The organism is Oscillatoria sp. FACHB-1406 (genome assembly GCF_014698145.1).
In the GTDB taxonomy this organism is placed as follows: Bacteria; Cyanobacteriota; Cyanobacteriia; order Cyanobacteriales; family Spirulinaceae; genus FACHB-1406.
In genome coordinates, this window is record NZ_JACJSM010000020.1 from 1 (window position 1) to 57,671 (window position 57,671).

Here is a 57,671-nt window from a genome sequence, read left to right on the forward strand (position 1 = left end):
GAAGCACTAGCTCAAGCTTATGCTCAAGTGACTGAGCAGGATTTTCGTAACTGGTTTACACATTGCTGTTACTGTACCTCACTCACGTGAAAAACGCTATATCTCTGTGCCGCTTCGTGGGGTGCGCTTTTCGTTCCTGCTAACAATCCAACGTTTGGGCGAGTTCCCAAGGGGAAATATGGGAGCAGTATTCCTGCCAGCATTGATGCTGAATTTTGAGATAGGCGCTCTTAAACGATGTACCTAGCATTTCAGTAAGAATGGTATCGCCTTCAAACGCCCGTAAAGCGTCGAGCAAATTCCCCGGCAAACGACGGACTTTTTCCGGCGGCAGGGGGTCGGTATAGTTGTTATTATCGCAACGGCTGCCCGGTTCGCGTTGCTGGGCGATGCCATCGAGTCCCGCTGCAATCAGGGCGGCGGGGAGGAGGTAAGGGTTCGCTGCGCCGTCGGCGAGGCGAAATTCAAAGCGTCCCGAGTCGGGGATGCGGATGGTATGGGTGCGATTGTTCCCTGCGTAGCTGATACTGTTGGGCGACCACGTAGCCCCGGAAAGGGTAACAGCGGCGTTAATGCGCTTGTAAGAATTCACCGTCGGGTTAGTCAGCGCGCACATTGCCTCGGCGGAATGCAGTACGCCTGCGATGAATTGATAAGCGAGAGTGGATAGTCCTAATTCGCCTTCGGAGTCGTAAAAAAGGTTAACTTTACCTTCTTTATCCCAGACTGAGAGGTGAGTATGGCAGCCGTTACCCGTGAGGTGGGCGAAGGGTTTGGGCATGAAGGTGGCGCGCAACCCGTGCTTTTCGGCGATGGTTTTCACCATATATTTAAAGAAGGCGTGGCGGTCGGCGGTGACTAAGATATCGTCGTATATCCAGTTCATCTCGAACTGTCCGTTCGCGTCTTCGTGGTCGTTTTGGTAGGCTCCCCAACCGAGCGCGAGCATCCCATCGCAGATTTCCCGAATCACTTCGTAACGTCGCATCAGGGATTGTTGGTCGTAGCAGGGTTTGGGGGAGGAGTCACGCGGGTCAGAAATGTCGTTTCCCGCCGCATCGAGCAAGAAATATTCGCACTCTACGCCGGTTTTAATCCGATATCCTAACGCTTCGGCACGCGCGATCGCGCGCTTCAGTACCACGCGCGGTGCTTGTTCGAGGGGCCGTCCTTCAATCGTCTGCAAGTCGGCGGGAAGCCAAGCAACTTCGGGCTGCCAGGGGAGTTGAAATAAGCTGTTTGCGTCGGGTATGGCTAGTATATCGGGATAGGCTGGCGTTAAGTCCAACCAAGCCGCAAATCCGGCGAATCCCGCACCGTTAGCCGCCATAGTATCGATACTCGCTGCTGGGACGAGCTTGGCGCGCTGCACGCCTAATAAGTCGGTAAAAGAAATGAGAAAGTAACGAATTTGGCGATCGCGGGCAATTTCAGAAAGAGATTGAGTCATTTTATAATGAATAATGAATAGGGAATAATGCTGGCGATTTAAATTTCCGATCGCTCGCTATTGACAGATAACAACTCCCGCACTGCATCGCGAATAAACCGCTCGTCTTCCAGGTTTTGATACGGATTGCCCGCTCGATGCCCCCAAATCGATTCAATGGGGCGATAAATAGCATCGGGAATTGAAGCGGCTTCGGCTTGGCAATCTTCGGGGGTAAAATACAGGTCGGTGCGAGAGGGCATCACTAAGGTTTTGGCTCGAATCGAAGCTAATGCTTTCTGGAAATCGCCTCGATAGAGGGGATTATCGCTGATATCGCAGCGCAACCAAGTATCGAGCATGGCAATGAGGTTGTGGGGATCTCGTTTTCGATAGTTGGCTTCCCACGCTTGCGATAGATATTCGTCGAGGGTACGCTCGCCTTGTTGGTGGAGGTTGTGACGGTAGAAGGCTTGGGAAGCCGCCCAACTCGCATAAATGAGGGCAAAGGTGTGAAAACCGCGCTCTGGCGTGGCGGTGAAACGCTCGCCATTCCAGGCGGGGTCTGCGGTTAGTGCCGCTCGCAGGCTTTTCAGGAAAATTTGGTTGTGGACGGTGACGCGCGCCGTGCCGCAAATGGCTGCAATGCGATCGACGCGATCGCGATACAATGCCCCCCAATGATAAGCTTGTTGTGCGCCCATCGACCAGCCATAGACTAAAGCGAGGCGTTCGATACCGAAGCTTTCCCGAAGCAGTTTTTCCTGAGCGCGGACATTATCGAGGTGGGTGAAATAAAAGCCTTGCTGGGCTAAACCGCAGCCCTTACAGTTGCTCGGCGAACTCGATAGACCGTTGCCGAACAGATTGGGGATAATAATAAACCAACGGCTGGGGTCGAGGATGCGTTCTTTCCCGATAAGCCATTGCGTCTCGAAGTGTTGCGCGCCGTAGGAAGTGGGATAAAGGATGACGTTGCTGCGGTTGCGGTTTAATTCGCCGTAGGTTTGATAAACCAGTTTCGCTTCCTGTAGAACTACCCCGCATTGCAATTCAAAGTCTTTCCACACAAAGCATTTTGGCGTTTCGCTCATGCGGTTTCGCGCCCCAACTGCGTGACGATTTCGCCATTCGCTCGCAGATACCCTTTAGCTAGGTGAACCCAACGGTCTTTTAAACGTTCGTGGGCGGTGGGTAAAGCGTGGAAGGGAATTGAGGGATAAAGGTGATGCTCGGCGTGGAAGGGCATATTCCACATCAGAAAACGGAGGGGAAACGCGGTTAAAGTGGTGCGGGTATTGGTGAAAGGATTGTTGTCGGTAGAGCAGTTCGCGTGTTCGGCGAGCAAAATCGCGCGTAAAATCGGCTGTCCGACGGCGAGGGGCAGTAACCAGTAGAGGACAAAGGCCCAAGGATGACCTAATAGTAGCGAGAACGCGATCGCAGTTCCATAGACCAATAACTGAATCCGCGTCGAACGAATCGTCTCCCCTCGAGCGGAATCCGGAATGAAAGAGAATTCTTCCATCTGTCCGGTGGCGACGCGCCAATGTCCGCGAATTTTACCCAACCACCAAGGAATGCCGCTGATTTGCCAGATATATTCTCCTAGATTGGTCGGTTTGGGGTCGCTCAATTCCGGATCTTTCCCCGCAATTTGGGTGTAGCGATGATGCCACTTATGATAGCGGCGGAAGAAGGTACTGTTATAAAACGAGAGCAAGCCAGCCAACCAAGCGACAGCATCGTTGAGGCGGGGATTGGCAAAAGCAGTCCGGTGACAATTTTCATGCAGCGGGGCGAACATTGCAGCGAAACTGAAGCCATAGACAACAAGGGCGGGCAACGCCAACCCAAGATTTGTCTGTCGAAAAATCGACCACAGTAAACCGCTTGTCAACATGACCCCTAAGTGACCGCTGAGGTGCAAGAAGCCACGTAAATTCGACTTTAGGTTTAAACTTGCTAAATCCCCAACGCTCAGGCTTTCGCGCGGCTTTTCTGCTACTCGTTCCAACTGCTCCTCCATCTTCAAACTTGTTGCAATGAGTCGTACCAATTTTTCTAGTCTCAATGCACTTAATCTTAGCGATTGCGGGCAATACCCGCCCTACCGTCAGTCAGAAATAGAGTAGAAACTCAATGGAAATTGGTATTATATCGATTGTATTCAGTTGGCTCGGAGCCTATTGTAGCTAGCGTTACCGAACTCTGTAAGCTCCTTGAAGTTTTCAATCGAGCGATGAGATCGACTGTCGAGGACGAATTGACAATTATTCCACAGATGGAGCAGGATTAAATTTTAAAGGAATTTCAATTCTAAACTCCGTTCCGACTCCAGGAGTCGAAATACAGTGTAATTTTCCTTTATGTTTTTCGACAACAATTTGATGGCTGATTGCCAACCCTAAACCCGTTCCTTTGCCGATAGGTTTAGTCGTGAAAAAGGGATCGAAAATTCTCGCCGCCACCTCTTCAGGCATTCCTAAAGCATTATCGATAATTGAGATAATCACCTCACTCTCTCCAATACTTTCCGTGCGAATGGTAATCGTGCTGGGATTGGCAGCAACTTCTTCCATCGGCAGGGCGAGATCTCGCTCTTCAAGGGCATCAACGCCATTCGCAATCAAATTCATAAACACTTGATTTAACTGACTGGCATGACATTCCACTAAAGGCAAATTTCCATACTCTTTAACAATTTGAATGTTGGGGCGATCGGGCTTTGCCTTAAATCGATTATTTAAAATGACCAAAGTATTGTCGATGCCCTCGTGAATGTCCACGGGCTTCATATCCGACTCGTCAAGCCGCGAGAAATTGCGAAGCGAAGAAACTAACTTACTAATGCGTTCTGCTCCCAATTTCATGGAAGACATTAACTTGGGGAAGTCCTCGCGCAAAAAATCGAACTCAACTGCCTCTATTTTAGATTCTATCTCTATCGGAGGTGAGGGATAATATTGACTGTATAACTCAACTAAAGAAAGCAAATTGTTCGCATACTCCTGTGCGTACCGGAGATTTCCCCCAATAAAATTAATCGGATTATTGAGTTCGTGGGCGACTCCGGCTACGAGTTGTCCCAAACTTGACATTTTTTCGTTGTGAATCAGTTGAGTTTGAGTTTGTTTGAGTTCGCACAACGTTGATTTTAGCTCTTTCGCTTTTTCGCGTTGTCTGGCTTCCGATTGTCGAAGCGCCATATTTAATTCAGCAAGTTCGTCAGCTTGACGCAAAACAACGTTAATAATTGCTTTGCGCAACTCTAGGGCAGCATCAATTTCATACTGCTGCCAAGAGAGAGAAGTCAAGCGCACCGTTTCTTTCCACATTTCAAAAGATTTGCGCGGGCAAAGTCCCACTATTCCATCCGAGCCAACTTGAGTTTGAGGAGATGGATCTCCCGCCCAGCGAACGGTTTGAACGATCTCTGGGCGAAACCAAAGGAGATATTTTTTGGGCTGGGGCGAGATTGCAACGGCTAACATTCCGCTGGCTACATCTTTATAGGCTGCGATTGCGGGTTCCCAACGAGCCAGACAATCGGTGTAGAAAATATTTTGCTGAAATGATTTATCGCCTAAACGTTTGAGTAATTTCTGAACGATTTCTCGGGGAGGTGTTTGTCCGAGGAGGACAATTTCTCTACCCGAGTAAATAGCGGCTCCTCCTGCTGAGACGAGCTTGAGAAAGTCTTGCTTGTGTTCGATAAGAGCATCTTGAAATTTTTCCGCGTTCGACATGGCTTCCAGCAAGTTGGATTGAATGGAAGAAATTTCGAGGCGGTATTGATAGTCGCGATTTTCTTCTTTTGTTAAAAGTTCGCTAGAGACAATTTGACAGAGCAGTTCGCAAGCGGCTCGCACTTGGTAAGAAATATATTTAGAGGATATATAATGGCAAACTACTAATCCCCACAACTTCTTGTTTTTAAGAATTGAAATGCCGATGGAAGCGCGGACTCCCATGTTGCGGAGGTATTCGATATGGCAGGGGGAAACCCCTCTTAAGACGGAAAGACTGAGATCGAGAGGTTGATTGTGAGGAATAATATAAGCCGGTGAAGCTTCGATATCGCAGATGGAACGGAACAGGTTTTTTAACAATAGATTTCTCGAGGCTTCGGGAATATCTAAGGCGGGGTAGTTCAGTCCGAGAAATGGCTCTAAATCTTCTCTTTTATCTTCAGCAATGACTCGACCGTTACCGTCGGGGTCAAATTGATAAACCATTGCGCGATCGCACTCTGTAATCTGCCTTAATTCTTGCGCGGTAAAATCGCAAAGCTCCTGCACGCTTTCTGCTTTCCTGAATTTCGCCAGCGAACCGCGAACTAGGGGGTAAAAATCTAAATCTTTCGCTGTCTTGAAGTTTTGTTTGGGTTCGAGTTCTAAGATAATACAATCTTCCTGACACTGAACGAGTCCGTCAAACTCCAGTTTTTGCGTCTGATTCTGAATGCAGATCGGGACGTGATTTGCACCTCGAGCGATTCGTTCTGTATCCGTACAAGCTTCTAGAGCTTCGATGTCATTTGCTTCGAGTAATACCCTCAAGTTCTTCCCTAACAAAAAATAAGGATCGATGCCTAATAATTTCAAGGTATTGTCGCTAACCCGACAAATATTAAGGCTATCTTTTTCTAAAACGAATAGAATTCCGTGCGACTGAATATAATCGCGAATACAAGAAGAATCCTCATTTTCGCCAATCATTATTTTTGGAAAGGAGCGCTGTAGGGGCAGGGTAAAGCGAGGTTCTCGGAGCGGCGGGGTATTCATAGCAGAGATGACATTTTGCAGATTTTTTATCGGGAAAAATTGAGGACGGACGAGACGTTTTTTCCCTTGACCAAAGGGAGTCACTTTAGCGCTTACGAGCGTCATATGTTCGTACAGTTACTAATAAACGTTCGCGTTTCCCCTCTGAAGGAAGACCCACACACCAAATCGCAAAATCTACAATTGTCAGATTGAGAATCCGGTCTTGGTGCTGAAACAGCAGACCGAGCATTTAGAAACTGAGAATCTAGAAACTGGGTTAGTCTGCTGAGTACACCCATTACTTCTAATATACTGAGTCGGAGCGCATATCGCCATCACTACCTCTAATATTCGTAATATTTTTTTAATATTGTGGAGGCAGTAGCTCCGCGCCTCGGTTGCTTGCCTAAGAATTATTTCTGCGGATAAGGCTCGATCGCGTATCGAGGATGAAGCTAGAATTTCCCCGTCAAGGTACGATAAAGTTCTCTGGTAGCATTTAATTATCCAAGGTGCTTATCCAGCCTGGAGTGAGGAGAAGACTATGAGCTATAGAATGGATCGTCGCGCTTATACGGAGACTTTTGGTCCAACGGTTGGCGATCGCGTCCGCTTAGCCGATACTGAATTAATTATCGAAGTCGAGCGAGATTTCACCACTTACGGCGATGAAGTGAAATTTGGCGGCGGTAAAACGATTCGCGATGGGATGGGACAATCCCCCATTACCCGCGCCGATGGTGCTGTCGATCTCGTCATCACCAATGCTTTAATCCTCGACTGGTGGGGCATCGTCAAAGCCGATATCGGCATTAAAGACGGCAAGATTCAAAAAATCGGTAAAGCGGGCAATCCCTACATCCAAGATAACGTCGATATTATTATCGGCCCTGCTACCGAAGCGATCGCAGGGGAAGGTAAAATCCTGACAGCGGGCGGTATCGATTCTCACATCCACTTCATCTGCCCGCAACAAATCGAAGTTGCGATCGCATCCGGTATAACCACGATGATAGGCGGCGGCACGGGCCCCGCTACGGGAACCAACGCCACAACCTGCACGCCGGGAGCTTGGAATCTGTATCGAATGCTACAATCTGCGGATGCTTTTCCGATGAATCTCGGCTTTCTCGGTAAAGGCAACAGCAGCAAACCGGAAGGATTGCGCGAACAGGTCGAAGCCGGAGCGATGGGGCTAAAATTACATGAAGATTGGGGAACGACACCCGCCGCGATCGATACCTGCCTCAGCGTAGCCGACGAGTACGACGTGCAAGTCGCTATCCACACCGACACCCTCAACGAAGCCGGATTTGTCGAAGCAACGATCGCAGCCTTTAAAAATCGTACCATCCACACCTACCATACCGAAGGCGCAGGCGGCGGTCATGCCCCCGATATTATCAAAGTCTGCGGTCAAGCCAACGTTTTACCCTCCTCCACTAATCCCACTCGCCCTTACACCGCCAACACTCTCGAAGAACACCTCGATATGTTGATGGTGTGCCATCACCTCGATCGCGGCATTCCCGAAGACGTAGCCTTTGCCGAATCCCGCATTCGTCGCGAAACCATCGCCGCCGAAGATATTTTGCACGATTTAGGGGCATTTAGCATGATTTCTTCCGACTCCCAAGCAATGGGACGAGTCGGAGAAGTGGTGATTCGCACCTGGCAAACCGCCCATAAAATGAAAGTGCAATTCGGCCCTTTAGAAGGGGATAGCAGCCGCAACGACAACGCCCGCGCCAAACGCTACGTCGCCAAGTATACGATTAATCCCGCGATCGCCCACGGCATTGCCGATGTCGTCGGTTCCGTCGAAGAAGGCAAGCTTGCCGATTTATGCCTGTGGGAACCTGCTTTTTTCGGCGTGAAACCCGAGATTATCCTCAAAGGCGGTTTAATTGCTTGGGCGCAAATGGGCGATGCTAATGCAAGTATCCCAACCCCGCAACCCGTCCATATGCGCCCCATGTTCGGCAGTTTTGGCGGTGCGATGTCCGCAACTTCCCTCACCTTTATCTCCCAAGCTGCGTTAGATGCAGGGATTCCCGAACAACTTCACCTGCAAAAAACAGCCGTCGCCGTTAAAGGAACGCGCAACCTCACCAAACAAGATTTAAAACTAAATGATGCCCTACCGGAAATCGAAGTCGATCCCGAAACTTACGAAGTGCGCGCCGACGGGAAATTATTAACCTGCGAACCCGCTACGGTGTTGCCAATGGCGCAGCGTTACTTCTTATTTTGAGTAGGTTTACGAAAATTACTTTAACTTGAAGAGGGCGGGTTTTGACGGCTGAATTTCCCTCATAACAAGGGTTTTAGCTAAACCCGCCCCTACAAATCCGATCGCACTTTTGTCCATTATCAATTAATAAAATTTCCGTTATCCATTATCAATTATCAATTATCAATTATCAATTATTCAACATCCCGTTATCCATTGTCCATTGTCCATTATCAATTATTCAACGTACCTCGTCTGACTTGTTCTTTTTCTATTGCTTCAAACAAGGCGCGAAAATTGCCTTCGCCGAAGCCTCGGGCGCGATCGCGGCGTTCGATAAACTCAAAGAAAAATGTCGGTTCTGGGAAAATCGGTTGGGTAAAAATTTGCAGCAATAAGGGGGCTTTCTCGCGCTCGGCAACTTGAGGATCGATGAGAATTTGCGATCGCGCTAATGCCTCCCATTCCCGAACCGATAAATTTAGTTGCGGATGCTGTTGTTGCACGCGATCGTAATAACTCGGCGGCACTTCTAAAAACGATAAACCCGCCCTTTTCAGTTGACAAATTGATTCAATTATGCTTTTGGTTCGCAAAGCAATATGCTGCACCCCCGCACCGCCATTAAAATCGAGAAACTCCTGAATTTGAGAGCTTGCCGAAGTCGGTTCGTTGGCTGGAATTTGCACGCCGCTGGTTGGATGGACGAGAACTTGCGAAAGCAGCCCGGACTTCTGGGTTTGAATGGCAAACGTTTGCTGGCGCTCGAATCCTAAAGCACGTTCGTACCAACGCGCCGTCCGCTCTAATTCCCCAACCGCGACATTCAAGACGAGATGATCGATGCGATCGATCGCGGGGATGCGATCGCAGCAAGGACTCAACGCGATCGCCCAATCCTCCGGCAAAATTGGCGTAATTCCCCGCCGTTCCACCAATGTATGCCTTAGCGGAACCCGCCCGACAATCGTACTCCAGCGCATCGTCCCAGCCGTGAATTGCCGCGCTTGAATTGGCTCGAGGGTTCTCGTTTCCGGTACTGCAACAGCCCGCTCGAGCGCCGCATCCAAATCGGGAACGAGAAACGCCACCTCAGCCACTCCCGGCGGGTGCGATCGCAAATACGCCGCCACCGGACTCTCATCGCGCAGAGGAGAACAAAGTACAAACACAATCTCGCCACTCATCACGATTTCCGCGCGCGTCTGCCCGTCGCTGCCACCCCCCACTGCCTGAAACTGCATCGCCCGCGCGAACCAGTCGCGCCATTTTTCGGCATCATCCACATAAAAGCAAACGCGATCGATTTTCATACTTTACTAATTTCGACTGCTTCACACATCTTTACACGCCCTTGCAAAGTCGTGCTTGCCTCTTCCGACCGATCCTGCTTAGACTAATAAAGCTCCGTCCCAGTCGTTGCGAGCGACCAAACGCCGCAAAATCCCGACCCAAATCCCGGAAATTCGTGCAATTGACTCAATTATGGCGCAAGATATTCACCCACAAACCGCTTGGTCGAACTTATTGCAACAACTCCTCGATAGACAATCTCTCACGCAAGAACAAGCATCGCAACTGATGCAAGGATGGCTCGACGAACAAATTGCCCCCGTCCTTTCGGGTGCGATTCTCGCGGCACTCCAAGCCAAAGGCGTATCGGCAGAAGAACTGGCGGGGATGGCAAGCACCTTACAGGCGCAATCGCTCCAACAACTTCCCCTTCAACGCGATAAACCCGTTATCGATACCTGCGGCACGGGCGGCGATGGAGCTTCCACCTTTAACATTTCCACCGCCGTTGCCTTCGTCTGCGCGGCCGCAGGCGTTGCCGTCGCCAAACACGGCAACCGTTCCGCCTCCAGCAAAGTCGGTTCTGCCGATGTCTTAGAAGCCCTCGGCGTTCGTTTACAAGCCCACCCCGACAAAGTTCGCGCCGCCCTCGAGGAAGTCGGCATTACCTTTTTATTCGCTCCCGGCTGGCATCCTGCCTTAAAAGCTGTTGCCGAGCTTCGTAAAACCCTGAAAGTCCGTACTGTCTTCAATTTAATCGGCCCTTTAGTCAATCCTTTACGTCCCACCGGCCAAGTGATTGGCACTTTTGATAGCAAACTCGTCCCGATTCTCGCCGAAGCGCTAGAACTGCTGGGCATTCAAAAAGCAATTGTCCTGCACGGACGAGAAAAACTGGACGAAGCGGGGTTGGCTGACTTAACGGATATGGCGATCGTTTCCGACGGGAAAATGCGCTTAACCGTACTAAATCCTACTTCGCTCGGTTTGTCCTATGCCCCGACTAGCGCCTTAAAGGGCGGCGATGTAGAAGAAAATGCCGCAATTTTACGCAACGTACTGCAAGGAAAAGGGACGCAGCCGCAAGAAGATGCAGTGGTGTTGAATGCAGCTTTAGCACTGCAAGTTGGCGAAGTCGTACCTTTTGAAGATCGCGATCGGGGAATTGAGTTGGCGCGAGCGGTTATCAAGAGCGGTGCTGCTTGGTTGAAGTTGGAGGCGTTAATTAAGTTTTTGGAGAGTTAAGTAGGATGAGGTAAAAAAAGTGCGATCGGATTCATCGGGGCGGGTTTAGCTAAAACTCTTGCTATGAGCTACATTCAGCAGTCAAAACCCGCCCTCTTCAAGTTAAGGTTATTTCGTCAACCTACTTAGAGCAAACCGTAAATAAATAGATTAAAGAGTCTCTAGAGCCTAGGCACACAAATAAGCAGGTAAGGGTTCAAAAGCTTGACGCGCTTCTAGTTCGTTAAGAATGGTATGAGCGGTTTCTTTGCCGATGAGAGAACGCAACAGATTTAAGCGCGTGCCGGTGTGAATTTCAGTTTGGAGTTCTTCGATCAGTTGAATTTTTTGGCAGCGAGACAGCGGTCCTAAAACGCGGTTCACGGCAGCAACAACGCTCTGCGGTTCGGTTTGTACTCGGCGCAAGAAGTAAACGAGGGCTTCGACAATGACTTGTCGCGTTTCGGGAGTGAGAGGGTTTTGTTTGAAAAGGGTAATGCCGGTGGTGTGATGGCGCGATTCGTCTTGCAGGAAACCCGTCAAGATGTTGGCGAGTTCGGGATTTTGGCAATCGCTGGCAAGGGTGCGGTAGTGGCTGAGTACCCAGCCTTTGAGGACGACTTGGAGAATAAACAGGAGAACGGTTTTATCTTGATGCTCGATTAAGTCGGTTAGGAACCGCAGGAAGGGGTCATCGGTGACGGTAGTTTGATGAAGGGGTAAGAAGCGGAGGAGTTGGGTGAGGTGATAAGTTTCGTCAGCACTGAAGAGAGCGTAAAGCATTCGTTCGTCGGTGCTTTCGGAAAGTGCGACCATTTTTGCCATGTAGCTGATGCCTGCTTTTTCAATGAAGTAGGCTTCTTGGAGGAGGCTGAGGCTGGCGATTTGGAGGATGGCGTTTTGTTCTTGGGGAGTGGCTTGTTGGAAAAGTTGAGCGCGTTGGAGGTTAAAGTGTTTGGCGTTCCAATAGCAGGCGCTTTCTTCGGTGGGATGGGGGAGGGATAGGGGGCTGTGGGGATAGCGGGAGAGAGAAGCCGCAGCGATCGCACTATCTCGACTGCGGTTTTGAATAGTAGAGGATAGGACTCGTTGGAGTTTGTTGGATTCTGAGGCGTGGGGGATGTCAAAACTGGCCGTTTTATAAAGCTGACGCATGGATACTCCTCACAAACATTCTTTAACAAGGGAATTTAGGATCGAGGTGGCGATGTTCTAGGGATCTGCTTCGCGGCGCGTCGGGTAGAATGCGTTGAGACCCGTAATTTAAATTTGTGCATCTCGACCGCTGCGCGATCGCAACGGGAGCCTTACGATCCTCGCGAAATCGTCAACTCGACGGGCTAGCTCGGATTCTTTAGCTAGGAGCTAGATTTGAGTTTATGGTAGTTTTCTGTTACCCAACAATTAGTCGTCAGTGTGCCACTTCCGGAAGTCCACTACCCGCCCCGACATCGCACGCCATCCATCAAGCAAATAGGGCGGATTTGCGGTTCGCCCGCACGTAAAGAAAGGTTAAGTACGAGTTGCTTCTTCATTCAACTCTCGAAGCCGCTACTTAGATTTCTCGAACTTAATCTTGGGAACTATAAGAGCGCATTTCCAAGTCTGCGACTCCTACTGTGCGACGAAGAACTCAATATTCTTCAAGTCTTAAGGTGCTATAGATCCAGCAAGAGCTTTTTGAGAGTCTAGCTCGATATTTTTGAGGGTCAGTCCGCACGATCGCGGGGAACGCGAGCAAATTTTCCGGCTCGATTATTGGTTTTCCGGAGAAACGCCGTAAAATTGTAAGCAATAGTAACCGCTGGGCGATCGCTTTCACTTAACGATCTAGCTAGAACGATAGATTTTTGAGGTCTTGAAAACTATTATTCTTTAGAAAGACCGAAAGCTACGCTCCCCTCATATCGGACAAAAATGAACGCTAACTTATGCCAAAGGCGTTGCGTGCCAGGAAAAACTGTTTGTGCCGTAGCAATTTGACGGTCAAATTTTTGCTAGATCGCCAGAAAGATGATTGTCAGAGGGAATCAATGGTGGAGCTAACTAACCGGGACAGTATTTTAATTGTTGACGACAATCCCACAAACCGGAAAATTTTATTTAAGCTTTTAGATAAGTCTGACTTTCATATTGTCGAAGCTTGCGATGGCATGATGGCACTGGAGCTAGCCTTACAATATACGCCAGATATTATTTTGTTGGACGTAATGATGCCCGGTATGGATGGTTTTGAAACCTGCAACCGGCTCAAAGCTGCTAAAGCAACCCAAGATATTCCTATTATTTTCACAACTTCTCTATCCGATACCGATAGTAAAGTTAAAGGTTTGAGCTTGGGTGCGGTCGATTATATCACAAAACCTTTTCAAAAAGATGAGGTGATTAGCCGCATTCGCTTGCATTTAAAGTTGCGCTCTCTCAATAAAGATTTGCAGCAACAAAATGAATTATTGGTGCGAGAAATTACCGCACGTTTGGAAGCTGAATCGGAACTCCATCAACTCAATCAAGATCTCGAGGAACGAGTTAAACAACGCACGTTGGAACTGACGCGGGCGTTGCAAGAACTGCAAACGGCGCAGGAAGAGTTATTAACGCGCGAGCAGCAACTCGAGTACGATGCGCTGCACGATGCTCTAACCAACCTCCCAAACCGCACGGGGTTTATGAAGCACTTAGAACGAGCGATCGGGCTGTACGAGACGCAAGCCGCGCGGAATGGCTCGACTCCCTGCCTCAACGCTAGCAGGCTGGAATTGGCTGCTACCAACTCAACGCTGTTTGCATTGCTGTTCATCGATTTAGACCGCTTTAAAGTGGTCAATGATAGCCTGGGACATTTGGTGGGCGATGACTTACTCAAAGGAGTTGCAAGTCGCTTGCAAGCTTGTTTGCACGGAAACGGAACGATCGCGCGTTTCGGCGGCGATGAATTCATGATCTTGCTCGAAGACTTGCACTCGGAACGAGAAGCAATCGCGATGGCTCAACGCATCCAAGAGCAACTGCGACATCCCTTTATTGCCAACGGCTACGAACTCTTCACCGAAGCCAGCATTGGCATTACCTTAAGTACGATGGGATATCGCTCGGCGATTGACGCGCTGCGCGATGCTGACATGGCAATGTATCAGGCCAAACAGTCCGGGCGCGGCTGCTATCGTATCCTAACGCGGGATAGGAAAGAACAAGCGGTCGATCGGATGCACATTGAAAACGAGTTGCGATCGGCGTTGCAATTGCTCTACAACAACAAAATTGAAACGCGCCCACCTCATTCGGAGTTTTTCCTCGAATACCAGCCGATTATTTGCTTGCCGACCGGTCAACTCCGAGGCTTTGAAGCCTTAGTACGTTGGAATCATCCCAAACGCGGCCGCATCTCGCCAAGTCGATTTATACCCGTCGCCGAAGAAACCGGACTCATTAACCCGCTGGGATGGTGGCTGCTCGAGGAAGCCTGCCGTCAAATCGGAGTATGGCGACAGCAATTTCCCAAGCTTTCTCCCTTCGTCATGAATGTTAATGTCTCAGCGGTACAGCTAAAGCAAATCGATTTTATCGAGAAGGTGGATTCAATTCTCAAACATACTCATTGTCCGGGAACGTGGCTGAAATTAGAAATTACTGAAAGTTGTCTGCTGGAAACTTCCGATCGCGATGTCGAAATCCTCAAGCAGTTACAAAAAAAAGGGATTCGGCTGTGCATTGATGACTTTGGCACGGGGTATTCTTCCCTCAGCCGCCTGCACGAGTTTCCGATCGATACGCTCAAAATCGATCGCTCTTTTGTCAAACGTTTGGATCGCGAACGTTCGGAAGTCGTTTATACGATTATTAAGCTCGCCCACAGTTTGGGGATGGATGTCGTTGCTGAAGGTGTAGAAACCTTGGAACAATTAGAAAAGTTACGCTTATTTGGTTGCGAATTGGGGCAGGGCTTTTTGCTCTCAGAACCCTTAGTCGGTTCCGCCCTGATTCCTCTACTGGTTATCCAGGATGCCCGCTTTAAGGCTCGCTACCACAGCGAACCTTCGGGACAAAGCACTGGCTAAAGTTTTAGCGGCGATAAGCGCAGGCAAACCGCTCGATCCCGGCTAGGTCGGAGAAAATCTGCACGTTGTCATAGCTGCCGCGAGCTTCGAGCAGTGCGGTAACTTGTTGGGCTTGACCGGCCATCATTTCCACCAGCCACAGTCCGCCGGAACGCAGATAGTCGGGAGCCGCATCCACGAGAATTCGCAGGCAATCTAAGCCATCTGCGCCGCCATCCAGGGCGAGATGCGGTTCGTGGCGCGCGACTTCGGGTTGCAGGGAGGCGAGCGCCGTTGTAGGAATATAGGGGGGGTTGGAGACCATCCCACAAATTTGTCCTTTCAGGTGTTTGAGCGGCTCGAACCAGGCTCCCTGGTAAAATTTGATGTTTTTTTCAAAACCGCAATTTCGGGCATTCTCGCGAGCGATTTCAAGGGCTTGGGGACTGAGATCGACGGCGTGGATGGTGGCGGCAGGAAAACCCGAGGCTAAACCGATCGCGATCGCGCCGCTGCCCGTTCCCAAATCGACCCAATGTTGGGGCGGATCGAGACTGGTACTCCGAGAGGCGATCGCTAAATCGATCGCCAGTTCCGTTTCCGGACGCGGAATCAAAACATCAGGCGTAACCTTTAACTGTAAGTGTCTCCAAGTCGTCTTTCCGGCAAGATACTGCACCGGGACGCAATCTTGAAGGCGTTGTTGCCAGAGGCGAACGAGTTCGGGGAAGGGAATTTGTAGTTCGATGCGCGCTGCGGGACTAATCCCCAAGCGCAAGGCGAGGCGATCGAGAGTGCTAAAAGCGCCAATCAACCAATCGACTTCGTAGGGCGAAATTCCCGCCGCGATCGCTGCGACCTTTGCTTCTTCATACCACGCTCTCAGTTCCTCTCCCGATACTAGCAGCAAACTTGACACCCCATTAATTGAGACTTTCCTTCGAGTTTTCTCTCGCGCGAGCGATGGGCGCTGCATTACCTACTGTCCATCGCTCGCCCGGTAGTCTAACGTCGATTCTGGGGATTTTGTTGGTTCTGTTGATTTTGCTGTTGAGCTTGCTGTTGAATCGACCGAATAAACGCAATCGAATCCTGAGAAGGAACGAGAGTGATGCGACTGAGATTATTATCGTTACTCGTCTTCAGGGTTTCGATCAAGGCTTCTAACGCCACCACTTTAAACTGAATCTCAGAAGCGCGGTTAGGCTGTGCTTGTTTGAAGCGATCGACCATCTGTTGGAGTGCTTCCCGCTCGAAGAAAAAGGGAACAACAGTTTTACCGTTTTCTTCGAGCGTAATCGAGTCTTGACCTACGGTTGCATAAAATAACGGCACGCCAACAAACTCTTGCGTCATCGAGCGTGCATTTTGAAACTGCTGCTGGATGGGGACGTACTCGAATTGAATTTCGCGTTGGGAGCTAACGTCGCCATCGATATTATAAGCCTGCGCGAGCGGCAATACGGCAATTCTGGCACCGTTGGCAACTTGAGGATTGCTCTGTTGGAGCTTTTGCAAAAATTGTTGCGCGTCCTGCTGGCTGAGGAAGCGAGGCGCGATCTTTTGGTTTTGCTCCTTTTGATCGATAAAGAGAATCTTATTATCGTTGGAAACAATAAAGAAGACTGGGGTTGGGCCGAGGGCAGAACTCACCTGCTCGGCAGGAAGCGCTAAAACTGGGGCGATCGAACTGAAAACCGTTGCTAAAGCGATCCCTCCGATGGTGCCGATCGCGGCACTCCAAGACTTTAAGGCTTTAATCATTGCTTGTAAACTCAATAACAATACAAGAGGTTAAATCACTTTAACCTCCTAGGAAGCAAAACTAACGTCGCGGCGCATTTTGAGCGCCATTTTGAGCGCCATTTTGAGCGCCATTCTGAGGGCTATTTCCTCTCAGGCTTTCTAAAAATGCGGCTGATTCCCGCGAAGGGACGAGCAGAATATTTTTAAGGAATTCGTCATTGCCATTGTTCAGCGCTTGAATGATCCCTTCTAAAGGGACAACTTCAATTTTGACGTTCATATTTTGAACGCGCTCTTGCAGTTGCTCTTTATCAAAGAAGAAAGGAATCATCGGTTTGCCTTCAATCTCAACAGTGAGGAAGCCTTGTTGCTCGCCCGCTCCTCGCGCTACAAAGAGGGGAACGCCTCGAAATTCGCTGGCTTGGGGATTCTCCTGCTTGATAACTGCTAAAGCCTGGTCAACTTGTGCTTGGGCTGGCACGTAAGCGAAGCGAACATTATCATTCCCCGCTTGACCGGCTTTATGGTTGATTTGATAAATTTCGCCAAGAGAGACGGGGACAACTTGCACTTTGCTGCCAATTTCAGGGCTATCGCGTTTGAGTTCATCGATAAAAGCTAAAGCGTCTTTCTGGCTGATAAAAGCCCCTGCAAAAGAAGGCTTACCCGCTTCCGCTGCAACTAAAGGCGCGCCTTCGCTATCGGTGACGGTAAAGACGGGGATCGGCTGGAGTTGCGCGAAGACTTCCTGTTCGGTTAGCGCGAGCGCTGGGAGGCTGCCTCCGCAGAGACCACCGATTAAGGTACTACCGACTAGACCGAGCGTTGCGCTCCAACGTGCAATTGATTTTTTCATGCGTTGCTTACCTCGAACGAATTAGAAAGTAATCTTCCTGACAGATTAAGTTTTGTTAGGCTATCTTGCCAAAATCCTAACCGATGTTACTAGCTTTGGATAATTTTGTGTGACTGCGATCGCAGTGGCATAGTTCCACTCGTCGTTTAAGTTCTAATTTACGTTACTTCAGCCTTATTGTTCGCCGAGCCAGCGTTTTCTTTTAGCGTCTTACCTTAAAGGGCGCAGTTTCTGAGGTTAAGGATACCCAGCCAACCCCCAATACTTCTCCCCAAAATAGAAGTCCCCCTCGAGAAACTCGACGGGGTTTTGCAATCGTCCTGCGATATTTTTGTACTGACAAGCAGAGTCCAAAAGTTTAATATTTTTTCCTCAGACCTGCCTAAACTTTTCAGTAGTCCGGTTGTACACTTAGGGAATGAGTCACGCTTTGGTCGCAATGGGGGTTAAGGACAGCGTGAATCAAACAGTGGAAAACGGCTAAAAGCCTTGACCTGTGTCAATCGGAGCGGCGGGATTTGAACCCACGACCCCTACTACCCCAAAGTAGTGCGCTACCAAGCTGCGCTACGCCCCGACACGATTAACTAGAATAGCACGACTCCTCGAAATTTTTCAACCCTTTTAAAAAACAGTTAAGGTGCGGGCGGCTTCGAGTAAGGGCAAAATTGCGTGAGAATGCCAATTTCCTTCGCACTGACGGCTGCAACTGAGTAGCAAACGCACTTCATAAGCATGAGGATAGCCTTCGGCTTCTAACCAGAGCGAATTACTTTCTAATTGGCAAGCAATACGCTCCTCTTCCATGAGTTCGTTCGCTATCGAATCGATGGTTACTGCTAATCGTTCCAATAAGCGGCAAAAATCGCTCAGTTCGGCTTCGGTTAGCTCGAAAGCCCAGCCATCTCCTCCGACTAAGCCTTTATATACAGGAGCTTCTGGGTTCCATCCTAACCGCCACCCGGCTCCCTCTTTCATAACGCGCTGGTCAAGCATCAGCTGTTGAATCCGCGAGCGATATCCCAGGACACAATATTAACAGAAAAAAACATTTCTAGAACTCTCGGAGCGAGAGCCTAGAAATGTTTCTCACAGAATTCAAATGCAATTTTCAACTTTTAAATTTCAAATTGTGTGGGTGAGAACGGCTTAGCCTTGGTTAAAAGGTAATTGGGGTCTCGTGTTGGCGAACTAGCGAGTCTAATCATTGTCCCATTGCTCGGAGCCGATTAAGTCGCCGATGCGATCGCGCAATAAGAAATCGCACTGCTCGAGTTCGACTTCAACGCAAACCCACTCTCTAGCGGGAATATACTGACAAAGAACGTAGATGGGCTGCTGGCGATCGATGCTTCCGCGCTCGACCAAATGACGGGCTTCCTCGCGGATGAAATCGATCGTGTAGGATGCAGAAATGGTTGGTGATGCTGTGATAGAAGTCATAATGTTTCCCGTAAATCTAGAAATTTAGGCGTACACTACTGGTTAAGTTAAGCCATCGCTAGCTCGTTGCGTTCTCCCCTTCAGTATAAAGCGTTACAGATTTAACGGCTCGCTAAATAAGAATTATAAAAGTTTTAACTCCGAAAGACAATTCGTTCTGAGGTAATGAGGTGCGAGCGAGTCTATACTATCTTCCTTCACATTTTGGGTACAGAAGCGAGTACAGCGTCAGGAACTAGGTTAGACAAATGCGTCTCCAACGAACTTCTTAGCACGATCGCGCTCGCCCTCAAAAAGAATTTGACTGACGAGAGCTTGCGAATTCGGGGTTTGTCCGTAAGAGAAAATCCAAGGGAGATCGTGCGGAAGACAATTGCTAAACCACTCCCACACATAAGGACTACCGTATATCGCCAAGCCTCCAATTCTACCAGTTCTTAATAAATTTTTAAAGCAATCTCGGGCGTTCGGTAACAATCCAATGCTGCCGCGAAACGGATTTCCGCGACTAAACACTTGGATTATAGAACCGGAAGGCAATTCATTGAGGTTGAGCCATTGCTGCTCGATGAGTTGCAATTTGTAACCCAATCGGGTAGGAACGGCGATCGCGGCGGTATGGGAACCTAGAAAAGGGCAATTCAGGAGGTTATCGACGACGACGAGATTAACGGGAGTTTCGCCGCGAGCGAGCGGGGGGAGGGGAAAAACACCGCTGGATTTCAGGGATTCGCGCGCGATCGCCTCGGCAGTTTCCAACGCTTCGGGCGAACTCACTGCCACGGTTAATCCTTCCTCAGAGGGTGCGCTGCACGCCTTTTCCTTTGCTTTCCCAATGCGTTCTAGGGCGCTGTGAATTCGCTCGATTGGGATGCGCCCGCTTTCGACTGCCGCACAAACCGCTTCTACGGCTGCTTCTGGATCCTGCGGCATTAATAGTATATCTGCTCCTGCTTCTACTGCTAACACGCAAGTTTCTCGAAAGTCGGCAAAATTCGCTACACCGCCCATCACAAGCGCATCGGTGACGATTAACCCCTCAAAGCCCAACTCCTTGCGTAATTTTTCGGTTAAAATTGCGGGCGATAGTGTTGCTGGATACTTTTCATCCCAAGCCGATACGCGCAAATGAGCGCTCATGACGCTATCGACTCCGGCTGCGATCGCGGCTTGAAAGGGAGGAATTTCGACTTCTGCAAGGCGCTTGTTACCGTGGGCAATGGTGGGCAGTTCCAAGTGAGAATCGGTCGCCGTATCGCCGTGGCCGGGAAAATGCTTCGCTGTCGTTAAAACTGAGTACGGTTTTGCGCCTTCGATAAAAGCTGCTGCAAGGTGGCTAACAGCGATCGCCGTTTCCCCAAAAGCGCGGACGTTGATAACGGGATTGTCGGGATTATTATTAACATCGACGACGGGAGCAAGAACCCAATTCATTCCGATCGCTTGAGCTTCTTTTGCGGTAATTGCGCCCATCTTCCGCGCGAGTTCTAAGGCGCGATCGTGCGGTTGAATCGCGCTCAACGCCATCGGCGGCGGGAATTCTGTCGCTCCGGCAAAACGCTGTCCTACGCCTTCTTCAATATCGGCAGCAATCAGAAGTGGGATTTTTGCTAAAGATTGAAGTTGTTGAATGCGCAAGCTTAATTCCGCCGCACTGCCCCCTAATAGAATAACGCCGCCCACTTGCAATTCTGTTATCCAATTGTGCAATTTTTCATTGGGAGGTTCCCATTGCGGGTAGCGAATTTGCGAGTCGAACACCGTTCCGGATGCTCGCACCACAACCATTTGAGCGACTTGTTGTTTGAGGGAGAGAGTTTGAGCGTCAAGTTGTTTTAACATTTTTGGATGAATTATAAATTATGAATTATGAGTTATGAATTAAGAAAATAACCTTGTTGGGTTAAATGGTGCGTTACGCTTCGCTAACGCACCCTACTTCTACTTCTATGCAGCTTCACATCAATCTGGTATTAACTACCCACTCTTCACAGAAACGAAGAATCGGGCTGTGTCAGAAATTCGATTTCTTCTGGGGTACTTTCTCGCCCTAAAATTGAATTGCGGTGGGGAAAACGCCCGAAGCGATCGATAACGGCTTTGTGCCGATGAGCAAAGTCAATCGGGATTTTACTTTCGGGATCGCCTTCGAGTTGAGTAAAGAGTTGGATACAGCGTTCTTGGTCGGCTAAGTTTTCGCTATGCTCGAAGGGAAGGTAAATAAACCAGCGTTGGGCGGGGATTAAGTCGCGATCGAAACCGCGTTCTACGGCAGATTTAGCGACGGATAAAGCTTTAGCATCGGTAGCGAAAGCTTGGGGTTGGCTGCGAAATAAGTTGCGCGGGAATTGGTCGAGCAGGATAATAAGAGCTAAACAACTAAGGGGTTGGTTTTGCCAGTCGTCGAGTTCCCCGGCTGCGGCTTGTTGATAGGCGGGTGAAAGATGCTGTACTGCTGCGTCAAATTCATCGTTTTTTGAGAACCAAACTTGACGCATTTTTCCGTAGTCGCTGGCTTCGGGGCTACCGAACCAAAAGTCTAGAATTTCAGTTGGGTTAGATTTATTCACGTTTTTCAATCAATTTTGATTAGCGCTCTTTCGAGCAACAATTTTTACGGCTTATATTGATTTTTAAGCTGTAATAGAAAAAGAATAATTACAGTCCGAGAAGCTGAATTACCCCAAATCACGAATCACGAATTACGAATTACGAATTACGAATTACGAATTACAAACGCTGTCGCAAGATGAATTCCGCGATCGCGAGATCCACCGGCGTAGTGACTTTCAAATTTGTCTCCTCCCCTTCAACAATTTTCACCGGCAATTGGCACTTTTCAAATAAGGCTGCATCGTCAGTAACTTCCCATCCTAACTGCTTGCCCTTTTCGTGACAATCTTTGAGCAGAGGAACCTCGAATCCTTGGGGCGTTTGGGCTGCCCAGAGGTTGGCGCGATCGGGCGTATCTAAAATAAAGCCAGACTCATCGACGACTTTAATCGTATCTTTGACGGGGATGGCGGCAATTAAACCCTGACAGCTTAGCAAGGCTTCCGTGCAGCGATCGAATAAATCGGGGGTAGCCAAACAGCGCGCCCCATCGTGAATTAAAACGCGCTCTGCGCCCTCTGGAAGCCCCTGCAAGCCGTTGTAAACCGACTGTTGGCGCGTTTCGCCCCCCCGAATCAATTCCACCGGCTTCGTGAGGTTTAAATCGTTGAGGATAGCTTTAAAGTCGGGAAAATCTTCCGGTTGTCCCATAATACCAACCCAAGTCAAGCTTGTTGCTGCTTCTGCTGCTTGCAACGTCCAAGCTAAAAGCGGTTTGCCCAATAGGGTTAAGAGGAGTTTATTGCGATCGCTGCCCATGCGCCGCCCCATACCAGCAGCCGGAATTAATAAGTGCATTACAATCTCGAAGATGTTAACGAAAGATTCAGGTTAGTGCGGGAGAAGTTCCCCTACAATTGTAGGGGCAGTACGAGCCGAACCGGAGCGTATATCGGTTTTGTCAGTCCGAAGTCCGAGACAGGGCAGAGCGAAGAACGCCTGTCGTGTATGATGAGGGACGGATAAAATGACCCGATAAACCGGCCTTAACCGATTGAAATCCTATAAGTTGAGATGCGTATATTAGCTCTTGTTCCTGGTGGAATTGGCGATCAAATCCTGTTTTTCCCGACGCTGGAAACGCTGCAACAGAATTACCCAGACGCGACGATTGATGTTTTAGTCGAACCGCGATCGCGTTCTGCCTATCGGGTGTGTCCTACTGTTAGTGAGGTTCTGGTTTTTGATTATAAAGATCGTAATGGTTTAGCCGATTATCTCAATTTATTCGGAGTCTTGCGCGATCGCGAGTACGATTTAGCAGTAGCAGCGAGCGATCGCTGGACGATCGGTTCATTACTGTGGCTCAATGGCATCAGTACGCGCGTCGGCTACGGCGATGGCAATGCCAATACTTTCTTTACCCGTACCGTTCCCTGGAAAACCGAGCAGTACGTCGCGCAAATGTACCACGATTTAGCGGGCGGTTTGGGCATTAAAACGTCTTGTCCCCCGATTAAGATTGCGGTTCCCAAACCCGATATTGAATGGGCGGAAGCGACGCAACAGCGTTTGGGGTTAAAAGAGGGCGGTTATATTGTCCTGCACGATACCGACAATAAAAAGAGCGATCGCAACTACCCCGTTAAAAGTTGGCTGAAAATCGTTAAGGATATTCAAAACAAACAACCTAACGTCGCGATCGTTTTATTGCAAGATGTGGAAAATGCCGCGTTTGTCGCCGAAATGACGCACGCCAACCCCACTTTAAAAGTCGCTTCGCCTTCCGATGTCGGTAAAATGGCTGCGTTAATCGCCGGGGCAAACTTGTTGCTGTGTACCAGCGGCGGAACGTTGGATTTGGCCTTAGCGGTGGGAACTTATACGATTGCGCTTCTAAGTCCAGAGCAGGTGAAAAAACGCTTGCCCGCCGGTAACGATAATTGTATCGCCGTCCAAGCTCCCAGCGACGCGATCGCGGCTATTCCAGCCAATACTGTTCTCGAAAAGATTTGGCAGGGATAGATTTCGAGCGAATTTTCGCGCGCGATCGCTAATAATTTGATAAAAGGGATAAGGAAGTTCGTTAAAATGCTTCTTTATCCCTTTTATCATTAAAATAACTAAACATGGATATTCTCCAAATTCTTAAAGAAGACTATCAACGTTTTCCCTACGACCAAACTTACAGTCTCTATACTCCTGATGTGTACTTTAAAGACCCTCTCAATGAATTTAAAGGAGTCGAAAAATTCAAAAAAACCATCGGCTTTATGAGTACCTGGTTTAAAAATATTCAAATGGATTTACACGAAATCGAGCGCCAAGGAAATGTTATTTCTACTGAATGGACATTGCATTGGACAACCCCTTTACCCTGGCAACCTCGCATTGCAATTCCCGGACGTAGCGAACTGACTCTCAACGAAAACGAACAAATCATTTCTCATATTGACTATTGGCACTGTTCTCGTCTTGATGTCCTCAAACAGCATTTTTTCAAGACAGCAAAAAAGTAGGGTGAGTTAGTGAAACGTAACGCACCACGATCTTGACTGAATTAAATCGAAAGTCGCATACAAAGCGCGTAGCTTAATGTCCTAAAGCGGTGCGTTACGGCACAGCACAAAATTGGTTGATTTTTGTTGAAGTCTAGCTTGTGCCTAACGCACCCTACTCAATGCCTGAAACGATTCTCGTCTTGATGTCTTCAAACAGCATTGTTTTGAGAGTGCAAAAAAGTAGGGTGAGTTAGTGAAACGTAACGCACCACGATCTTGACTGAATTAAATCGAAAGTCGCGTACAAAGCGCGTAGCTTAATGTCCTAAAGCGGTGCGTTACGGCACGCCAAAAAATTGGTTGATTTTTGTTGAAATCTAGCTCGTGTCTAACGCACCCTACCCAGTATCTTAGTATTAAGTTCAGATTTACGCCTAATGTGCATTAGAAGCCGAAAATCCCATTTTACTGTTCTTTCTCCCCTCTCCCAGGGTTGGGAGCTACTGTGTACACACAAGTAGAAAATTGAGACCCCCAATCTGTATAAGCCTTGCTAGGCAAGGCTTTCACAATTCAGATTTGATTCTTAACAACTCAAGCTTATTGAGAAAGAGAAACGAGCCATCGGCTCTTGAGACATCGGAATGTTCCGAAACGGTTCCGCGATCGAGATGTGTGTACACAGTAGGGGTTGGGAGAGGGGCCGGGGGTGAGGGCAGTTAATGCTTTTGGATAATTCACATCAGACGTGATTTTTTTAATTCGAGGGCGGAGTTCCATCGCCGACGGGAAACCTTACCCGAACGCTTTGCGAGGCATCTGTATCGGCTGTTTGGCGAAATTGATTGACATATTCCGGTTGTTGAATCGGACTGTTGAAAATAATCTCGTAGCGCTCGTCAATACGGAACAAACTAGGGGGTGCGCTATTCTGTTGGAGATTATTTTCATCGGCTGAAACGGGTGCAGTACCGTTGAAAAAAGAAGTAGAATCGTCTTCTGCCGTGCGGTTTTCGATATTAACGAGCGATTCCCCGGAAAGGGTAACGCCATTACTCCGAGACGAGTTCGGATAGGTTGGGTAATATTGGGCAAGAACGGGTGAAGTCAGTCCAGCGACTAGACTGCTGAAGGCGAGGGCTAGAGGGATGCGACGTTGGATTAACATAGGTCTTAATGTTGCGGTGGTAACGCGAACGAGCATCTTTTGTTAATAAAATTGTGCCACGAGATATTGATGCGATCGCTCTATCCCCCGAGAAGTTTAACAAACTGTTATCGCTCGGCGGCTCTTTATTTAGATAGAGAGGAAAAATCCTGGGGCAAATCTTCTCAAACGATCGCTCGCCGTTAAACGATCCTTACTAGAATGACACTGACTTAAGACTGGTGGGCGCTGCCCACCCTACGAAATATCAATAACGACGTTGTATACAACGTCTCTACGGCGATTTTTCAACTCTTATTTCAGTGGCATTCATCCTTACTGTCCTAACATCTGCAAGCGGTACAATCCGGCATACAATCCCCCTTGGTCTAACAATTGTTCGTGGGTTCCGGATTCGACGAGTTCGCCGCGCTTGAGAACGAGGATGCGATCGACATTGCGAATGGTTGAGAGGCGATGGGCGATAATAATCGCGGTGCGGTTTTCAAGCAAGCGGTCTAAGGCATCTTGGACTAATGCTTCGGTGGCGACATCCAAACTGGCGGTGGCTTCGTCGAGGACGAGGATGTGCGGGTCGCGGATGGCAACGCGGGCGAAGGCGAGTAACTGTCGCTGACCGCCGGAAAGGTTGGTTCCGCGTTCGCGCAGTTCGGTATTGTACCCGTCGGGGAGACTGTCGATAAAGGCGACGGTATTGGTTCCTTTTGCCGCGCGTTCGACTTCCTCAAAGTCGTAGTTTTCGCCGAGGGTAATGTTGCGTTTGACATCGCCGACGAAGAGAAAGTTTTCTTGTAAAATTACGCCGATGTAGCGCCGCAGGTCGGCTTGGGGGATGTGGCGAATATCGACCCCATCGACGAGAATTCGACCTTGGGTGGGGTCGTAGAGGCGACAGAGAAGGCGGATAATCGAGCTTTTGCCCGCGCCGGTGGGCCCGACGAGGGCGACTTTTTCGCCGGGACGGAGGGTAAAGTTAAGGTCTTTGATAACGTATTCGTCATTTTTGTAGGCGAACCAAACGTTTTCAAAGCGAATTTCGCCGAGGGGAGATTGGGAGGTGGGGCGATTTTGGCGTTCGGGGTCGCGAATTTCGATGGGTTCGCGCATGAGTTCGTTGATGCGTTCGATCGCGGTAAATCCGGACTGAAGCATGGTAAACTTTTCAGCAAATTGGCGCAGGGGGTCGAAGAGACGTTGCGCGAAGAGGACAAAGGTGGAGAGTTCCCCCAAGGTGAGGGTATTCCCGAGAACGAATTGACCTCCCAGCCAGAGTACGCCCGCGATCGCAACTAAGGCAATCCATTCTAAAGTAGCGGAGACTGCCGAATCGTGGAAAATCGTTTTATCGACTTCTTGAATGTAGCGTTGATTGACCGCCCGAAACATTTCGGCGTTAAAACGTTCGCGCCGAAAGAGTTGCACGATGTTGATTCCGGCGACGTTTTCGGCTAGCTGCGAGTTGAGTTTGGAGAGTTCTTCGCGGGATTTATAGTTGGCTTTGCGATATTCGTGTTGGAAGTAAATAATCAGTCCCGTCACGGGAATGAGCATTAAAAGCAGCATCAACGCCAACTTCCATTGCAGCATGAAAATGGTGACGAGGATGACGAGGATGTAAACAATATCGCTGACAATGCCAATCGCGCCGGTGGAAAAGACATCGCCGAGGGCTTCAACATCGCTGGTAAGGCGCGTTACTAAGCGTCCGACGGGGGTGCGATCGAAAAATCGCACGGCGAGGGAGGTAACATGGGTGAAGAGATCTTGGCGCAAACCGGCGGTGATTTCTTGCCCGACTTGTTGGACGAGATAGCCTTGGACGGCGGTGCAAATTAGCCGCACGATGATAGTCGCAAGCAGAATCCCGATCAGAATGTTAACGCTTTCTGTCGTAGCGCGACCTTGTAAAAATTCCCAGGTGGGTTCTTGCCGAAATACGGAGATTGCCTGTCCGATAATAACAGGTTGGATGGCTCCGGAGAAGGCAAGAGGAAAGAGTAACGCGATCGACCAAAAGAGAATCGTACTATTGCGACGAGCGTAAGGCAGTAAGGAGAGAAAAAGTCGCCAGTCGCTTTCGGAAGATTGAGGAGTTTGAGGAGAAGCAGTCACTTTGTTAATTGATAATGGATAATTGACAATGGATAATGGCTGGAAGATGAGTCGTAAATTTCCTATTTTTAGAGGGAAACTCTTTGTTAATTGATAATGGCTTGAAGATGGGCGATCGATCTCCTTTCAAGTTCGTATATACTATCCAGATTGATTCATCCATTTTAAAACTGCTATAAGTAGGAGGAGGCAACAAAAGTGCGATCGGATTCGTAGAGGCGGGTTTAGCTAAAACTCTTGCTATGAGGTAAATTCAGCAGTCAAAACCCGCCCTCTTCAAGTTAAGGTTATTTTCATCAACCTACTTAGCATTTTTCGTTGTCGTGAGGTATACCGTGCGGGCGAATGCCATTCGCCCCTACCCATCTAATTGCGATTTTTGTACCCGATCCATTTGAACAACGCTATATCTAATTCATTATCAATTATCCATTATCAATTGCTTTTCTATCCACTGAATCACTTGCTTGCCCAAGCGGGTATCGTCGAGACGATCGATTTCTCGAATTCCGGTGGGACTGGTGACGTTAACTTCGGTTAAGTAACCGCCGATAACGTCTAATCCGACAAAATATAAACCGTCTTCTTTTAATTTTGGTGCAACGGCAGCGCAAATTTCTCGTTCGCGATCGCTAATTTCTGTCTTCGCAACCCGTCCGCCAACGGCCATATTACCTCTAAATTCTTTCCCGGTGGGAATGCGATTGACCGCGCCGATGGGTTCTCCCTCCACAACAATAATTCGTTTGTCGCCATCGGCAGCGGCGGGTAAATATTGCTGCACCATCACGGGTTCTCTGCCCCATTTGGTGCTAATTTCAATCAAGGAATTAAAGTTGCGATCGCCCTCTTGCAAAAACAAAATGCCTTCCCCCGCTTTGCCGCCCAAAGGCTTGAGAACGGCTGCCCCTTTCTCTTCAAGAAATTGTTGAATAATTACTTTCTCCGAACTGACAATCGTTTCGGGAATGACAGTGGGAAAATTGAGGGCGTAGAGCTTTTCGTTTGCTGCTTGTAATCCGCGCGGCGAATTCAAGACTAACGTTTTCTTGGGGTCAATTAAATCGAGGGTTTGCGTGATATACAGGTAGGGAATAGTAACGGGCGGATCGAGACGCATCAAGATTGCATCCATTGCTTCTAAGGACTGCCAATTTCCCGGCGATACCCGATACCAAGGATCTGCCGCAATCCAACGTCCCTCAACTAATTCAACGGGCGTGAGTTGCACGGGTTGCAAAAATGCCTGCGCTTTCCCCTTGACAATACTCAACTGATGTGCGTATACCGCATAAATTTCATGCCCCAGAATTTGGGCAGCTTCCATCATAGCAACGGTACTATCGTGACCGGGATCGAGTTTATCGATGGGGTCAATAATAAATGCAATTTTCACGCGACTCTCTGAAATTAACCTCAAATTGGATTGTAACGCGCGCCGAGCGATCGCGTCGAGTTGGAGTGGGACGAAATATTAGAAAAACTTTCAGCAAGCCCTATTTATAACATCTTCATAATTTCAACTTCCACGATCGGGTTCCTCGCTTAGCTTATCAATATAAGTGATTACAGCTTTGGCCATTAAACTTTTTTCAAAGGCAGCTTTAGCAACTTCAACAACAGTCGCTTTTGTGGCTTGAAAATGACGTTCTTTATTCAAAAGTTGACGTTTAATAATGCTCATCTGTTCGCGAAGAATTTCCCATCTAGTTTGATCGCTATCTCTTACGGCTACAACTTCAGCATTAAAAATTTCCTCTGCTTCAACTTCATTTTGTACATTAGGATATTTAGCTTCTACTTCAGCAACGAACTTATTAAGCTCTTCTATTTCATCTTTACCTAAATAATTGTTGATAGTTCCAATATTATCACCATGATGAGGAGCAAAATAGGTGCTTCCATTAAAATTTCCACCAGAAATATTGATATCGGGTATTTGTTCTGACATAAATGTTACCTTTGGGGTGTGTATATGTACGGGAACTCGGGCTGGTAATGCAAAAGAACCAAAGTTTTCCGTTTCTAAATCGGATGTTTTCTCTTCTAAGGAACCAAAATCATTTCTAAGATAAAAAGATAAGTCATTTTCGTCTTCTGTCTTAATTATATCTTCATAAAACTTTTTTACATTATTTGGATATAAAGCTACACATTCCTGGTTTCTTACTAAGTAACAAGCCAAAAAGTATTCTTGAAATATCTTGAAAGTGAAAGTTATTTTTTGTTTGGTCGCTCGATATTTATCTCTTGTCAACGTAACATTGGAAGTTAGGGCAGAATTGAGAAGTAAGTCAATCGCCTTTACTTGACCAGTACCGAACGTTTTTGCCACAGCCTCTTGTATTTCTCGATAGTCAGTAAAGTCATTGATTTTGAAAGTTCCGTTTTCACAAGCCATAGTCATACTTTTTGACACAAGCTCCATTAGATAAAGTAGCTTGTCGACTAGGATAAGAATTTCATTGTTAGGAACTTTCTTGTTAACAGGAAATGACCTATTTTCTTTTTTGATATCCCTAAATATCTTTCGTCGAATCCATTGATATATTAAAATTGGTCTATTAACTTTATGGATGTCTCGTTCCACCACGTCCGACAGTATAAACTGTAGAAAAAGTGGATTTAGAGGCAAATCCCCATAGAATTCTTTATATGAATTGTCTAAGAAAAGATTTCTGAACTTATGCAGTCGTTTAAGACCTTGCTTGCTTAACAAACATTTATTTCCAGAATCTACAAAAATTTTGTCAAGTAGTTGTAAAATATGAGTTTCTGACCAGACTGGCAATTTTATGGCTCTTGCCTTTCTCCTCACTTTACTCCCCCCTCTGCTATTATTGACTTCTACTAATGAGCCTAATTCACTATACAAACTCTCTTCAAAGTGTGCTGTTCTTGTAACTAAGATAATGGGGCAGTGAATATCAACAAGTGTTTCACTTAAACGCTTTAATCCTTCGCTACTTGGATCCGAATAAAATCTATTTTCATCTAACCCATCGAATATAAGAATGTGTTCATTTGAATGCTCAAATGTTTTAGCCAAGGTTGCTCCCGATAGCGAATAAAGTAATTCTCGATCTTTTTCATCCTCAAACAATTCTAAAAGATTTAATGCTCTCATAATATGTTCTAAGAAAAGATTTGTTCCCTTTCGACGCAGTGAGTAAAAATCTAGAATATCGCAATTAACAAAAAATACAACCTTGTTTTTCTCAATTGAAGTATGTAAAGACGTAGTTGTTTTTCCTGCACCAGCTTCACCATGTATCAAAGTCCATCTAATGTCTTTTCGTTCGGAGACGATTAGTTCTGCGATATTATCTTTTAGACTAGATGTTAATAGACTAATGTTTGGCAGCGGTTCATACTCCTTAAAAGATATCTCGAATTCTTCAACAGGTACATTGGGTACATAGTATTTACCAAATTCAAGCTTTTCTTCAATATCTACTCTGTATCGCTCAGAATAATCTTTAAGTAGTTTTTTTAATATCCTCCTAAACTCTCCTTCTGCTTTTTGAAGTAATTATTGACGCTGAATCAAATGAAATTCTATTGTATCATGCTCAGTTTTTAAACACTCTTTGTAGTTCTCTATCTCTTTTAAAAATTGTAAAAACTTTCCATATCCCTTTTTGCCATGTTGATGATTGTGAATCACCCAATATTTGTTACATTTAATTCCTTGGCTAAGAAATGCTTGTGTAGAACTAATAATTTCCGAGGCGTGATTTCGCTCCAAGATAACACTGACATCAAAAACGTGGCACTGCACAGCCCAGTCAATGCTAGATTTATCAGACCACACGACGAAATCAATGCCTGAAATGTCCAGACATTCTTGAAACGAGCGATCGAGTATTCGTAACAGTGAGAGCGCTTTTTCTTTGAAATTGCTTTCACCTCCGTTCGACATTTCATCTGAGAGCTTGTCCCATGCGGTTGTACCTGCCATAAAGTCTGAGTCGCTTTGTATAGCGCTACACAAATTTGAGTGACAGCACTGAAATGTCTGTCCTCGCGAGTTATGAGTGCGAAAAATATTCTAATGTCAAGAGATAGTCCTGTAATCCTTTCCTATCACTTTCCAATATTCTAACGGAATTCCTTCATCACAGCCAAAAGTCTCTAACGATATAATCAGGGTTCTATGTCTATTTTTCGCAGTCTGAGGAAAGACAAGTATAGTAAATGCGTTAGCTTAAATTGCGATCGTCAATTAAAATTCCCAATTCATCCTTACTATATTTCCTGATACAGAGGAAGCGCGATCGCGAATTCCGTTCCTTGTCCCAATTGCGAGGTACAATCTAACGTTCCCCCGTGTTTTTCTACAACAATTTGACGAGAAATCGATAACCCCAATCCCGTTCCCTTACCGACCGGTTTAGTCGTAAATAAATGATCGAAAATGCGCTTTTGAACGTCTGCTGGCATTCCGCCGCCGTTATCGCGGATGGAAACCCGGACTTGCTCGGTATCGGTTAAAAAAGTGGTTCGCAGCGAGATTGAAGGAACCCAAGCGGGTAGGGTTTCGCCCTCGATCGCATGATGCTTGCAAGCTTCTTCCAGTGCGTCGATCGCGTTCGCTAAAATATTCATAAACACCTGATTGAGTTGCCCCGGATACCCTTCAACTTCCGGCAAATCTCCATATTGTTTGACGACTTCGATCGCGGGACGCGCGCCATTCGCCTTAAGCCGATGCTTGAGAATCAATAAGGTACTATCAATCCCGGCGTGTAAATCGAAGCAAACGGGCTTATCGGTATCCGCTCGCGAAAAAATTCGCAAACTTTCGCTGATATTGCGAATTCGTTCGGTTCCATCCCGCATCGATCCCAATAATTTGGGGAAATCTTCTTGCAAGTAATCTAACTCGATCGCCTCAATTTCTTCGGCAATTTCTTCAACCGGTTCGGGGTAATGTTCCTGATATAAATTCAGCAGCCCCGATAGGTCGTTCACATAATCGAGGGCAAGATGGAGATTGCCTTCAATAAACCCCAGCGGATTGTTAATTTCGTGAGCGACCCCCGATACCAAATTCCCCAGCGCTGACATTTTTTCGCCCTGCACGAGTTGCAATTGCGCCGTTTGTAATTCTTCGAGAGAAGATTGCAAATTCTGGTAAAGGCGGGCATTTTCTAGGGAAATTGCGGCTTGAGCGCACAGCAGGTTCAAAACTTCAACGCGATCGCTCGTAAACGCCCCTGCCATCACTTTATTTTCTAAATACAGCAGCCCTAATAGTTTGCCGCGATCGAGCAGTGGCGCGCAAAGCAAGCTTTTCGGCTGTTGCTCGTTAATGTAAGGATCCCCTGCCCAAGTCGGATCCGCGCTCGCATCATCAATGGCGAGAGTCTTTAAGGTGCGCTTAACGTAGCGGACTAAAGAAACGGGCAGTTCTGTCGCGGTTTCCAAAGGAATCGAGGCGCGGACGGTTTCCGTTTCTCGCACTGAGGCGATCGCGGCGATCGACCATAACCCCCCTTCGGGTAAAATCAAGGCGGCGCGCTCGGCTCCGGCACTTTCCAGAACGACGCGCATAAGGGTTGAAAGCAAGCGATCGAGTTGAATTTCGCTCGAGAGGGCTTGATAAACTTTGGTAATTGCCCCCAAATCGAGGGCTTGGGAGATATTCGCCCCCGTTCCCGCTTGCAAGGTACTGTGAATGGAAACGGCGAGATTTAACCCTTCTAAAGGGACGTTGCGGGAATCGTTGAATTCAGAGGCAATCAGGTTGGGATAGCGCGCTACGAGGTCGTCAACTTTGGCTTTTGCTCCCCAGCGCGCGTAACTGTAGTAAGCTTCGAGCAGGTAGGGATGGGCGAAGTGGGGTTTGCCCCACTCGAGGTAGAATTGGGCGGCGAGTTCGTTGGCGATCGCGCTTTCTTGGGGATAGTCGTATTCTTTAGCAGCTTTGATGGCGCGATCGTAGGCTTCTAGGGCGGCTAAACGATCGCCCAGGACGCGATCGCGCTCGGCGCAAAGGAGATAAAATTTGGTGGCAAAGTTGGCGGGTGCGTGCTGCATCCAGCGCTCCATTTTTGCGATCGCCTCTGCAACTTCTGCCATTGTCTCTTCCTGCACGCCGCCCGCTCGCATTTGCGCTAACCCGATTAAGCCTTGGTAGAACAAAAAGATCGGATAGGAAATCGAAGAAGTCACGCCAGCAATATAAGCCTCTGCTGCTTTGGCTTCCTCAGCGGCGCGATCGCAATCCCCAAACAAATACTCGAGAATTGCTCGATTCAAGTAGCAATAAAACAGTCCCGTCAAGTCGTTTTCGCGCCGGAACGCTGCTAGCAAAGCTTCCTCGTCGCTCGTTGGGAACGTTTCGCCCGTTAGCCGCGCCACTGCCGAGCGGAAGGGCGCAATATGAGTCAATGCTGTCGCTAGATGCAGGTGTTCTAATGCTTCGCACAACAAGGTCAAATCCCGCGCCAGTTCGTCCAGGCTCTTACCGGCGTAATAAGAATGGTAGCAGTAGCTTGCGGCGCAATAGCCCGCCGTTTCTGTGTTGCCGGTTTCCAGTGCGTCGGCGTAAGCAGCGCGCAAGGAAGGCAGCGTCGATCGCAGCGCCTCTTTCCACGGCAGAATATAAACATTCACAACTAACAGCGTCCGTGCTTGAAATTCGTGCAGGCTGTACTTTTCGAGCAGATTGAGGGCAAGTTTGCCGAAGCCGTACCCCGTCTCGAAGTCGCCGCACTGCCCGCACAGGCTAAGCCCGTAGGAACTGTAGGCATAGGCGGAGGTGGGCGTATTGCCGTACTCTAGGGACAGGGCAATCTGCTGGCTGACAATCAGCGGGTAGAGTTGGGGCGCGGCCATGTAAGCGGCGGGAGTAATCCGCGAGAGAATTTTCATAGCAGCGCGGGCGGTTGCATCTTGCATGGGCGGCAATTCCAGCAAGGTTTCGATGGAGCGTCCGGAGAGTCGCGCCGCGATCGCTTCGAGTTCTTTGCGAACGCGGGTGGGGGTGGGATTGTGGGGGAGCGGAAATCCTAGCAGTTCGAGGGCTTTAAGTCCGGTTTCGAGGGCTTCGAGGAGTTGATTTTGGGCGGCGTAGGCTTGAATTTTAATGTCGTAAATTCTGACTGTATCGTTGCGATCTTTGGCGCGTTGGAGCGCAATTCGAGAGAGGGCTTCCATTCCTTCAAAATCGCCGCTGGAATAGGCAGCTTCTGCGGCTTCTTTGTGGAGGGCAAAGGCAAGATCGTACTGGTTATCCCAGCAGTCGGGTTCGAGCAATTCTAGCCCGATTTGGAGGTATTCGGCAGCGGCGGCGTAAGCGGTGGCATTCTTGGCTTTGCGTCCGGCGATGAGGTTGAGTTGGGCGAGTTGTTCGCGTTCGGCGCGCTCGCGCAGGGAACGCTTGCTGCGGGAACCGATCGCGGCGCGTCCGAGGTTGAGGGGTTTGACGATCGCGAAAATTTTCTCTTCGCGCTGACTTTCGGGAATGGCGTGCAGCAGCCTTTGTCCGATTTGGCGGTGGGTTGCGGCTTTGGAGGCTTCGGGGATGAGGCGGTAGGCGGCTTGTTGGACGCGATCGTGTAGGAAGCGGTAGGCGACTGAGGGCAGGGCGTTTGTTTCTGAGGGCAGGTCTTGAAAGAAGGTGTAACAGGAGCGAGCGGGGACGATGGGGCCTTGGCGAATGGCGATTTCTAGCTGTGAAGCGGTGGTGGCGAGAGATTGTTCGCTAAACAGGGCGAGATCGGCTAGCTCGAAGCGGTTGCCGGAGCAGGCGGCGAGTTTGAGGAGTTCTTGGGTTTCTGTGGGGAATTTTCGCAGTTCCTGCGTCATGAATTCGACGATATCGTCGGTGACGGCGAGGGAGCGCAAGGCGGCGATATCGCACTGCCAGCCGCCGCGATCGCGCTCGAAGCTGATAATGCCTTCGTCGTGGAGGGTTTTGAGGAACTGACGCGCGAAAAAGGGGTTGCCCTGGGTTTTGTTGAGGACGGCATCGGCTACGGGAGCGGCGCGATCTAAACTGCAACTGAGGGTATCGGCAACGAGGTTTTCTAGGGAGGCGCGTTCGAGGGGAGCGAGTTCGATGCGGCGGATGTTGGCGCGGGTGCGACCGATTTCATCGAGCGTGAGCATGAGGGGATGGGCGGCGCTGACTTCGTTATTGCGGTACGCGCCAATCAGGAGGAGATGGCGATCGCTGCTTTCCTCCATTAGCAGTTGAATGAGTTTTAAGGAGCCAGTATCGGCCCATTGCAAGTCGTCTAGGAAGAGGACGAGGGGATGTTCGATGCGGGCAAATACGCCGATGAATTTTTCAAAAAGCAGGTTGAAACGGGCTTTGGCAGCGGCGGGCGAGAGTTCGGCAATGGAGGGCTGCATCCCGATCGTGCGTTCGAGTTCGGGGATGACTTCCACGAGCGCTTGTGCGTCCCGTCCGAGGGCGTTTAAGAGTTCTGTTTTCCAGCGTTGCAGGCGCTCGCTGCTTTCGCCGAGGAGTTGTTCGAGCAAGTCGCGAAAGGCTTGCACGAAGGCACTGAACGGGATGTTGCGGCTGAGGGGATCGAATTTTCCTTTGATGAAGTAGCCTTGTTGCCGCGCGATCGGTTTGCGGACTTCTTCGATCGCGGCGGTTTTGCCAATCCCAGAAGCGCCCGTGACTAAGAGCAGTTCGCTTTGAGTTTGGGGGGGTTGCGAGCGCGTCTCTAGGCGGCTTTCCAACGGCAAAGCAAAGCGATGGGACGTATCGGCGCGATCGCGGACTGGTTCGAGCGCGAGGGACTTGACAGAAATTGAGTTTTGTGCATTAAGCCTTAATTCGCCAAAATTGCTGCCGAGAAGGGTTTGTTGGGCAGGCATCAAGTTGAAGCCTTTGCTATGGGTGGGGGGCGCGTAGAGCAAGTCGAACTCGCCGTTCAGGTGCGGCAGGACGGCGCTGAAATCTGGTTCTACTGTCGTGCTGACTCCGGCGACGCGATCGAAAGCGCTCAGCAACTGAGAGAGTGCTAACTCGCGTCCGTAGAGTTTGTCCGGGATGAGGAAGCGATCGGAAATATCGTAGCGTCCTAACTCGAAGCGATCGATTTGCTCGGAACCTTCCCACTGTTCCCGGCACAGTTCTAAATCTCGCTGGAGTCCGAGGGCGCTTTGGTAGCGATCTTCAGCATTTTTTGCCATCAGTTTCATGGCAATATCGGACAGGGCGACGGGTATCCCCGCATCGAGGACGCAGGGGGCTACGGGTTGTTTGGCCATGTGAGCGTGTACCAATTCCATCGGCTCGGTACTCTCAAACGGTAGCGCGCCGACGAGCAGTTCGTAGCAGGTTACGCCAAAGGAGTAGAAATCCGTGCGGTAGTCGATTCCTCGATTCATTCGCCCCGTCTGTTCTGGGGATAGGTACGGGAGCGTTCCCTCCATGAGATTGGGCGTGAGGAGAACGGGTTGCTCTTTGGGCAGGATCGAAGCCAAGCTGAAATCGATCAGTTTAACCTTCAGGGTTGTTGGCTCGATGAGGATATTGGCGGGTTGAATATCTTTATGGACGATGTGGCTGCGGTGGATGGCTTCCAAAGCGCTCGTCATTTGCAGGACAATTTTGAAGAAGCGCTCTATGCGTTGTTGCGTCGAGTTTGAGGCGGCTTCATCGAGACTGGCAAGCCACTGTTTGAGGGAAATGCCGCCGCAGTCTTCCATGACCAAGGCATAACGGTTGCGGTAAGCTTCCAAGCCATAAATCTCGATGGTGTTGGGATGCTCGAGCTTGCGCGCGATCGCGTATTCGTTTTTGAACTGCGCCAATTGGTTGAAACTCGGATATTCGTCTCGCAGAATCTTAATCGCTACGGGAAGACGATCCGATTCTCGGTAGCCTCGATAAACGAGCGTTCTAGTTCCAGCGTAGATCTGTTCGGCGATGCAGTAGCCTGGAAGATTAATCATGGAAGCAGAGGGCAGATGCAGGGGCGTTATGTTTATATTTATACCGCTAAAATTACCGAAATGAATCGATTAAAATTCTGTTTTATGCTATGCGTTCGCCCCGAACTTCCTCAGACCAAAATTTTTAGGTCTTTCTACCTCCAGCGTACTTTCTTCCTTAGCGATCGCACCTCATCAATGAGGGGTTAGACCCCCCTGCATTCCTGCCTCGCCTACCGAAAAGTTGAACCGCGCGATCGCGACGTTAAATTAAGATGTTAAATGATTCGATAAACGACTGCACCATCGCTCGCTCGATTGTAGCCTCGGATTAAACTTTCGCGCTCTAAATCGTTCACCAGTTCCAGAACTTCTTTCGAGTCAAGTCCCGTTTCTAGCACGAGATCGGCAAGAGAAACATCTTCTTTTCCTTTCATGAATCTAAGAATTTCTACCTTTAAATTGCGCGAGTTCTGGTGAGAATTTGCCTCAGAGCCTCGCTTCTTAGCTTGGTGTACCGCGCGCGCATTCTCAACCGTGCTAGCGACGACATAGATTAAATATAAGCCACCCAGCGCATCATCTTCATCTTTTGAAGAAGACTTACCCGCATCCACAAGTCCGCACAAACCAAATATGATTGCCAAACCAATTAATAATGGTTTATATCTAGCGGTATAGAAATATCCAATCGGAGGAATCAAAAAGAAAGAAGTTAAAAAAGCGGTTAGCCAAGTTGACTTTTTTGCAAGCTCTCGATCGCGCTCTGCTAATTGAAGGTCATTCGTCATAATCCTTACGCTCGCTTCCGAAAACAATCGTTTGTTTTAGCTTAGCTCAAGCGCTCCGAGAGTGACAACGGTTAACTTTGATACTTTTAGCATTAGCTTCTAAAAAATGTGAAATTTCTGCAAGAATTTACGGAGGAGCGAGTAGCAATTATTTGGAACTTACGCATTCAACAGCGCGATCGCACAATCCGAAGAAACCTTGCCGTCCTTCGCACTCAAAAATCAAGCTAAAATCTTCTCCGTAATACCAATTCTCAGTTACGATGCACTAAATTTTTCGTCGTAGGGGCAGCCACATTGTTATGCCCTCTTCGGGAATTGTGCAAAATCAATGAGAATTGGTATAAGAGGATTTCAGTTTGCCCCAAAATAAAGCATCAACCGCTTCAGCTTATTCAAATAACTCGGTAAGCCAAAGCACCATCAGTAAAGCGATAATATTGACGGACTAAATTATCTCGCTTTAATTCATCGAGTATCCTTTGAATTTCTTGAACCTCAAGACCCGTTTCAATTACGAGATCGGAGAGTAAAACTCCTCTTTTGGACTTGATATATTTGAGCAACTCAACTTTTAAACTGGTACTCGGTTGTGAAAACTTGCTCTGCATCCGCTTAAAGTTTCTTTTTTTTGCCTTAGAAATAGCCCGCGTATTTTCAATTGCTGTAGCAATTAAATAATACTGAACGATATCTTTTAAACTTAAATCATTTACACTCAAAAAGATGACTGCGCAAGCAAGCATTAAATAGCTTAAGAGTAACGCTTTATACCGACCCGTGTAGATATAACCCATAAAGTTACCGCCAACCGTCAAAATACCGGCAATCCAAAGCGATTTTTGAGCCAGCTTGCGATCGCGCTCTGCTAACTTAATCTCTTTCATCTCCTGCGGATTAGAAACTACAGGAGGTGAAGAAGACGCTTTTACGGGTGGCGGTTGAGATTGCAAATGTAAAGTTTTCAGCGAACTCACTGAAGCATTCAAGGCAGAATTTTCGACTGAATTAATAGTCCCAACTTGCGCGAATGAAAGGCGATGGAGCGCCTCTAAAACTTCAGCCGCCGATTGATAGCGTTCGGCAGGACTCCAACGCAACATTTTATCAAAAATGTAAGCCAAATCGTCGCTAACCGAGCGGTTCTGTGCGGCTAATACTTGCTGCCACAACCACCGATTTTCCTTATTCAAAAAGATTTGATTTTCCTCACTTTCCCAAGGAAAACTCACGGTTAATAATCGCACGCAAGTTGCCCCCAAACTGTAAATATCGCTGGTTTGTTGATGTTGTCCGGTTGTATGTTCGGGGGACGCATAACCGGGACTATAAAAAGCGGTTCCTGCTAGCCCAAAACTGCTTTGTGCTTTTTCTTTCGCACCGCCAAAATCAATTAAAACAAATTGAGACAAGCCAGAAATATGTCTCCGACGCATAATATTTTCTGGCTTGATGTCTCGATGCAGAACGCGATAAGAATGGAGATATTCGAGTACGGGTAGCAAGCTTTCTAAGAGTTCTTTAACCTGTGCTTCACTAAACGAACCATTCTTTTGACACTCGATGAGTAAGTTGTCGCCGTCGATAAACTCTTGAACTAAATAAGGAGAACCATTAATCTCAAAATGTTCGTAAAAATGAGGAATTTGAGGATGGTTTAAACTCGCTAGCTGTTGGATTTCTCGTTTGAAACATTCGATCGCTTTTTTCAGCATTTCTTGACGGACTTGGGGCTGAAGCTGCGCGCATTGTTCGAGGGTTTCCGGGGCGATGAGCTTTTTGATAACGTAAAAACGCTTTTCAAATTCGAGATCTTGCGCTTTGTAGGTGCGCCCGAAGCCGCCTTGTCCTAAAATGTCGAGTACGCGGTAGCGATCGCGAAAAATATAAGGTTTTTGGAGTTCTGCACCGCAATTCTGACAAAAACGGGCGCGTGCGGAACTTTTTGGAGAAGGACAAGTGGGGTTAATGCAGTACATTGCAATTCGAGAAGGGAACAGCACCGGTCGATCGGATGATATTTTTTTAATTCAACATCCGAAAGCCAATTTCCCGAAAAACGCACCCACCCATAAATGGAGGGATGCGTTACGCTACGAAAACAAGTGGACTCTTTTTCCCAAAAAATCAAGCTTGTTCCCTACAGCATTTATTCGTTATCAATTATCAATTATCAATTATCCATTAACTACCGTTTTCGTTTCAAAAATTCGCGCGATCGCGTCTTCCACCACCTTATCGGGAGTCGAAGCGCCCGAAGTTACACCCACAACAATTTCTCCTTCCGGCAGCCAATTTTCTTTCACTTCTAAATCGCAACCCAACGGTTTATGTTCGACGCGGTTATTGGCAACATCAATACGCGCCGCACTATCAATATGATAAGAAGGAATATTGCGTTCGATCGCGATTTCTTGGAGATGCGTTGTATTCGATGAATTATAGCCACCAATCACCACCATCAGCGTCAAATCTTCATCCACAAGCTCGAACATCGCATCCTGCCGTTCTTGCGTTGCATCGCAGATCGTATTAAAACTCATAAAATGGTCGTTCAACGCAGCAGGGCCGTACTTTTGCATCATTGTCCGCTCGAACAGCTTGCCGATTTGTTCGGTTTCGCTTTTCAGCATCGTCGTTTGATTGGCAATTCCGATACAGTCCAGATCGCGATCGGGATCGAACCCTTCCGAATGAGCATTTTTAAACTTAGTCAAAAACTCTTCTTTATCGCCACCCTTTAAAATATAATTGGCGACAAAATTTGCCTGATCTAAATTAAGAACGACCAAATACTTATCGGCAAAAGAAGTCGTTGCTACTGTTTCTTCGTGATTGTATTTCCCGTGGACGATGGAAGTATAATCGCGTTTTTTGTGCTTTTCCACCGAATTCCAGACTTTCGAGACCCAAGGACAAGTCGTATCGACAATCGTACAACCATTGTCGTTCAACAATTGCATTTCGCTGACGCTCGCCCCAAATGCAGGCAAAATGACTACATCTCCCGCGCCAACCCCAGAAAAGTCTTTTTCGGTATTAATAACGGGAATAAATTGAACGTCCATTTCCCGCAAGCGCTGATTGACGGAAGGATTGTGAATGATTTCATTCGTAATCCAGATGCGTTCGCTGGGGAAGTGTTGGCGCGTTTCGTAAGCCATTGCAACAGCGCGTTCGACTCCCCAACAGAAGCCAAAAGATTGCGCCAAACGGATGGTTACGTTACCGCGTCGAAGGTGATAATTATTATTGCGAATTTCTTGAATGAGATCGCTTTGATATTCTGTGTTTAGGGCGATCGCGGCTTCTTCTTGATGCCCGAAGCCTTTACGATGGTAGCGTTCCGAACTGTTAAGCGCGCGTTTAAAAGCTTTAGTATCCATTATTTTTATTCAAAGAACGGCGAGTCGCTTACTCCTAACCCGATTGTCAAGCGAGACAGTGCAGTTAATACTGCAAATCCAACTCTAGCAGCAAATTATACCGCTTTCGTCCTCGCCGCTCTCTTCCCCGAAACTAGCGGTTATAGCGACGATAGCATGAGAATCCCGCTCCCATTGCTGCTAAACCGAGTAACAGACTCGGTTCGGGAACCTGGGTTGGTGGGGTAACTGGGGGACTCGGCGGAATTGGTGGAGTTGGGGGAGTTGGCGGAGTAACTGGCGGAGTTGGCGGAGTAACTGGGGGAGTTGGTGGAGCAACTGGGGGAGTTGGTGGAGTAACTGGGGGACTCGGCGGAGTAACTGGCGGACTCGGCGGAGTAACTGGGGGACTCGGCGGAGTAACTGGCGGAGTTGGTGGAGTTGGGGGCGTGGATTGCTCGATCGGTGTGAGTAAGAAAGCATAAGTGTGAGGCCATCCAACAGGAGAAGAGTTGGGCGCGTAAGCCTTACCGACAATTTGACCTTTATCGTTAATTGCAGTTGCTTCGTAGAACGTCCAACCCAAGCTCGGATCGACGAGGGTATTAAGATCGATCGCGTTGCCATCTTTCCACAATAGCGCGCGCTGTTGAGTAATATTATCGGCCTTCGTGGAGCCAACCACCCAACCTAAATTATTAATTCCTCTAGCAAGCGTATTTGCTCCAAACTGGGTTATTGTGCCATTGTCCCAAATCGAGGCGCAAGTGCTGTTACCGCACTTAGAAGTCCCGACGATTTGACCGCGATCGTTGAGATCGATAGCCTCCATAAGGTTGCCAAAATTGGTAATTTGACCGTTTTTCCACAGAAAACCCTTACCTGGGTTACTTCCGGGATTGAACAAGTCCCCAAATCCGACATTATTGTAAGTATTACCAATGACCCAGCCTGACTCATTAATCGCGATCGCTGCCGCTTGACCCGTAACTCCAAGGTCTAAAATTTGATTATTGTCCCATAACACCGCGCGACTGCTGTTATTCAGGATGGCGCTGCCAACGATTTGACCTCGACTGTTGATGTCCATTGCATTGGCTACATTACCGCCAGAGGGGAAATTCGGCAGAAGTTGCGGCTGGACTCCACTCCACCACGAAAGGCCGTAGCCTTGAAGAGTGAACCCCATTGACCCGATTGAGGAACCGACAGCGATCCCCGCATCGTTAATCGCGTTTCCCACTACTATTTGCCCGCCGCTTGGCGCATTTAATAGTTGCGTTCCTGTCGTGGGACTCCAGCGGAAAGCACCACTCGATACAATGCTACCGTAAGTTCCTACCACTTCACCCGCTTCGTTAATATCGTTGGCAAGACTGCTAAAAGAAGAAAGAGAGGGGTTGCTGGAGGGGTCGAAAACTAGGGTAGGGGTATATAAGGAGGCGGCGCGACTGGATGGGCTGAAAGCTAAAGTCGCGATCGCAGTTCCTACTACAGCAGTTGATAGTTTTGTCAAACTGGTAGGTGCAAACATTGGGTTAATTTCTATTTTTGAAAAAAATAATTCCTTAATTCTACGGTTGTGCCTGGGATGCGTCTTTAACTTCATCGACTCTTTATATATTGAGGTCAAACGCTTTACCATTTTCATCAATATCGGTAGCAAGGTTAGCAATGAAGGGTGACTCCGGCGGTCTGATACGAGTGATGTTATAAAGCGATGCGGCACGAACTGCGCTCCCAAAACTTAACGCGATCGCGGCGGTTCCCACAGCAACGGTTGAAAGTTTTTTTAAGGCAGTAGATACAAACATGGGAATATTCTTACTGTAGATGAACGCTAGTATTCCATGATTTTACGGTTGTACCTAAGATTAATTTTCAGCTTTATTGACTCTTTATATGATTAAGAAATATCAAAGTCCGATCGGCTCGAAAGGCGATCGCATCAGCCACGCTAGCGATGGAGTGCTAATCGTTCTAATTCATTCTTGCTGTTGCTTAACTCAGTGACGGTGCGATCGCATATCTCGCTTTTTAAGCAAAACTGCGAGCTTATCGCGTCTTATCGAGTTCTTGACTTTCTTGTTTTAAATTTTACTGATTCGGCTCAATCGAGAGGATTTTAGCTCGGTGCTAAATCTTGGTTAGAAGTTTATTGTCTAGCCTCTCAACTGGAGCGCGATCGCACAATCTTACCTTGAAAATACAGAAGTAACAGCGATGAGGAAGCTCGCCAACAAGGTTGCACGGGTTACGATTTTTTTCTGGATTCTAAAGATCCTCGCCACCACGCTGGGCGAAACAGCCGGGGATTTCATTTCGATGACGCTTGGATTGGGCTATTACATTGCTTTCGCCGTCACCTTTACAGCCCTAGCAATTATCTTATTGTTTCAAGTCCAGTCCAGAAAATACCGCCCTTTCCTGTACTGGACTGCGATTATTGCAACCACGACTGCCGGAACAGAAGTTTCGGACTTAATGGATCGATCTTTGGGACTGGGTTATGCGGCTGGCTCGCTTTTGCTGGTGACGGGGCTGATCGCAACCTTAACATTCTGGTACTACCGCGATCGCAATCTTAGCGTCTATCCGATTGTTAAAAAAGATGCCGAAACCACCTATTGGATAGCGATTATTTTTTCTAATAGTTTAGGAACCGCTTTTGGCGATTTTTTGACCAGTAATCTCGGTTTGAGCTATATCCAAGGCGCGCTAATAACTGCTGGCATCATTGCCATTGTTCTGCTTTTGCACTATGCTACTACGGCAAGCGAAACGCTATTGTTTTGGGTTGCATTTATCTTCACTCGCCCTTTTGGTGCAACCTTTGGCGACTTTATTACCAAGCCAATTAAAGATGGGGGATTGAATCTACCGAGAGAATATGCCTCGATTGTCGCGCTCGTGCTAATGGTTATTGTCTTGCAGGTGGCGAATAAGTTTGTCGGTAAAGAACGTTACAGAGCGGAATCCAGTCAAGAAGAAGGTTGACGGAGAAACAATATTTTAAACCGAATCGATCGTTCTAATACCAATTTAAGATTGCGCTGCCTAGAATCAACCCTCCTAAATTCTCAGGATAACGGTGCGTTACGCTTCGCTAACACACCCTACTTTTCATTCTATGCAGCTTCATATCAATCTGGTATAACTCAATTAGAAATAATAGAAAACTAGATTCAACTTTTTCAAAAACTTTACGCGCTCGATAGCCTCTAAAACGCCCTTTTTCTAAGTTGAAATTACCGCTATGCTCCGGAACCTGATTAAATTCTGGGTTAAAAATATTAATCCTCGCCTTGCCGATTTAATTAGCACGCTTGGGATTCTTGGATTACTCGGCTGTTCGCTATCGATTGCACTTGTGGCTTGGCTGTGCGAAGATGTTTTAAAACAAGAATCCTTTGCGTTCGATCGTTCGATTCTGCTGGCAATCCATCAGTTTGATAGTCCAACTTTAGATGCAATTATGTTAGCGATTACCAACCTCGGAAATCCCGCTATTGTTATTGCAATCGCACTGAGTTTTGGGATAAGTTTGTGGGTGCAGCAGCGCCGACAGGAATTTAAGTTTTTCGCGATCGCTTGTTTGGGAGCGGCGGTTCTGAATACGGGCTTGAAGCTCTTATTTATGAAGCAAAGACCGGAACTGTGGCATCGTTTAATTACCGAAACGTCGTTTAGTTTTCCGAGCGGCCACGCTCTCGGTTCTCTTGTCCTGTACGGCTTTATTGCGAGCCTTCTGGCGGAGCGGCTTCCTCGATTTTCTCGGTTAATTCATGTTGCCGCAATCGTTTTAATTGCTTTGATTGGCTTTAGCCGTCTGTATTTGGGCGTTCACTGGCCAACCGATTTGCTTGCAGGTTATAGCATGGGTTTTGTCTGGTTGCAAGTCTGTTTGACCATGCTAAAACTGCAAAGATTGCGCGAGCAGCGGTTGTCATTAAAAGTGTAAACTTTTCTCTAGAACTCAGTTGACTGGAAATCGCGATCGCGTTAAATTTTTCAGCAAGCTACAAAAAAATATTTAAAAACAACACCCCCGCAGGAGTGCTGTTAATTACTACAGAATTGAACTGCACTAAAATAAGAGTTGAAAAATCACCTGTAGAGACGTTGTATACAGCGTCTCTCAAGATACAAGGGTGGGCAGCGCCCACCCGCCTTAAGTCAGTGCCATTGACCACATAATTGATTGCCAGCTAACTAACCCAACTTAAAAATTTTCTTCGTCAGCGGGGTCGCCATAGGGGTCTTCGCTTGCCGGACGCACGTTGCCGAATTGTCCGGAATCCGCACCGTAAGCGTCAGCGGGGTCGCCGTAGGGGTCTTCACTCGCCGGACGCACGTTGCCGAATTGTCCGGAATTTTCGTAATTGCTGTCAGAATCGACTTGCTCGCTGTCAGAGCCGCCAATCGCTTCTTTTATCTTCTGAAAAAATCCATCTACCATGATAAAATTCCTCTGTTTTTTATGCGAATTATGTCTTGAAAAACTGCTGTAGCAAATTGAGAGTTTCCGACTCAATTAACAGTTACAAAACTGGCTATTTTAAAATTCTCACTCAAAGCTCAAATCGCAAGGTTACTGTGCCGGAACAGGACTTGTAGCTTCCGGTAAACCGATAAGGTCTTTGCCGGTCGTTTGGTTATTGTAGCCCTGAAAATCGCGGTAACGCGCTGCCTCTGTCTCGGGAACTTTAATTCCTTCAGGCGGGGGCGTTACCCAGTGAGCGCGATGTTGAGCATCGCGATAGTAAACGCGACCATTTTTAGAGAGGTAATATTGACCTTGCGGCCTCTGTTCCTGTTTATTTCGATGCTGGTTGTAGAGGTAGTAAAGCGCTGCTGCTCCTGCTAAAATTACGACTTTTTGAGTATTGCTCAATCCTTTTTTCGCTTGCGGTGAAGGACTGGGAGCGCGATTGGGTTCCACCCCTCCAGCGCGACTATCATCTACTGGAGGGGGTGGGGCAGAAGTTTGCTTGCTCGAACCGCAAGCACTCAACACCGGAAAGGTTAACAGCGTTGTCAGCAGTAATGCCATGAAGCGCGGTCTTCCGGGTTTGGATTTAATGATGTTCATTGCCGTTCCAAATTTGTGGGACTACAAAAAAAGTGCGCTCCGACGAGGTTGAGTAACCCAAACTGCTGCCTACTGTTTTCAGAGTACATTGAGATTAGCGAACGCAATTATAACAGCAGGCTTTGCTCGGAACTTACTACACCGCAGGTACGGATTCGATGTTTTTCAATTAAGAGAATTATCTCAAATCTAATCATGTCAAATTTTGATAATACTTGCTCATTCCTAGGGCATAAATTAAGCCTGCTTTGATTTCAGTCTTCAGATATAGATGCCCTCACCACCGCCGACTTATAGCAGGCAGTGCAAAGGTTGCAGGAGCGCCAGTCGTCTTTTAAACTTGTAAACCTTGAGGCAGGCGAACGGTGAAACAACTACCAGAACCCAGTTGACTGGAAACTGAAATATTGCCCTGATGATTTTGGGCGATTGCTAGAGCGAGGGATAGTCCCAATCCCGAACCGCCTTGCCAATAAGAACGCGATGAATCGGCTCGCCACAGTCGCTCGAAAATTTTATCGAGATGTTCGGCTGCGATACCAACGCCGGTATCGATAATCTCGATTACAATCTCAAGATTTTCAACGGAACTCTTGATTTCAATTATACCGCCAGCAGAAGTATAATGAATGGCATTTTCGATTAAGTTTGCGAATAAACGCTGAAGTTGAGAGGCATCGCCGTGAAGAGAAGGAATTTTACCTAAGTTTGTTTTTAAAGTAATATTTTTACTTTCTGCTTGAGGTTGATAGAGCGAGATTAAGGATGTTAAAAGAGTTGAGAGCTTGACGGGTTTCCAGTTACCGTTGGGAGTGCGATCGTTGCGGGCGAGGAAGAGCAAATCTTCGCTTAAACGGGTCATTTGTTCGGTTGCTGAAGCGATCGCGGTAAACTTTTCAGCATCGGCTTCTCGCATTCCTTGAGGATATTTAAGGGCAACCGCAGCGTTAGTTTTAATTGCCATTAAAGGACTGCGAAGTTCGTGGGAAGCATCAGCGGTAAATTGTTGGAGGCGTTGAAAACTTTCCTCAATGGGCTGCATTGCTTGTCGCGTCAACCAAAATCCGCCTAAACTGCCTAGAATTAAAGCGCTGAAAATGCCGCCACTCAAACCTAAATCTAATTTGCGAAGGGTTTCATCGAGTTCTTCGAGGGATTGGGCGACTCTAATGTAACCGATTTCCTTTTCTTCGTCGCGCTCGACCATTATTAGCGTGACAGCGAGGAGGCGATTTTCTCCATCTTGAATTTGGACGGTTTTATTGAGGGAAAAAGGCAAGGAAATCGAGAGTTTTCCTTGTTGGGCGAGGAAAGTTCCCTGTCGGTCGAACCATTGTAAGGCGCGATCGCGCACGATGAATTCGGCAAGGGGAAAATCGCTTTCTAACGTCACTTTGTCCCCTTCGACTTCGGTGTTCGCTGCGATACTTTCGCCGACAACCCTGAGTTGTTCGCTCAACTGTTGGGTTAAGCTGCGAACGAAAACGATGCGAACCGCGATCGCAAAAATGCTCAGTAAGGAAAAGAGAACGAGGCTGTAAGAGAGCAACAGGCGGTTGCGAATTGTTTGAAACATCCTTCAATCGCTCTCTATCTTCAAGCGGTAGCCCATTCCGTAAACCGTTTCGATTAACTCCTTTGGGCTTCCCGCTGCGGTCAATTTTTTGCGTAAATTCGCGATATGAGTTTTTACCGTTCCTTCCCCAGAAGTGCGATCGAATTCCCAAAGTTTATCCAAAATTGCCGATCGCGTTAAAACTCGTTGGGGATTTCTTAAAAAGTATTCGACAATCGCATACTCTGTCGGCGTTAAATCTAAGTTCATACCTCGATAGCGGACTGCCAACGTTTGCGGATCGAGTTGCAGTCCGCCGTAACTCAAGATTTCCGGGCGAATCTCAGCGCTTCGACGCAATAAGGCTCGAATTCTCGCCGCTAGTTCGTCTAATTCAAAAGGTTTGACTAAATAATCGTCCGCTCCTGCATCCAATCCTAAAACTTTATCAGCCGTCGTATCCTTAGCGGTCAGCATGATAATTAAAGCCGGAGATTGGGCGGCTCGCAAGCGCTGACACAGCGCAATCCCATCCAGTTTGGGCAACATTAAATCGAGAAGAATTAGATCGTACTCTGCGCCGAGGGCATAATCCCACCCTTGCAGTCCATCGCTCGCTAAATCGACCGCATGATTTTGATGTTTGAGGTCTTCGGCTAAGGGCTTAGCAATACGATTGTCGTCTTCTACAATTAAAATCCTCATGAATCGAGCTTTCTACAGATAAGACGCTAGCTCTAATGATTTTATCGTGCTAAAACCCCTCTAAAGTTGCATTGCGCCAATAGACTCATCCCCCATCAGTCTTGCTTGACGATTTAAATTTACTGGTAGAAAATCCACCGAGCTAAGCATATTTTTTTACCCGGTGAATTCTCGTTGACAGCGATTCGAGCTTTGTCCTGAATGGGTGCATTGAAGGCAGTAAAGGGAAGATAACCCGATATTTTCTCAGTCCCCGCTCTTGCTGTGTCGCGATGAATCCAGCCGCTCTTCCACCCGATGTTAACCTCCAAGCGTACCAACGCTTGCAACTGGCGCTGATGTTAGGATTGCGCCGACAAATTTCGATCGCGGTTTGCGATAACGTCCAATTGCGCGATCGCCTTGCAGAACGCTTGCAGAAAGATGTAGAAATTCCGCGCTTGCGCCCGCCGTTAGTCAGCTTGGAACTGAGCTTAGAAAATCCGGCGTTTTTGACGCAAATCGGACAGTGGCTCAAAGCTCATCCCGAATATCAAACCGCAAAAGTCCCGCCGACATTTCAAATGCTCGGCATTGAAGGACTCACGCGACAACCAGCGAGCAACCAGCAGCGCTTTCTGCGCCACCTGCAAGCAATTGCGCGCTATCTGCCGCAATTAAATGTCAATTTGTTGTTGTGGCTGTCGCGTCCTTGGTTGAATACGGTGCGGCAGTCTGTGCCGGAGTTTTGGCGATGGCGCACGGGGGTGTTTGAGTTCTCGGGAGAGGTGAATGTCCCGCCAACGGTAAGAGGGGCGCTCTCGGTTCTCAAGCAAAGCATTCAGATGCCAGAACGTTCGGAGCAGGAGCATTTTGAGATTGCGCTCCCACTCTCTCGGGAAGGCGACTTTCCGCTGATTCGTTTAGTCCGAAGCGCGCCGCCCGGAGTGCGGGAAGAAAAGGCGCGAGCGAAGGAACGCGAAGCGGTAGCGCTGCTCGTGAAAGAGTCAGAACGCCCCATTGAAGCGGCAAGCGTGGCAACGGCGGTACGAGTTGCGGCGACGGATGGGGGTAGTAACGGCAACAGCAACGGCAATGGCAATGGTAATGTTAATGTTAATAGTGCGCTCTTACCCTTGAGTTTGCGCGATATCGAACAATTGGAACGCGAGCAATCGGAATCGCCGGAAATTCTGGCGGCGGCGTATTTCGATTTGGGCGATCGCTATCGGGATGCGATCGCGCAGGGAGCGACGACGCTGGAAACGCTCAGTACCGCCATTCAAGCCTACGAACGCGGTTTGCAATGGTCGGATGATGAGTTTGCTTCCTTACCGGATATTCTCAACGATTTGGGCAATTTTTATTGGATGCGATCGCGCCATTGGCAGGATTTACAGCCCGCCTTTGCCGATTTAGAACAATCGGTTCAATATTATCGCGATGCCCTCGAACGAGTCGGAGAACCCGAAACCGCGCCGCAACAGTATGCCAAAGTTCAAAATAATCTGGGCGCGGCTTATAGCGATTTGGCGCGCTACGGCGACAATACGGAGAATTTACAACGCGCGATCGCCGCTTACGAAGAGGCGGTGCTATACCGTCCGCGCGATCGCGATCCCCAAAAATACGCTTCTACGCAGAATAATTTGGGAGCCGCTTACTGGCATTTAGCGCAACATAAGAATAGTGCTGCGAATTTGCGCGCCGCGATCGCTGCCTACAATGAAGCATTAGCACAATACGATCCCGCTACTGCATCCATGCAATGGGCGATGATTCAAAATAATCTCGGTACGGCTTATTGGAATCTCGCGCAGCACGTCGAACCGGACGTTTTCTTGAAAAAGGCGATCGACTGCTATCAAGCTAGCTTGCAGTTTCGGACTTCGCAAGCCGCCCCTGCTGCCTGTGCCGCCACGCAAAATAATTTGGGGACGGCTTACTGGCATTTTAGTTTGACAGATGGCATTGATTCAGACCAACAAAAAGACTATTTACATCGGGCAATTTCTGCTTACTCGATTGCGATTTCTATTGCAGAAGAATTAAGCCAGAAACAACCGCCGACTTTCGTTAATTTTGATTTAGTTTCAACTTATAATAACCTCGGTGCTGTCCGCCTTCAATTAGCGACAAATGAAGAATTTCACTTACCTGCTCCCTTACAGCAAGAGCAGCTAGAAGCCGCCTTGAAGGTCTATCTCAAAGCATTATCGATCGCAACTTTGCCCGGAGATGCCTACGAGATGTGTTTCAATGGCATTGTTAGAGCGGTGCGGATTTTCTATCAAACCGGAGGATTAGCCGCTCAAAACCGCGCTCTTGCTCTCATTCCTTCCCAGTTATTACCCTCACTTTTACCCCAGTTATAAGCTTGTAATTCGTAGTTTTTAATTCGTAATTCGTAATTCGTAATTCGTAATTCAGAGTTCAGAGTTCGGAGTTCGGAGTTCGTAACTCACGCTTCATCACTCGTAATTCCCAATTCCCAATTCACCCTTCATCACTCATAATTCATAATTCATAATTCACGCTTCATCACTCATAATTCATAATTCATAATTTACTTTTAACCTTCCGTTAAACTAAACGTGCTAACTTACCTGTGTTCGTGTCCTGCTGCCCCATTCATCATCTGTTGTTCCAAACTCTCAAAACGCGACAAGTAATATCGTTTATGCTTTTTTTAACACGCTCAAAACAAAAATTGTTTTTGGCTCCTGTCTTGACTGCAACATTGGCGCTCGCAGCCTGCGGTGGTGGGACGACAACGACAACCCAAAGTCCTGACGCAGGTGGCAGTTCGGCAGAAAGTCCGGGTGCAACTCCTGTAGCGAAGGGCGGCGATGCTTCGGCTTCCTTAACGGGAGCGGGTGCAAGTTTCCCCGCGCCGCTTTATCAACGCTGGTTTGCCGACTACACGAAAGTAAACCCGAATGTCAAAGTTGCTTATCAATCTGTCGGCAGCGGTGCGGGCGTAGAACAATTTACGAAGGGAACGGTAGACTTCGGCGCTAGCGATGTAGCGATGAAAGACGACGAAATCGCTAAAGTCCAAAAAGGAACCGTGTTATTGCCGATGACGGCGGGCAGTATCGTCCTCGGTTATAACTTAAAAGATATCCCCGACCTCAAGTTATCTCGCCAAGTTTACGCCGATATCTTACTCGGAAAAATCAAGAAATGGAACGATCCGGCGATCGCGAAAATTAACGAAGGTGCTAAACTTCCCGATAAAGATATCACCGTTGTTTACCGTTCCGATGGTAGCGGGACGACGGGCGTATTTACCAAGCACATGAGCGCGATTAGCGAAGAGTTTAAAACAAAAGTCGGCGATGGCAAAACCGTGCAATGGCCCGTCGGCATCGGTGCGAAAGGGAACGAAGGCGTAACCGCTCAAATTTTGCAAACAGACGGCGCGATCGGTTATGTTGAGTATGGCTACGCTAAGCAGCAAAACATTTCGGTTGCGAGTTTAGAAAATAAAGCCGGTAAATATATTAAACCGTCTGATGAGGCGGCGAAAGCGACCTTATCAGCTGTAGAACTTCCGGAAAACTTGCGTGCTTTCATTACCGATCCTGAAGGCGATTCTTCCTATCCAATTGTGACCTACACTTGGGTTATGGCTTATAAGAAATACGACGATCCGGCAAAGGCAAAAGCGATTAAGGAAGTTTTGAATTGGGCTTTAACTGACGGTCAAAAAGTCGCGCCGGAGTTGGGCTATATTGCTCTCCCCGATAACGTGGTGACGAAAACAAAAGCTGCTTTAGAGAGCATTCAATAAATTCCTATTCAAAGCTCCTCTGACTCGGTAGAGATCGAAAGGAGCAGGTTACTTTCAACTTTAGTTGAATTGCTCGTTGACTGCGGACAAAATTTTCATTTTGTCCGTATTTTTTTGGGTGAATTTAGAGGCTTCCTCAGTCAAGTTTCCCCAGGAGGTAAAACTCCGTGAAATCATTCCGTTATCAATTGTCCATTGTCCATTATCAATTATTCAATACGTTATCCATTGTCAATTATTGAGCAAACCCTAACGCTTTGTTACGCCTCGCCTCTCAGCCTGCAAGCTTTCACTCTAAGGTAATGTAAAGAAATGTTGCGATCGCGCGCGATCGCAAGAACTGCGAAATGACCGAATACCGCGCTAATGATAAGCTAACAAATGCACGAAAAAAGTTTATAAAAGGTGGAGTTAATATGGCGGGGTTGACCCAGGAACCTCTATTGTTGCGAGTTGCGCGCGGCGAAACGGCCGATCGCCCTCCAGTCTGGATGATGCGTCAGGCGGGGCGGTATATGAAGGTGTATCGAGATTTACGCGATAAATATCCCAGTTTCCGGGAGCGCTCGGAAAACGCGGACTTAGCGATCGAGATTTCCTTGCAACCCTGGCGCGCCTTCCAACCGGACGGCGTAATCATGTTTTCCGATATCTTAACGCCCTTACCGGGACTGGGCATCCCGTTTGATATTGTGGAGAGTAAGGGGCCGATTATCGAGTCTCCGATTCGCACTCAAGAACAAATCGATCGCCTCCACGACTTCGATCCCGAAACCGACCTCCCTTTTATTAAAACGATTTTACAAAGCCTACGCGCAGAAGTCGGAAACCAAGCCACGGTCTTGGGTTTCGTCGGTGCGCCTTGGACGCTAGCCGCCTACGTTGTCGAAGGAAAGAGTTCTAAGACGTACTCGGTTATCAAGCAGATGGCGTTCTCCCAACCGGAGCTACTGCATCAATTATTAAGCAAGTTTGCCGACGCGATCGCGAATTACGTGCGCTATCAAATCGATTGCGGCGCGCAAGTCGTACAGTTATTCGACTCCTGGGCGGGACAACTCTGCCCGCAAGACTACGAAACCTTCGCCCTGCCCTACCAGCAACAAATCGTGCGGCAAGTGCGAGAAACTCACCCCGATACGCCGTTAATTCTGCTGATTTCCGGCAGTGCGGGCTTATTGGAACGAATGGGCAAATCCGGAGTCGATATCATTAGCGTAGACTGGACGGTGGATATGGCAGAAGCGCGCCAGCGCTTGGGACGCAACATGAAAGTACAGGGGAATATGGATCCCGGCGTACTGTTCGGCTCCCAAGATTTTATCCGCGATCGCGTTCTCGATACCGTTCGCAAAGCCGGACGCAGCGGTCACATCATGAACCTCGGACATGGCGTTCTTCCGGGAACTCCCGAAGAAAACGTCGGTTTCTTCTTTGAAACCGCTAAACAGGTTGACAAATTGCTCGCCGTTCCCGTTTAAATTAGGAAGTTAAAGATTGGAGAGCGGCGATCGACCCGAGAAAAAATTATGACTCGGTTCATCTCCCTCTCCAATCTCCAATCTCAAACCAGAAATCCCTATGACTGCTAAGCGGATTTTTATCACGGGGGCAAGTGGCTGCATCGGTCACTATATTGCCGAAACCCTGATTCAAAATACCGACCACGAACTCTTTTTGTTGGTCAGAGATCCGAGTAAGCTCAAATTTGACCCAGAAGCCCGCCCGGGCGTAACCGTTCTCAAGGCAGATTTGCGCGATATCGAACAATTTCGCGACATTCTGCAAACCATTGAAGTTGCTATTTTAGCGGCGACAGCTTGGGGCGGTTCTGGAGCCGTTTTCGATGTGAATACGATCAAAACCATTCGCCTCATGAACCTGTTAAATCCGGCAGTCTGCGAACAGGTTCTTTATTTTTCGACCGCCAGCATTCTCAATCGCAATAACGAACTCTTACCCCAAGCCGGACAAATGGGAACGGAATATATTCGTTCTAAGTACGATTGTTTCCGTCAATTGCCCCGCCTCGCGATCGCACCAAAAATCACAATTCTCTATCCTACCCTCGTTCTCGGCGGCGATGCCAACCATCCCTACTCCCATCTCTCTTCGGGTTTAGCCGGAGTCGTGAAATGGATAAACTTAATTCGCTTCTTTAAAGTCGATGCCGGTTTTCACTTCATCCACGCCAAAGATATCGCCGAAGTCGTTCGCCACCTTACTGAGAATCCCCCCATCGCCGAAATTCCCGGCAGCCTCAGCGAAAAATCGCTCCGCAAAAAAGTGCTGGGCGTTCCCGCCATTACCGTCAACCAAGCCGTCGAAGAAATCTGCGCCTATCTCAACAAGCGCATTTACTTTCGGCTTCCCTTAACAATGGGGTTAGCGAATTTTTTCATTGCACTATTTCGCGTTCAAATGGCTCCTTGGGATCGCTTTTGTCTCAGCTATCGCCACTTCACCCACCAAGATCCCGTCACCCCCAGTACCTACGGACTCCCGACTTATTGCGCTACCTTTGACGACGTTTTGAGAATTCACGGGATTACTCCCGGCGGCGACAAGCAGAGTGGGAGAGTGGGAGATGGAGAGAGTGGGAGAGTGGGAGAGTGGGAGAGTGGGAGAGTGGGAGATGGGGAAGTGGAAAAATCCTTGTCAGTTGAGCCTTCTTTGCCTACTCCGAATTTGGAGTTAGAAGAGCCAAAGTCCCTAGCTGTAACCGATACTTCGCTCCCTACTCCCGATTTGAAGCAAGAAGCGGAAAAATCTTTACCTGTAAGCGCTCCTTCGACGAGCGCACCGATATCGGAATCGAATTCCGCGATCGCATCGTCAGAACCTCTTAGAAATAACAGCCCAGAAACAACGCCAGATATCCCATTAGACGAGTTGCCCTTTCTCGATCCCACCCTTCGCGACGATACCTCCAGCGATGAGGAAAAACTACACCTTTCCGATGAGATAAAAAGCGTGCGGGTAGAGGATTGAAGCAAGACACAAGAACCAAAGCAACAACCGGCTAGAGACTATTCGCTCGAGCTAAACCCTAACACCTTTATCCTAATTTCATGAATAGCTGGGGATTCAGCTTAGTCTGCCAAAAATCTGGGCTTATGGCAACATAACGCGATCGACGCTCTTTATTCAAAAATTCCCGTTATTGACTCAGTTTCAAGGCTTCTAAATCAGCACCGACAATTCTTTCTAAATTTCGCGATATTTTTTCGATTTCCCAGTCCCACCAAGCAATCTCTAATAACTGGACGATAATTTCCTCCGGATATCGCTGGCGGATTAAAGTTGCAGGATTTCCCCCAACAATGCCGTAGGGCGGCACGTCTTTAACAACAACGGATTTCGCAGCAATAATCGCACCATCCCCCACTTTAACCCCCGGCATAATCAGCGATTCGTAGCCAATCCAGACATCATTTCCGATTATCGTATCGCCCTTAAACGGTGAAGCTTCGAGTTGCGGCGTTACCCGTTCCCAACCGCTCCCAAAAATCGAAAAAGGGTAAGTCGAAAATCCGGTCATGAGATGATTTGCCCCATTCATTATAAACTTTACGCCCTTCGCGATCGCGCAAAATTTACCGATAATGAGTTTATCGCCTACGAAGGGAAAATGATAAAGGACATTGCGCTCAAAATTTTCCGAATCCTCCGGATCGTCGTAATAAGTATAATCGCCAATGATGATGTTCGGATTAGAGACCGTATTTTGAATGAAACAGACTTGAGGAAAGTTCGCTAAAGGGTGAGGATTTTTGGGGTCTGGATAGAGCATAAATGCGGTATTCGGGCTGCATTGTCATGGGCATTGTAACCCGGATCGACTCATAAGGAAGCCCCATTTCTTCGAGCAGCCAACGAGGGCGCACGGCTCTAGTTGTGGCAATGTAGTAGAGTTTCATGTTTGGAAAGCTTGAAGAATCACAACTTGTTTTTATCCATAAGGATACAGGAGAGCAAGTTATCCCGACTTTTCTGACTCGGTTGAAGTTGCTTGGTGAGTTGGGGACTGCTGGATATAATGAAAAGGATTTTTCATGGGGTCAATAGTCAATAGCTAAGCACTAATGACGATTGACAACGAATCGCTCTATCTAACATAATGGCTACCTTATTTTTGGACGATTTCTTAGGCTCCAATACAGCGACCAATATCCTGTTGTAGTTACGACCAATCCGATGAGTGAGCCATTAACTTCAGACAGTCTCAGCATCGATCGCCCAATCTTGAACGATTGCTGGAATCAGATTGGGGTAATGGGCGATCGCTCCTGTGGCGAACTGGCAACCGTAATCCATTGCCACGACTGCTCAGTCTTTGCGGCGGCTGGCGATCGCTTACTGGAGAGAGAACCTCCCGTCAATTATCTAAACGAGTGGATCGATATTCTCGCTGAAACCCCCGTCGATCTAGAGGGGACAGAAAGCGACGAGGCGATCGTCCGCACAGCCGAAGCCATCTCCGTCATGCTGTTTGGCCTGGGAAATGAACGATTAGCCCTTCCCGTTAAGGTCTTGCAAGAAGTCACCTCACCTTGCATCATTCAACCTCTGCCCCATCGCAGCAACGAATTATTTTTAGGACTGGTTAATATTCGCGGCGAAACACTGCTTTGCGCTTCCCTGTGCCATCTTTTAAATTTGGAATCTTCTGAGGAGACTTCCCTCACGCTCAACGCTATCAATACAAAACGCATGATGGTAGCAGGACAAGGAGACGATAAATGGGTGTTTCCGGTGGATGAAGTGTATGGCGTGTACCGCTTTCACCTTTCGGAATTAAGAGATGCACCTGTCGTCATTAGCAAAGCCGCTGAAGCTTACACCCAAGGAATTATTTATTGGCAGGGCAAAAAAGTGAATTATCTCGACTCCGAATTGTTGTTTTACACGCTTAATCACAAGATTTTGTAGCCAATATGAGTGAGTATTCCAAGCTAGAACTATTTCGCCAGGAAATTGAAGCTCGGGTTGTCATCTTAAAAAAATCGCTCCCGGTTCTGAAAACGCAACCCTTAGCCATGACTGAACTAGAGCAAGCTGCTCGAGCGGCTCACTCGGCTTGGGGGACGGCTCGAATTGTTAAGATGGAGGTCGCTTCTA

Annotated in this window: 43 protein-coding genes and 1 tRNA gene (1 of these 44 running past the window's edge); 13 read left to right on the forward strand and 31 right to left on the reverse strand. The window is 48.0% G+C overall.

Features of this window, described 5'->3' with window-relative positions:
• Positions 1-139: 139 nt before the first annotated feature.
• From glnT to H6G50_RS17655, 4 genes are all read right to left on the reverse strand, one after another.
• Entirely contained in the window at positions 140-1,450 is a 1,311-nt protein-coding gene (glnT, locus tag H6G50_RS17640; RefSeq protein WP_190719099.1) for a type III glutamate--ammonia ligase, read from the reverse strand.
• A 38-nt stretch (positions 1,451-1,488) separates the two neighbouring features.
• Positions 1,489-2,523: an alpha/beta fold hydrolase gene (locus H6G50_RS17645; protein ID WP_190719102.1), complete on the reverse strand. Its 1,035-nt coding sequence runs from the start codon at positions 2,521-2,523 to the stop codon at positions 1,489-1,491.
• A complete protein-coding gene (locus H6G50_RS17650) occupies positions 2,520-3,458 on the reverse strand; it encodes a fatty acid desaturase family protein (protein ID WP_190719278.1) in 939 nt (312 codons plus the stop codon). Before H6G50_RS17650 ends, H6G50_RS17645 begins: the two co-directional genes overlap by 4 nt.
• 244 nt (positions 3,459-3,702) lie before the next feature.
• Positions 3,703-6,321, reverse strand: a complete 2,619-nt coding sequence (locus H6G50_RS17655) for an ATP-binding protein (RefSeq protein WP_190719105.1) — start codon at positions 6,319-6,321, stop codon at positions 3,703-3,705.
• Positions 6,322-6,742: 421 nt separating this feature from the next.
• Here H6G50_RS17655 and ureC point away from each other — a divergent pair, with 421 nt between their 5' ends.
• Entirely contained in the window at positions 6,743-8,452 is a 1,710-nt protein-coding gene (ureC, locus tag H6G50_RS17660; RefSeq protein WP_190719108.1) for an urease subunit alpha, read from the forward strand.
• A 212-nt stretch (positions 8,453-8,664) separates the two neighbouring features.
• Here the strand turns inward: ureC and hppD are convergent, their stop codons facing one another.
• Positions 8,665-9,744, reverse strand: a complete 1,080-nt coding sequence (gene hppD / locus H6G50_RS17665) for a 4-hydroxyphenylpyruvate dioxygenase (RefSeq protein ID WP_190719113.1) — start codon at positions 9,742-9,744, stop codon at positions 8,665-8,667.
• A gap of 172 nt (positions 9,745-9,916) precedes the next feature.
• On the opposite strand from hppD, the gene trpD reads away from it, so the two are divergent.
• Complete coding sequence (gene trpD / locus H6G50_RS17670; protein ID WP_190719279.1) at positions 9,917-10,969, forward strand: anthranilate phosphoribosyltransferase; 1,053 nt, start codon at positions 9,917-9,919, stop codon at positions 10,967-10,969.
• Between the two features lie 168 nt (positions 10,970-11,137).
• On the opposite strand, the gene H6G50_RS17675 is transcribed toward trpD, so the two are convergent.
• A complete protein-coding gene (locus tag H6G50_RS17675) occupies positions 11,138-12,103 on the reverse strand; it encodes a ferritin-like domain-containing protein (RefSeq protein ID WP_190719116.1) in 966 nt (321 codons plus the stop codon).
• Positions 12,104-12,981: 878 nt separating this feature from the next.
• Between H6G50_RS17675 and H6G50_RS17680 the strand changes: the two genes are divergently transcribed.
• On the forward strand, positions 12,982-15,006 hold the full coding sequence (locus H6G50_RS17680; protein WP_190719120.1) for an EAL domain-containing response regulator: 2,025 nt from the start codon (positions 12,982-12,984) through the stop codon (positions 15,004-15,006).
• A 4-nt stretch (positions 15,007-15,010) separates the two neighbouring features.
• Here the strand turns inward: H6G50_RS17680 and prmC are convergent, their stop codons facing one another.
• The 9 genes from prmC to ispD form a co-directional block, all read right to left on the reverse strand.
• A complete protein-coding gene (gene prmC, locus H6G50_RS17685; RefSeq protein WP_190719123.1) occupies positions 15,011-15,961 on the reverse strand; it encodes a peptide chain release factor N(5)-glutamine methyltransferase in 951 nt (316 codons plus the stop codon).
• A gap of 29 nt (positions 15,962-15,990) precedes the next feature.
• On the reverse strand, positions 15,991-16,749 hold the full coding sequence (locus H6G50_RS17690) for a Tic22 family protein (RefSeq protein ID WP_190719126.1): 759 nt from the start codon (positions 16,747-16,749) through the stop codon (positions 15,991-15,993).
• A 61-nt stretch (positions 16,750-16,810) separates the two neighbouring features.
• Positions 16,811-17,587 (reverse strand): Tic22 family protein, encoded by a 777-nt coding sequence (locus H6G50_RS17695; protein WP_190719129.1) that lies wholly within the window; start codon positions 17,585-17,587, stop codon positions 16,811-16,813.
• A gap of 503 nt (positions 17,588-18,090) precedes the next feature.
• Positions 18,091-18,164: transfer RNA gene (locus H6G50_RS17700), tRNA-Pro, on the reverse strand.
• Positions 18,165-18,211: 47 nt separating this feature from the next.
• Positions 18,212-18,583: a DUF1818 family protein gene (locus H6G50_RS17705; RefSeq protein WP_190719131.1), complete on the reverse strand. Its 372-nt coding sequence runs from the start codon at positions 18,581-18,583 to the stop codon at positions 18,212-18,214.
• Between the two features lie 204 nt (positions 18,584-18,787).
• Positions 18,788-19,030 (reverse strand): DUF4327 family protein, encoded by a 243-nt coding sequence (locus H6G50_RS17710; RefSeq protein ID WP_190719133.1) that lies wholly within the window; start codon positions 19,028-19,030, stop codon positions 18,788-18,790.
• A gap of 240 nt (positions 19,031-19,270) precedes the next feature.
• On the reverse strand, positions 19,271-20,872 hold the full coding sequence (locus H6G50_RS17715; RefSeq protein WP_190719136.1) for a glycoside hydrolase family 3 N-terminal domain-containing protein: 1,602 nt from the start codon (positions 20,870-20,872) through the stop codon (positions 19,271-19,273).
• 146 nt (positions 20,873-21,018) lie between these two features.
• Positions 21,019-21,600, reverse strand: coding sequence for a DUF924 family protein (locus H6G50_RS17720; protein WP_190719138.1), 582 nt, complete (start codon positions 21,598-21,600; stop codon positions 21,019-21,021).
• Positions 21,601-21,760: 160 nt separating this feature from the next.
• Positions 21,761-22,441: a 2-C-methyl-D-erythritol 4-phosphate cytidylyltransferase gene (gene ispD / locus H6G50_RS17725; protein WP_190719141.1), complete on the reverse strand. Its 681-nt coding sequence runs from the start codon at positions 22,439-22,441 to the stop codon at positions 21,761-21,763.
• A 216-nt stretch (positions 22,442-22,657) separates the two neighbouring features.
• Between ispD and H6G50_RS17730 the strand changes: the two genes are divergently transcribed.
• Both H6G50_RS17730 and H6G50_RS17735 read left to right on the forward strand, forming a co-directional pair.
• Positions 22,658-23,608 (forward strand): glycosyltransferase family 9 protein, encoded by a 951-nt coding sequence (locus tag H6G50_RS17730; RefSeq protein ID WP_190719143.1) that lies wholly within the window; start codon positions 22,658-22,660, stop codon positions 23,606-23,608.
• Between the two features lie 104 nt (positions 23,609-23,712).
• Positions 23,713-24,102, forward strand: coding sequence for a DUF2358 domain-containing protein (locus H6G50_RS17735; protein WP_190719145.1), 390 nt, complete (start codon positions 23,713-23,715; stop codon positions 24,100-24,102).
• Positions 24,103-24,841: 739 nt separating this feature from the next.
• Here the strand turns inward: H6G50_RS17735 and H6G50_RS17740 are convergent.
• From H6G50_RS17740 to H6G50_RS17790, 11 genes are all read right to left on the reverse strand, one after another.
• Positions 24,842-25,288: a hypothetical protein gene (locus H6G50_RS17740; RefSeq protein ID WP_190719146.1), complete on the reverse strand. Its 447-nt coding sequence runs from the start codon at positions 25,286-25,288 to the stop codon at positions 24,842-24,844.
• 279 nt (positions 25,289-25,567) lie between these two features.
• A complete protein-coding gene (locus H6G50_RS17745; RefSeq protein ID WP_347239959.1) occupies positions 25,568-27,364 on the reverse strand; it encodes an ABC transporter ATP-binding protein in 1,797 nt (598 codons plus the stop codon).
• 421 nt (positions 27,365-27,785) lie between these two features.
• Positions 27,786-28,760 carry a glutathione synthase gene (gshB, locus tag H6G50_RS17750; RefSeq protein ID WP_190719150.1) on the reverse strand — a complete coding sequence of 325 codons (975 nt, stop codon included), beginning with the start codon at positions 28,758-28,760 and terminating at the stop codon, positions 27,786-27,788.
• A gap of 123 nt (positions 28,761-28,883) precedes the next feature.
• Positions 28,884-30,641: a hypothetical protein gene (locus H6G50_RS17755; RefSeq protein ID WP_190719153.1), complete on the reverse strand. Its 1,758-nt coding sequence runs from the start codon at positions 30,639-30,641 to the stop codon at positions 28,884-28,886.
• A 255-nt stretch (positions 30,642-30,896) separates the two neighbouring features.
• A complete protein-coding gene (locus H6G50_RS17760) occupies positions 30,897-31,325 on the reverse strand; it encodes a hypothetical protein (protein WP_190719156.1) in 429 nt (142 codons plus the stop codon).
• Between the two features lie 287 nt (positions 31,326-31,612).
• Entirely contained in the window at positions 31,613-37,288 is a 5,676-nt protein-coding gene (locus tag H6G50_RS17765) for an ATP-binding sensor histidine kinase (protein WP_190719159.1), read from the reverse strand.
• A 257-nt stretch (positions 37,289-37,545) separates the two neighbouring features.
• Entirely contained in the window at positions 37,546-38,058 is a 513-nt protein-coding gene (locus H6G50_RS17770) for a hypothetical protein (protein WP_190719162.1), read from the reverse strand.
• A 395-nt stretch (positions 38,059-38,453) separates the two neighbouring features.
• Positions 38,454-40,037 carry a serine/threonine-protein kinase gene (locus H6G50_RS17775; protein ID WP_190719165.1) on the reverse strand — a complete coding sequence of 528 codons (1,584 nt, stop codon included), beginning with the start codon at positions 40,035-40,037 and terminating at the stop codon, positions 38,454-38,456.
• A gap of 198 nt (positions 40,038-40,235) precedes the next feature.
• Positions 40,236-41,444, reverse strand: a complete 1,209-nt coding sequence (locus H6G50_RS17780; protein ID WP_190719168.1) for a 4-hydroxy-3-methylbut-2-enyl diphosphate reductase — start codon at positions 41,442-41,444, stop codon at positions 40,236-40,238.
• A 133-nt stretch (positions 41,445-41,577) separates the two neighbouring features.
• On the reverse strand, positions 41,578-42,957 hold the full coding sequence (locus H6G50_RS17785; RefSeq protein WP_190719171.1) for a hypothetical protein: 1,380 nt from the start codon (positions 42,955-42,957) through the stop codon (positions 41,578-41,580).
• Between the two features lie 82 nt (positions 42,958-43,039).
• Entirely contained in the window at positions 43,040-43,237 is a 198-nt protein-coding gene (locus H6G50_RS17790; RefSeq protein WP_190719173.1) for a hypothetical protein, read from the reverse strand.
• 409 nt (positions 43,238-43,646) lie between these two features.
• On the opposite strand from H6G50_RS17790, the gene H6G50_RS17795 reads away from it, so the two are divergent.
• Together H6G50_RS17795 and H6G50_RS17800 are read left to right on the forward strand one after the other, a co-directional pair.
• Entirely contained in the window at positions 43,647-44,420 is a 774-nt protein-coding gene (locus H6G50_RS17795) for a hypothetical protein (RefSeq protein WP_190719176.1), read from the forward strand.
• A 259-nt stretch (positions 44,421-44,679) separates the two neighbouring features.
• On the forward strand, positions 44,680-45,384 hold the full coding sequence (locus H6G50_RS17800; protein ID WP_190719179.1) for a phosphatase PAP2 family protein: 705 nt from the start codon (positions 44,680-44,682) through the stop codon (positions 45,382-45,384).
• Between the two features lie 261 nt (positions 45,385-45,645).
• Here the strand turns inward: H6G50_RS17800 and H6G50_RS17805 are convergent, their stop codons facing one another.
• From H6G50_RS17805 to H6G50_RS17820, 4 genes are all read right to left on the reverse strand, one after another.
• On the reverse strand, positions 45,646-45,882 hold the full coding sequence (locus H6G50_RS17805) for a translation initiation factor (protein WP_190719182.1): 237 nt from the start codon (positions 45,880-45,882) through the stop codon (positions 45,646-45,648).
• Between the two features lie 132 nt (positions 45,883-46,014).
• Positions 46,015-46,515 (reverse strand): hypothetical protein, encoded by a 501-nt coding sequence (locus H6G50_RS17810; RefSeq protein WP_190719184.1) that lies wholly within the window; start codon positions 46,513-46,515, stop codon positions 46,015-46,017.
• A 334-nt stretch (positions 46,516-46,849) separates the two neighbouring features.
• Positions 46,850-48,091 carry an ATP-binding protein gene (locus H6G50_RS17815; protein WP_190719187.1) on the reverse strand — a complete coding sequence of 414 codons (1,242 nt, stop codon included), beginning with the start codon at positions 48,089-48,091 and terminating at the stop codon, positions 46,850-46,852.
• Positions 48,092-48,094: 3 nt separating this feature from the next.
• Positions 48,095-48,775 carry a response regulator transcription factor gene (locus H6G50_RS17820; protein WP_190719190.1) on the reverse strand — a complete coding sequence of 227 codons (681 nt, stop codon included), beginning with the start codon at positions 48,773-48,775 and terminating at the stop codon, positions 48,095-48,097.
• Positions 48,776-49,047: 272 nt separating this feature from the next.
• On the opposite strand from H6G50_RS17820, the gene H6G50_RS17825 reads away from it, so the two are divergent.
• The 4 genes from H6G50_RS17825 to H6G50_RS17840 all read left to right on the forward strand — a co-directional run bounded on the left by H6G50_RS17825 (position 49,048) and on the right by H6G50_RS17840 (position 55,541).
• Entirely contained in the window at positions 49,048-51,129 is a 2,082-nt protein-coding gene (locus tag H6G50_RS17825; protein WP_190719193.1) for a tetratricopeptide repeat protein, read from the forward strand.
• 341 nt (positions 51,130-51,470) lie between these two features.
• Positions 51,471-52,550, forward strand: coding sequence for a phosphate ABC transporter substrate-binding protein PstS (pstS, locus tag H6G50_RS17830; protein ID WP_347239960.1), 1,080 nt, complete (start codon positions 51,471-51,473; stop codon positions 52,548-52,550).
• A gap of 416 nt (positions 52,551-52,966) precedes the next feature.
• On the forward strand, positions 52,967-54,031 hold the full coding sequence (gene hemE, locus H6G50_RS17835) for a uroporphyrinogen decarboxylase (protein WP_190719200.1): 1,065 nt from the start codon (positions 52,967-52,969) through the stop codon (positions 54,029-54,031).
• Positions 54,032-54,131: 100 nt separating this feature from the next.
• Positions 54,132-55,541 (forward strand): NAD(P)-dependent oxidoreductase, encoded by a 1,410-nt coding sequence (locus tag H6G50_RS17840; RefSeq protein WP_199303184.1) that lies wholly within the window; start codon positions 54,132-54,134, stop codon positions 55,539-55,541.
• A gap of 169 nt (positions 55,542-55,710) precedes the next feature.
• Here the strand turns inward: H6G50_RS17840 and H6G50_RS17845 are convergent, their stop codons facing one another.
• Positions 55,711-56,343 carry a Vat family streptogramin A O-acetyltransferase gene (locus H6G50_RS17845; RefSeq protein WP_190719203.1) on the reverse strand — a complete coding sequence of 211 codons (633 nt, stop codon included), beginning with the start codon at positions 56,341-56,343 and terminating at the stop codon, positions 55,711-55,713.
• 404 nt (positions 56,344-56,747) lie between these two features.
• Between H6G50_RS17845 and H6G50_RS17850 the strand changes: the two genes are divergently transcribed.
• Entirely contained in the window at positions 56,748-57,482 is a 735-nt protein-coding gene (locus H6G50_RS17850; RefSeq protein WP_190719206.1) for a chemotaxis protein CheW, read from the forward strand.
• A gap of 5 nt (positions 57,483-57,487) precedes the next feature.
• Positions 57,488-57,671: the start of a hybrid sensor histidine kinase/response regulator gene (locus H6G50_RS17855; RefSeq protein ID WP_190719209.1), read on the forward strand. Its footprint extends 2,834 nt past the window's final position; 184 of the gene's 3,018 nt are visible here — the first part of the coding sequence; it begins with the start codon at positions 57,488-57,490; its stop codon lies off the right edge, out of view.

Coding starts and splice junctions, on each gene's coding strand:
- H6G50_RS17695 (WP_190719129.1), bottom strand. CDS start 17,587: ATGAAAAAATCAATTGCACGTTGGAGCGCAACGCTCGGTCTAGTCGGT.
- H6G50_RS17770 (WP_190719162.1), bottom strand. CDS start 38,058: ATGACGAATGACCTTCAATTAGCAGAGCGCGATCGAGAGCTTGCAAAA.
- H6G50_RS17815 (WP_190719187.1), bottom strand. CDS start 48,091: ATGTTTCAAACAATTCGCAACCGCCTGTTGCTCTCTTACAGCCTCGTT.
- H6G50_RS17760 (WP_190719156.1), bottom strand. CDS start 31,325: ATGGCAGGTACAACCGCATGGGACAAGCTCTCAGATGAAATGTCGAAC.
- H6G50_RS17785 (WP_190719171.1), bottom strand. CDS start 42,957: ATGTTTGCACCTACCAGTTTGACAAAACTATCAACTGCTGTAGTAGGA.
- prmC (WP_190719123.1), bottom strand. CDS start 15,961: ATGCAGCGCCCATCGCTCGCGCGAGAGAAAACTCGAAGGAAAGTCTCA.
- H6G50_RS17845 (WP_190719203.1), bottom strand. CDS start 56,343: ATGCTCTATCCAGACCCCAAAAATCCTCACCCTTTAGCGAACTTTCCT.
- H6G50_RS17645 (WP_190719102.1), bottom strand. CDS start 2,523: ATGAGCGAAACGCCAAAATGCTTTGTGTGGAAAGACTTTGAATTGCAA.
- H6G50_RS17690 (WP_190719126.1), bottom strand. CDS start 16,749: ATGATTAAAGCCTTAAAGTCTTGGAGTGCCGCGATCGGCACCATCGGA.
- H6G50_RS17790 (WP_190719173.1), bottom strand. CDS start 43,237: ATGTTTGTATCTACTGCCTTAAAAAAACTTTCAACCGTTGCTGTGGGA.
- H6G50_RS17710 (WP_190719133.1), bottom strand. CDS start 19,030: ATGACTTCTATCACAGCATCACCAACCATTTCTGCATCCTACACGATC.
- H6G50_RS17675 (WP_190719116.1), bottom strand. CDS start 12,103: ATGCGTCAGCTTTATAAAACGGCCAGTTTTGACATCCCCCACGCCTCA.
- hppD (WP_190719113.1), bottom strand. CDS start 9,744: ATGAAAATCGATCGCGTTTGCTTTTATGTGGATGATGCCGAAAAATGG.
- glnT (WP_190719099.1), bottom strand. CDS start 1,450: ATGACTCAATCTCTTTCTGAAATTGCCCGCGATCGCCAAATTCGTTAC.
- H6G50_RS17795 (WP_190719176.1), top strand. CDS start 43,647: ATGAGGAAGCTCGCCAACAAGGTTGCACGGGTTACGATTTTTTTCTGG.
- ureC (WP_190719108.1), top strand. CDS start 6,743: ATGAGCTATAGAATGGATCGTCGCGCTTATACGGAGACTTTTGGTCCA.
- H6G50_RS17800 (WP_190719179.1), top strand. CDS start 44,680: ATGCTCCGGAACCTGATTAAATTCTGGGTTAAAAATATTAATCCTCGC.
- H6G50_RS17650 (WP_190719278.1), bottom strand. CDS start 3,458: ATGGAGGAGCAGTTGGAACGAGTAGCAGAAAAGCCGCGCGAAAGCCTG.
- H6G50_RS17655 (WP_190719105.1), bottom strand. CDS start 6,321: ATGACGCTCGTAAGCGCTAAAGTGACTCCCTTTGGTCAAGGGAAAAAA.
- trpD (WP_190719279.1), top strand. CDS start 9,917: ATGGCGCAAGATATTCACCCACAAACCGCTTGGTCGAACTTATTGCAA.
- H6G50_RS17705 (WP_190719131.1), bottom strand. CDS start 18,583: ATGCTTGACCAGCGCGTTATGAAAGAGGGAGCCGGGTGGCGGTTAGGA.
- hemE (WP_190719200.1), top strand. CDS start 52,967: ATGGCGGGGTTGACCCAGGAACCTCTATTGTTGCGAGTTGCGCGCGGC.
- H6G50_RS17735 (WP_190719145.1), top strand. CDS start 23,713: ATGGATATTCTCCAAATTCTTAAAGAAGACTATCAACGTTTTCCCTAC.
- H6G50_RS17810 (WP_190719184.1), bottom strand. CDS start 46,515: ATGAACATCATTAAATCCAAACCCGGAAGACCGCGCTTCATGGCATTA.
- H6G50_RS17740 (WP_190719146.1), bottom strand. CDS start 25,288: ATGCTCGTTCGCGTTACCACCGCAACATTAAGACCTATGTTAATCCAA.
- H6G50_RS17805 (WP_190719182.1), bottom strand. CDS start 45,882: ATGGTAGATGGATTTTTTCAGAAGATAAAAGAAGCGATTGGCGGCTCT.
- H6G50_RS17825 (WP_190719193.1), top strand. CDS start 49,048: ATGAATCCAGCCGCTCTTCCACCCGATGTTAACCTCCAAGCGTACCAA.
- ispD (WP_190719141.1), bottom strand. CDS start 22,441: ATGCACTTATTAATTCCGGCTGCTGGTATGGGGCGGCGCATGGGCAGC.
- H6G50_RS17715 (WP_190719136.1), bottom strand. CDS start 20,872: ATGTTAAAACAACTTGACGCTCAAACTCTCTCCCTCAAACAACAAGTC.
- H6G50_RS17680 (WP_190719120.1), top strand. CDS start 12,982: ATGGTGGAGCTAACTAACCGGGACAGTATTTTAATTGTTGACGACAAT.
- H6G50_RS17840 (WP_199303184.1), top strand. CDS start 54,132: ATGACTGCTAAGCGGATTTTTATCACGGGGGCAAGTGGCTGCATCGGT.
- H6G50_RS17820 (WP_190719190.1), bottom strand. CDS start 48,775: ATGAGGATTTTAATTGTAGAAGACGACAATCGTATTGCTAAGCCCTTA.
- H6G50_RS17780 (WP_190719168.1), bottom strand. CDS start 41,444: ATGGATACTAAAGCTTTTAAACGCGCGCTTAACAGTTCGGAACGCTAC.
- H6G50_RS17765 (WP_190719159.1), bottom strand. CDS start 37,288: ATGATTAATCTTCCAGGCTACTGCATCGCCGAACAGATCTACGCTGGA.
- H6G50_RS17730 (WP_190719143.1), top strand. CDS start 22,658: ATGCGTATATTAGCTCTTGTTCCTGGTGGAATTGGCGATCAAATCCTG.
- H6G50_RS17850 (WP_190719206.1), top strand. CDS start 56,748: ATGAGTGAGCCATTAACTTCAGACAGTCTCAGCATCGATCGCCCAATC.
- H6G50_RS17775 (WP_190719165.1), bottom strand. CDS start 40,037: ATGTACTGCATTAACCCCACTTGTCCTTCTCCAAAAAGTTCCGCACGC.